This window comes from Pseudodesulfovibrio portus (genome assembly GCF_026000375.1).
Lineage (GTDB): Bacteria > Desulfobacterota > Desulfovibrionia > Desulfovibrionales > Desulfovibrionaceae > Pseudodesulfovibrio > Pseudodesulfovibrio portus.
This window is the reverse complement of the sequence record NZ_AP026708.1, coordinates 1,252,523-1,309,510: the sequence shown is the minus strand read 5'-3', so window position 1 is coordinate 1,309,510 and position 56,988 is coordinate 1,252,523. Positions and strand designations below refer to the sequence as shown.

Below are 56,988 nucleotides of genomic sequence, written 5' to 3'. Positions count from 1 at the left end.
TCGAGTGGGGTGATGTTTAGCGGCTCTGTTTGCTCATGGCGAGCCGGATGCACCAGGCTGCGCCGCCCCAGGTGATGCCGAGGCCGAAGACCATCATTATGATTGCTGCGGTGGACATATGGGTCTCCTCCTAGTCGTTGCGGACGAAGCTGCACGCGGGCTGCTTCCTGTTCAGGGCCAGGGACAGGACAAAGGCCACGGGCGGCAGGGACCAGCCGAGAAGGGCCAGGTCGCTGGACGCGTAGCCGCCGTACGGGGTGCCCAGGTCGGTGACCACGTTCATGACGAACGAGTAGCCGAGCACGCCCACGGTGACGAGCCGGAGGCACAGCCGCCAGGCCGCGCCCACCCGGAAGTCCGAGGACAGGTTGACGTGGCGCTCGATGGGCTCCAGACCCACGATGTATCCCATGAGCAGGATTTCCAGCAGCGCCAGGCCGAGGATGCACAGGTTGTTGATGAAGTGGTCCACGATGTCCAGGATGAGCAGGCCGCCCCCGGTGGTGAAGATGAGGGTGGCCGCATAGCCGAAGAGGCAGACGGCGGTGGCGGTGGCCTTGCGGGACCAGCCGAACTTGTCGATGAACGAGGAGCTGACCGCTTCCACGATGGAGATGTGGGAACTGACGCCGGCCATGGTCAGGCAGAGGAAGAACAGGGTGCCGAAGAAGACCGGGGCGGGCATGGTGTTGATGGCCGCCGGGATGGTGATGAAGGCCAGCCCCACGCCGGACCCGGCAACGTCGGCCACGGACTGGCCGGTGGCGAACGCCATGTTGCCGAGCACCGAGAAGATCATGACGCCCGCGAGCATGGAGAAGCCGCAGTTGATGAACACGGTCATGGCCGCGTTGTTGCTGATGTCGGACTTCTTGGGCAGGTAGCTGGAATAGGCCAGCATGATGGAGAAGCCGATGGACAGGGAGAAGAATATCTGCCCGTAGGCGTCGGCCCAGACCGAGAAGTCGGCCAGCTTGGAGAAGTCCGGCTTGAACAGGTAGTTCAGGCCGGTCATGGCGCCGTCCAGCGTGACCACGCGGCCGATGAGCACCAGCACCAGCAGGAAGAGCAGGGGGATGAGCACCTTGCAGGCGCGCTCGATACCCTTGCGCACGCCGGAGGTGATGGCCAGCCATGTCACGCCCCAGGCCAGGGTGCATGCGCCGAGGATGGGCCAGCGGATGGAGCCGAGCTCGAACGGGGAGCCGGTCAGGCCGAGGTACTCGCCGAAGAAGAACGCCTTGGGATCACTGCCCCAGGACTGGTTGAAGGCAAAGCCCGTGTAGTTGATGGTCCAGCCGACCACGGCCACGTAGTAGATGGAAATGACCAGGGCCACGATGACCTGCATCCAGCCCAGGAACTCCCAGTTGGAGCCGATGGCCCGGAAGACCTTGGGCGCGGAGCCGCGGTGCTTGTGGCCCATGCCGAATTCGAGGATCATGAAGGGGATGCCCGCGGTCAGCAGGGCGAAAATGTAGGGGATGAGGAAGGCGCCGCCGCCGTTCTCATAGGCCATGTAAGGGAAACGCCAGATGTTTCCCAAGCCGATTGCGGAGCCGACCGCCGCCAGGACAAAGCCTGCGCGGGAGCCCCATTGTTCACGTTGAGCCATATTGAATCACCTGTGTGTTTTGAGAGTCTGTCCCGCCACTGGCAGGCGGGAAAAGCCATGCGGGGAAAGGAAAGTGGTTGATTTCCCCGGTTGCGGAAATGCAAACGGGGTGACCGTTGTCGGCACCCCATCGCTCTGTCCGCCTTCGGAACGCGTCCGAATAACGAAGTTCCTTTAATGGATTTGTCAGCGGTTGTCCACTTGCGGAAAGCGGAAAACGCCGACCAATCGTCTGATATAAACAAGGAACTACGAATAATATTTGTTTTCTGAATCCGGTTCGGTGCCGGGGCGGGGGCCGGACCGTATAAAACCCCCGGAACCGATGAGGCTCCGGGGGTTTTTGGGTCGGATCGGCCGGTCTAGAAGGTGATGATGCTGTATCCCCGGACCATGTACGAGGACATGGACGGGTGGCCGGACATGTCGTCGAGCAGGTCCAGCCCGGATGCCTCGACCGCTTCGAGCACGCCCATCTTGGCCGAGCAGGCCTTGCACGCGCCGTCGATGAGCCCGGCTTCCCTGGCCTTGAAATACAGGGGCGAGAAGGGGGATTTGCCGCTCTCCAGTTCCGGGATCAGTTTGACCGACGCGCCCTCGAAGACGATGACGCACCCGGTCCCCTTGTCATGCATGTCCAGCGCATTCAGGAGTACGTGGACGAAACACATCATTTCGCCGTTGAAGGCATACAGGCAGTACATGGTTGCTCCGTTGGTTGTTGGTTCCATGAAAAAAGGCCCTCCGAACATAGCAGAGGGCCCTGGTTGCCGTCACGGTCAATTCTAGTCGAAGGCCTGCTGGACCTTCCATTCCTCCCATACCCTGCCCACCAGGCCGGGGCCGGGGTTGAGCACGGCCTTGCCGGGTTTCCATCCGGACGGTGTGGCCTGTGCGCCCTTGGACTCGCGCACCAGCTGGAAGGCCTGGATCTGGCGCAGGCTCTCGGACACGTTGCGACCGACCGGCGGGGTCAGGACCTCGAAGGCCTGGACCACTCCGTCGGGATCGATGATGAACCGGCCGCGCACGTCCACGCCCGAGGCGTCGTCATAGATTCCGTAGACCGAGCCCACGGCGCCGCCGCCATCGGACAGCATGGGGAAGGGAATCTTCCCTGCCGTGACCATCTTGGAAAGTTCATGTTCCTCCCACATCTTGTGCACGAACATGGAGTCCGTGGACATGGACAGGACCTGGACGCCGAGCTTCTCGAATTCGTCGTGCTTCTCTGCGACCGCAGAGATTTCGGTTGCTCAGACAAAGGTGAAGTCGCCGGGGTAGAAGCAGAGCACGACCCACTTTCCGAGGTATTCGGACAGGGTCACGGAGCCGAAACCGCCGTTCACGTATGCGGCGGCAGTGAAATCGGGGGCTTTTTGGCCAACGCGAATCATGGGGCCTCCTTGTTTTTCCGGGGTTTGGGACTGGGCTTCCGCTTCGGGCTGCGGAACTTTTGCGACCTTGGGGGCCGGGCGCTCGCATGCGGGATTTTGCTCAGTGGGCATGGCAGTCTCCATTGATTGAAAATATGAATACACAGGCATAGATAAAATCTATGTAAATGATAATACTAACTATTTACATTCATGCAAAGGGTTTTTTGGGGGAAGATGCGGGATTGTGCCGGAATGCTCCCATGAATGAAAAGGCCCCGGGATGTCTCCCGGGGCCTTTCTTGTAGCGTGTGTGGTTGGTGCTCAGCCGCGCATGCGCCGCCTCAGGCCGACCAGGCCGACCAGGCCGGAGCCGAGGAGCCAGACTGCGCCCGGAATGGGCGTGGCCCTGTAGGTCTCGGTGCAGTCGTCGCAGAGCATGGCTTGCAGTCCTTCCAGGGAAAGATCACCCACGGTGACGTCAAAGCTGCTGCCGTCGGCGGCGAATTCACCGAATCCGAACCAATCGCTGGTAAGGATGGGTACGGAGAGGTCGCCGAAATACGAACCGGCCAGGCCTACGAGAACGGCAAACTTTACCTCGTTGGTTATAAGCGGCGAAGTGCTGTTGATGATGGAATTCGTTTCAACAGCCGTAACAAAGCCGTCGATCTTGGCCGCAAGCCCGTCGAAAAGGCTGGGGTCCAGCAGTGTGCCCGATTGGATGAAGGCAAACCGGCTGCCCTGGCTTGCGCCGTAGATGTAACCACCACTGTTTTTTTCCGCATACCAGAGAGTTTGCTCAGGATTGACGTAGGTGACATCGTAATGATCGATGCCGTTGACGTCGAAGTATCCGGTACCGAGATTAACGAATAACGAACTGTCGTTTTCGTTTTCATACAACCCGGTGTAGGCCGCCATGGCGCTGTTTGCGGCGACAAGCAGCATCCCCGCGATGATTGCGCCCATAAAAATGGTTTTGAATGATTTCACCCCGATATCCTCCGTTAAAAACGAACCTTAGTGGTTATGAATTATGTTTCATTTGGTATAATGCATTTTCTGTACCTTTTACGCAATTGACTGAAATTGCGTTTAATATTTTGTTTATAAAATAAAGAAGCGCAAAAATCCGGAAAAAGTGGACGCGGGCCTCAGGCTTTCGGGCATACGGACGCAAAAAAAAGCGAGGCCCGCTGCCGGGCCCCGCTTCGTGTTCGAGTGAGTGGGGCTGGGCCCCTGTCTAGAGCCCCTTTCGCTCTATGAGCCGCAGGACCAGGGCGTAGATCACGACCAGCGCGCCGATGACGACCCAGTGGTTCATGCCCAGCACGTCGGGCAGGGTGATCTTGCCCAGCTCGCCCCAGGTGTAGACCGTGGACTTGAGCATGGGAAAGGTATGGGCGAAGATGGACGCGCCCACCAGCATGCCGAGGATGGCCCAGAGGGCGTCGAAGCGGCCCTCGCCCAATGCTCCGGCCGAGGTGCCGGGGCAGTAGCCGACCACGCCCCAGCCCAGGCCGAACAGGAGCCCGCCGACGATGTTGGGTCCCAGGGTCGTGGCCTTGAGCGAGAGCTTGACCAGCCCGAGGTCGCGCAGCAGGTAGAGGCCGACCATGGCCACGATGATGTTGGACAGCATGAACTTGACGATGGTCATGTCAATGAGGCGCAGGGCGCCCAGCTGCTTGTCGTAGCGAAGTACCCGCCCCTTCTGGAGCAGGAAGCCGAAGATGACGCCGGTGATCAGTCCGTATACGAGTGTCATTGCGCCGCCCTCCCGTATACCAGCCGGGCCATGACGATGCCGCCGATGAAAAAGCACCCGGCGGCGATGAACCCGCTCATGGACATCTGGGCCAACCCGGACAACCCGTGCCCGCTTGGGCAGCCGCCCGCCAGCCGCGCGCCGTATATGGCCACGACGCCGCCGACAAAGGCCGCGATGCCGCGCACCATGGGGGCGTTGCCGAATCGCCCGGACCACATGTCCGGCACCATCTGCACGCGGAAGGAGCCGTCCGTGCGCGAAGCTATGAAGGCCCCGATGACGATGCCGACCACGAACATGAACTGCCAGTCAACGGCCAGGTCGTATTTGAGATAATACGCCGTGTCCACCAGGGAGGGGGAAAGCGCTTTTTCCGCCATGCCCGCCGAGGTGACAAACGTGGTGGAGGCCCCAAGGTAGCTGCCCGCAACAAGCACCGAGGCCACAGCCAGCACCCCACTCAGGGCTCCTGCAAGATAAGGGTTCCAGGGTTTTTCAGGTCTGCTCATGATAAAAACCTCCATTTGAAATGATTCGACTTGCTGCCGTGAATCCGGCGACGCTCGGTCCTTGACGGTTCGGGAGGCAGGGGCGTCATCAGATTTTTTTGATACTTGAACATGTGAATATCACTATTGGCGATCAAGTGGAAGGCACGGCATGCATCGAAACAGTATTGCCGTGAGAGGGGCGCAGGACGTCTTCAACGAAAAAAGGCTCCGAACCGTTGTTCGAAGCCTTTCCGGCTGTCATGGTCGGAGTGGAGGGATTTGAACCCCCGACATCCTGCTCCCAAAGCAGGCGCGCTACCGGTCTGCGCCACACTCCGACTGACCCGCTGCTTGCGCGGCTGCGCAAGAAGCGGGGTGTGAATACCTACTGGAAATGGGAGTCGTTGGCAAGCCGGGTCAGCCGAGGTCCACTCCGGGGATGGGTTCGCCGCAGTGGGCGCATCGGCCGTTTATGATGCCCGAGGCGTGCAGGGTGAAGCCGGTCCGGTTGATCAGTTCGGCGTCGCAGGAGGGGCAGGCGGTGTTCTGTCGGTTCAGGCCGGGCATGTTGCCGATGTAGACGAATTTGAGCCCCTTGGCCTTGCCCATGGCGTAGGCGCGCTGCAGGGAATCCCCGTCGGTCGGGCCCGCATCGGTCAGCCGGTAGTCCGGGTGGAAGCGGGAGATGTGCCACGGCGTGTCCGTGCCGATCTTGTCCGCCAGGAAGTCCGTGAGCCGGTCCAGTTCCCCGTCCGAGTCGTTGTGGCCGGGAATGAGCAGGGTGGTCACTTCCAGCCACCACTTGAGCTCGTGCTTGATGCGTTGCAGGTTGTCGAGCACGGGCTGGAGGCGTGCCCCGGAGATGTCCCGGTAGAATTCGTCGGTGAAGCACTTGAGGTCCACGTTGATGGCGTCGATGAGCGGGGCGAGTTCCTCAAGGCATTCGCGGCTCATGTACCCGTTGGAGACCATGATGTTTTTCAGCCCCTTCTCGCGGGCCAGCCGGGCCGTGTCCTGCATCAGCTCGAAGAAGATGGTCGGTTCGGAATAGGTATAGGAGATGGACGCGGCCTTGAGGCGGACCGCCTCGTCGACCAGCTCCTCGGGGGTGGCGTCCCGACCGAGGATGGTGCCTTCCTCGCGCGGCGGCTGGGACAGCGACCAGTTCTGGCAGAAGGAGCAGGTCAGGTTGCATCCCATGGTGGCGAAGGAAAAGGTCCGGGTGCCCGGCTGGAAGTGGTAGAGCGGCTTCTTTTCCACCGGGTCGAGGTTCCGGGCCGCGATCTTGCCGTAGTTCAATGCGTACAGGGTGCCGCTGCGGTTTTCACGCACCCCGCACTCCCCGCGGCTGCCCGGCTTGATCAGGCAGTAGTGGTTGCACAGTCGGCACTGGACCAGGCCGTCCTTGAGGGGTTTCCACAGACGCGCTTCAGTCATGGCGTTTCGGTCTTGGTTTCGGTGGTGGTCGTGGGGGTGGTCGTGTCGCCCGCCGGGTCGACGGTCTCCTGGGTGGTGGTCGAGGTGGTGGTGGAGTCCGTGGGCCAGTTGACCTGGGGTTCGACCTCGATGTCGATCTTGTCGTACCAGTCTACCTCTTTCTTGGGCGTGGCCGTGCTCCTGATGACCGAGCTCCCGCGCTCGTCCTTGCCCACGGAGATGTCCGTGCCTTCTTCGCGGTAGCCTGTGCCGAACGTGTTGTCCTGCCGGTTTTTGGCCGTGTCCTCATTCTTGAATTTGTTTTGGGCCGAGGCCGTGGGGATCGTCAAAAAGAAAACGGTCAGGACGGCCAGGACTATGGTGTTGAAATGACGCATGGTTTCCTCCGCAGTGAAAACGATGTTTTCCCTATTTCCTACATAGGTGCTCTCAGGGGAAAAATCAATGCAATTGGCGGGCCGCGCATATTGCCTCTTGAACTTGGTCCGGCAACAATCTATAACCCGTACCAACCCGAATCCGAGGAGACTTCAATGAGCGAAAGCGCCAAGCGTTCCCAGGCATATACCGCAGCGGGCGTGGACATCGAGGCGGGCAACCTGTTCGTCAGCCGTATCAAGGATATGGTCAAGTCCACCTTCACCCCCGGCGTGGCAACCGACATCGGCGGCTTCGGCGGCCTGTTCAAGCCCGAGATCGCGGGCATGGAGGCTCCCATGCTGGTGGCCGGCGCCGACGGCGTGGGCACCAAGCTGAAGCTCGCCTTCATGTTCGACAAGCACGACACCGTGGGCATCGACCTGGTGGCCATGTCCGTCAACGACGTGCTGGTCCAGGGCGCGACCCCGCTTTTCTTTCTCGACTATTTCGCCACCGGCAAGCTCGAGTCCGGCGTGGCCGAGCAGGTGGTTTCCGGCGTCTGCGAAGGGTGCCGACAATCCGCCTGCGCCCTGCTGGGCGGCGAAACCGCCGAGATGCCCGGGTTCTACCCGGACGGCGAGTACGACCTGTCCGGATTCGCCGTGGGCATGGTGGACACGCCCCGACTCGTCACGGGCAAGGAAGTGGCGTCCGGCGACGTGATCATCGGACTCGGCTCCTCGGGGGCGCACTCCAACGGCTGGTCGCTCATCCGCAAGGTTTTCGACGCCTCCGGCCTCAAGGCGACCGACACCTTCCCCGGGACGGACCGGACCGCAGCCGAGGTGCTCATCGAGCCGACCAGGATTTACGTCAAGCCGGTGCTGGAGCTCATGGACGCCATGACCATCAAGGGCATGGTCCACGTCACGGGCGGCGGCTTCTACGACAACGTGCCGCGCATCCTGCCCGAAAACGTCACCGCCCGCATCGAGTTCGGCTCCTGGCCCATGCTGCCCGTCTTCGACTGGCTCAAGACCGAGGGCGACCTGTCCTGGCCCGAGATGCTCCAGATTTTCAACTGTTCCATCGGCTACATCCTCATCCTCGACGCGGACAGCGCGGACAGGGCCATGGAGATGCTCGACGCACGCGACGATGTCGATGCCTATCGCATCGGCGAGATCGTGAAGCGCGAGGGCGCGTCCGAGCAGGTGGAGGTCATATTCCCCTAGCCCCATTGGTGGGGCGCTTCGGCAGCGTGCCTTAAAAGAATGTCAGGGCCGCCCTTGTGGGCGGCCTTTTTGTTTGGTCTCCAAGCCCGTGGTGCGGGCTTGATCGCTTGTTTTTTGGGGTGGGCGCGCATTCGCGTTTGGCTGCACTCGTTTTCCTTACGTTGTGTTCCGCTTTTACAGCGGCTGACTTTTTGATTCGGGCCGTCCGTGGCCCTCACCCCTCCGGGGTCGCGCCTTTCAGGCGCGCTCCAAATCCGCTGTCCTGCGGATTTGTGGCTGGCGCACCAAAAAGTAAGCAAAAAGTGCGCTTTTCAAGCTTGGCCGCCCCCAAGATCTCGGCAAGAATCCGATGCACTCGGGGCGGCTCCTGTCCCTTGGGGGATGGAACGCGCTTCGTGTTTCCTGAGGGTGAAGTCCCTGGCAAATCGTCGCTTTCCAAAAACAGAGCCGTCACCCCTCGCCGTCGGCTTCTGAGCCTCCATCAAGGGCTGGTGCAAACCACAATTGTCTGGGCAGATGGCGTTCCAATGGTGCACCTATTGGAGTTACCGGTCCCAAACGGCAGAGATGGACAATCCGTTGGCAGACCCTAGGGCCTGTTTCGGGCGACTTGCGCAGCCCGTCGACCTTGCCGCAGGCAAGTCTGCAGACGGGCAGCAAAGTCGCCTACAGGCTCTTGGGCCTGGCAGCGCGAGCTACCCCGAAAGCGCCCCAAAAATAGGGCCGCCGAGTGGCGGAACACAAAGTAGGGAGAACGGACACCGCTTAACGCGAATGCGCGCCCACCCCCAAAAAAGCCGCCTTCCTATCAAGGAAGGCGGCGTTATTACTGGCGTGTCTCTACCCCAGGTACGGGTTGAAGTATCCGTACTTGATCCAGGGCAGGGCCTTTTTGAGGCGCTTCTTGAAATTCATGAATCCCATGGACGGGGAGTGCCCGAAGGGGGCCATGAGCTCGAGGTACAGCTCGGGGTCGAGGTTCAGGTTGCGCAGCTGGATGAAGTCGTACTTGCAGCATTCGCCCAGCTCGACCAGGGCGTCGAATTCCTCTTCCGTGTCCGTGATGCCCGGGAAGTAGAGCAGGTTGAGCGAAACGTAGAGCCCCACGTCGTGGGCCTTGGCTATGGTCGCCTTGACGTCCTCGAAGGAATACCCCTTGGGCCGGTAGTATGCCTCGTACGGTCCCTTGCGGGCGGAGTTGAGGCTGACCCGGATGGAGTTGACCCCGGCCACCTTGAGGGCGGGCATGACCTGGGTGCGCGAACCGTTGGTGTTGACGTTGACCGTGCCCATGCCGCCGTCGGAGCGGTATCGCTTGACGGCCTCGCAGATCAGTTCGGCCTCGGTCAGGGGCTCGCCCTCACATCCCTGGCCGAAGGAGAATATGGGGCGGCGTTCGCGCGATTCGTGGCGGCGCATGATGTCCACGATCTCCTGGGCCGTGGGCGTGAAGGAGATGCGGCACTGCGGCGACGGGAACCCGGAATCCTCGGGCTGGTAGGAGATGCAGCCCACGCAGTTGGCGTTGCAGGTCCGGGCCGTGGGCAGGGGACATTCGAACCGTCCGAGCGCCAGGTTCTTGGCCGCCGGGCAGCCGCTGGCCAGGGCGCAGCCCGCCAGGTGGTTGACCAGCCGGTTGTCGGGCATCTCGGTGATCAGCTCGTGGGCGCCGGCCTCGACGCGGTCCGGCGGGATGTGCTTGAACACCTGCCGGTTGTCCTCGTCCACCTTCTTGGCGCAGACCCAGAACTTGCCTTCCGCATAGCCGATGGCTCCGTAGGAAAGCAGGGGCAGGATCGGTGCGTCGTCGTCGGATTCGTAGGCGGCGATGCCGGTGACCGTGTTGCCGGGGCAGGCAAAGGCGGCCACGGCAAGCTCCTCCATGACCTCGGTCTCGCCGGTTTCGGGGTTGTAGCCCATGGCGTGGCGACCGGGCAGCATGAAGAATTCGGATTCGTCCGGCAGGACCGAGATCTCGTCCGGTCGGGGCAGGCCGAATTCATCGCCCCGGCGGACCATGAGCAGCAGGTCCGGGTGGTCGAATATTTCGCCGTCCGGGGAGGCGAACAGCATCCTCGGCTGGGGTTTCTTTTTCGATGGCATGATGGTGCGATCATAATGAAAAACGGCAATTTCGCAAGATTTGAATGATTGTTGTGGTCTTTGGGGTGTGCGGGCGCATTCGGGTTTGCCAAAAAAAACTTGCTGTGCGAGTTTGCGGGGGTGGATATCGCGCCGGCGCGCAGGAGGAATATCATGGAGAGGAAAAATGCCATATGGACGGTTCCGGCGGCCATCATCCTGGCCCTCGGGTTGGTGGGCGGCTGCTGGGTTCTGGGGAAGGCCCTCATCGATTTCAAGGAGTTGGACCGGTATGTCACGGTCAAGGGACTGGCCGAGCGCGAGGTCCCGGCCGATCTGGCCATGTGGCCCATCAGCTACGGCGCGGGCGGCAACACGCTGGAAGGCGTGGACGCGGCCCTCAAGGAGTCGCGTTCCCGGATCATGGCCTTTCTTCGGGAAAAGGGCCTCGGTGAGGCCGAGATTCTGGACACCATCCCGCGCATTCAGGACAACCAGGCTATGAACCCGGGCCGCACGGTGGCCGAGCGGTTCACGGCCAGCGTCATCCTGACCGTCAGGTCCCCGGATATCGCCACCGTGAAAAAGGCCATGTCGTCGGCCGGGGATCTCGTGTCGCGCGGCGTCATGCTCGTCCAGAACTGGGAATACCAGCCCACTTTCGCCTTTACCGGCCTGAACGGGATCAAGCCGGACATGATCGCCGAGGCCACCCGCAACGCCCGGGCTGCGGCCAAGCAGTTCGCCGAGGATTCCGGCTCCCGCGTGGGTGCCATCCGCCGCGCCACCCAGGGCTATTTCAGCCTCCAGGATCGAGACCGCTACACCCCGGAAATCAAGAAGGTCCGTGTGGTGACGACGGTGGATTACTTCCTGGAAGACTAGCCTCCGACGGCGGGGTCTTCGAGCAGACGGCCTCTTAAGCAGAGGCAAGTGCTTTTGTTGGGACGGCTCCAAACCCGCGCTGCGGGTAGGGGGCCTTCTTTTTAAAGTATGCGCGCATTCGCGTTGTACGCTCTTCGTCCTCCCTACAATGTGTTCCGCCCCTCGGCGGCCCTATTTTTGGCTGGCGCCCCAAAAATAGGGGAAAAAGGGCGCTTTTGGGTTAGCTCGCGCTGTCAGGCCCAAGAGCCTGTAGGCGACTTTGCTGCCCGTCTGCAAACTGGCCTGCGGCAAGGTCGACGGGCTGCGCAAGTCGCCCGGAACAGGCTCTAGGGCCTGACAGCGATTGTCTACGGAGACCGTCAGTCTCTGCTGCCTCCAATAGACGCACCTTTTGCAGACGACAGCCCGATCACTAGTCGCTGCCATCACTGCAAGGTACACCCTTTAAAAGTGCTCGTTCGTGAAATCCTCCCACCTCCTCCGCCAGGTGCACCCTAAGAAGTACGCCTTCCCATTCAATCGTCGGACAACCCCGCCTTGATCGCGAGGTTAGAAGCCGACAGCGAGGGACGGCGGCTCCCAAAACGCAATACGTACACCTTACCATGGACCATCACCTCCCCCGCACAAGCAACGCCAGCCATCCCCCAAGGATGGGAGCTGTCCCGAGCTGATCGGATTCTCCCCGCGATCTTGGGGCGGTCAAGCTGGGAAAGCGCACTTTTTGCTTACTTTTTGGTGCGCCAGCCACAAATCCGCAGGACAGCGGATTTGGAGCGCGCCTGAAAGGCGCGACCCCGGAGGGGTGAGGGCCACGGACGGCCCGAATCAAAAAGTCAGCCGCTGTAAGAGCGGAGCACATTAAAAGGAGAACGCGCACCGTAAAACGCGAATGCGCACAAGCCCCCCCATCGAGGCGATCAAACCCGCAAAGCGGGTTTGCAGCCTACCCACCCCAAAGGCGCACAAGCGCCTTCCAGTGATAAAAAAGGCACCCCCCCAATCGCGGGAACCACGCCACACGCAAAAAAGGCCGGTACCAACAGGTACCGACCTTTTGAGTGTCGTGGTTTCCAGTCTTCGGCTTAACGCTTGGAGAACTGGAAGGATGCGCGGGCACCGCGCAGACCGTACTTTTTGCGCTCTTTCTTACGAGCATCGCGGGTCAGGAGACCGGCGGGCTTCAGAACGGCGCGCAGTTCGGGATCGATCTCGCACAGGGCGCGTGAGATGCCGTGGCGCAGGGCTTCTGCCTGGCCGGACACGCCGCCGCCGGTGCAGTTGGCCTTGATGTCGAACTTGTCGAGCATCTTGACCAGCTTCAGCGGCTGCTGCACGACCATCTGCAGGGTCTTGCGGGGAAAGTAGTCCTCGAAGGGACGACCGTTGACGGTGATCTGGCCGGTACCGGCGTACAGACGGGTACGGGAGATCGCATTTTTACGTTTGCCAGTGGCGTAAGTGAAATCGCTCATGATAATCCCCGATTAAATATCCAGAGGTTTGGGTGCCTGGGCGGCGTGCGGGTGCTCGCTGCCGGCGTAGACCTTCAGCTTCTTGATCTGCTTGGCAGCCAACTTGTTCTTGGGCAGCATGCCCTTGACCGCGGCGGTGATGACGTTCTCAGGCTTGATGTCCAGCATCTGGCGCAGGCTCTTTTCCTTGAGGCCGCCGGGATGGTTGGTGTGCTTGTAGTACATCTTGGCATCCAGCTTCTGGCCGGTGACCTTGATCTTGTCGGCGTTGATGACGATCACGAAGTCGCCCATGTCCATGTGGGGGGCGAATTCGGGTTTGTGCTTGCCACGCAGACGAGTGGTGATCTCGGTTGCCAGGCGGCCCAGAATCTTGTCCGTTGCGTCGACGATGAACCATTCGCGGCTCACGTCTTCCGGCTTCGGGCTATATGTCTTCATAATAATCGCTCCTTAAAGCAAACAGGTGGGAAGGCACTGCAGCCTGTCCGTAAGCCAGGGTGCCATCCCTTCGGATTCTTGTAAATTCAGTCGGTATTCCAGCAACATAACGCGCCCACGCGGGTGTAACGGGGAAAGCACAGGCAACGCCGGTGGTCACGACCGGGAACAGGTACTTACATGAAAACCGATGGGTACTCAAGCCTTTTGTTGCCGGAAAATAACGGTTTCGCGTAGATGAAAAAACCCTCTTGATACTGGGGCGGTATGGGCCTAGTTTCTCTGCCGAACCCGAATCCGGCAATCGGCAAAGGGTCGCCCCCGTGATGCAGAATACCCCGCTCGCCGTCCTCTTCACCCTGTCCGCCGCCACCTGTTCCGTCATGGTGGGGCTGGGCATCATCTGGCCGCTGCTGCCGGTCCTGGCCGTGCAGTTCGGGGCGGGCGGCCTGGTCGTCGGCCTGATCATCGCCAGCTACAACATCTCCCGGACCCTGCTTTCGACCTGGGTGGGCCGGTTCTCGGACCGGCTGGGGCGGAAGAATTTCATCCTCATGGGGTTGGCCCTGTATTCCGTGGTGTCCTTTGCCTACGTCATGGCCGACAGCTCGGAGATGCTGATCGCGGTCCGCCTGGCCCACGGGCTGGCCTCGCTCCTGGTGGTGCCCATCTGCATGGCGCTGGCGGGCGACATCGCGCCCAGGGGGCAGCTCGGCTCCTACCTGGGCACCGTGAACATGGCCCTGATGGCCGGTCTCGGCCTCGGTCCGTCCCTGGGCGGCGTCCTGTTCGAGCACTTCGGCATGCACTCGGCTTTTTACGGCATGGGCGCGTTGTCCATCTTCGCGGGCGGGCTGGTGCTGTTCCTGCTGCCCCCGGACCGGGAGAGCGGGGCAGTGGTGCGCGCACAGGGCACGGCCTCCCTGCGCGAGATTTTTTCCGACCGCACTGCAGTGGCCCTCGTGCTGATGCGATTTTTCGCGGCCACGGGCCAGGGCGCGGTCTACACCTTCCTGCCCATCTACGCCATGGGGGCGTCCCTGTCCTCGCTCCAGGTGGGCGTCCTGCTGTCCGTGAACATCTTCATAGTGGCCCTCATGCAGCAGCCCGTGGGGCGGTGGATGGACCGGGGCAACCCCAAGTCCGCCGTTCTGGTCGGCATGTTCGCCTGCGCCGTGTCCATCCTGCCCATGCCCTTCGTGGAGGGATTCGGTCCCCTCCTCGGCCTGAACGTGCTCATGGGGCTGGCCAGCGGGCTGACCTTCCCGGGCAGCCTGGTCATCTCCGGCCACCTGGGGCGGACCATGGGCATGGCCTCGCTCATGAGCGTCACGGACGCGGCCTGGACCTTCGGGCTGATCATTTCCCCCATCCTGTCCGGGCTGATCATGGACACCCTCGGCGTCGCCCACGTCTTCACCTTGGGGGCGGCCCTTCTCTTCATCGGGTCCGTCGTGGTCGCCGTGCTGCTGCACGGATATGAGCCCCCGGAGGATCAGGGAAATATAGTTCAGCAATAGCGGACTGTTGACGGGTTTGACTTGTTCCTGCAAAATATGGAATCAAGGATTTTTGAAAGGCAAGCCGTTATTGTCGGCCGCCATGGCGCGGTCAGGGACGTTCATTGTTTGCGAGTGGAGCTGGAGCGGTGGAGAACAGTATGAAGAGGCTGGCGACCATCATTTTGGAGCGGATTCGTCAGCACCGTCATTTCATAATATATGTGTTGGCCTACATGATCGCCCTGATCGCGGTCTGTGCATGGCTGGGCACCTACCACATGATCTCGTTCGACATGTATGAGGTCCTGCCGCTGACCGCAGTGCTTTTCTTTGCGGCCGTTCTCCTCGGCCGATACCTGAACATGGCGCTTGTCACCCGGCCCAGGCCGCTTCTGTCCCACATGCGGGCGGACTTCAAAGTCCTGTTCGAGGAGCGGTTCCTCACCGGGCTGCCCATTCTGTTGCTGCTGCCGGTGTTCATGTCCGCGTTCACCGCCTTCAAGAGCCTTATCCCGGTCATGAATCCCTACACATGGGACCCCGCGTTGTACCGCCTGGAGGAACTCCTGCACGGCGGATATCAGCCGTGGGAACTGCTCATGCCGCTGCTGGGTTATCCCGCCGTCACCCTGACCATCAATTTCATATACGCCGCATGGTTGTTCACCATGTTCATGGTCGTGTACTGGCAGGCGTTCAGCCTGAGCAATCCCGTCCTGCGCATGCAGTTCTTCCTGTCCTTTGTCCTGTGCTGGTCCCTGTTGGGCAGCGGCATGGCCACTATATTCTCGTCGGCGGGGCCGTGCTTCTACGAGCGGCTCCTCGGCCTGGACGCCTACCAGGGGCTCATGCAGTACCTCCAGTCGGTCGACGAGCAGCACCCGGTCTGGGCGCTGTCCGCCCAGGACATGCTGTGGAAGCTCTACGAGTTGCACAAGCTGGCGCTGGGCAGCGGCATCTCGGCCTTGCCGAGCATGCACGTGTCCTCGGCCCTGCTGTTCGCCCTGGTCGGGGTGCGCACCCATTGGGTGCCGGGCGTGGCCCTGAGCATCTTCTTCGTCTTCATCCTGGTCGGATCGGTGCATCTGGGATGGCATTACGCGGTGGACGGCTACGTCGCCATCATCCTCACCCTGATTCTGTGGCGGCTGGCCGGAATCTGGGCCGGACGGCTCCCCCTGGGCGAGGGAAGGATTCTGGATTGATATAGGCCGGGCAGGTTCCCTGGCCCCCGGGATTCCCCATGGCCGAATGCAATGAAAGGCCCCGCATCGGTTCGATGCGGGGCCTTGATCTTTCTTGCGGATGAACGGCGGGAGCCGGTTTACGCAGCCACCAGCTCCTTGAGCTTGGCGATGGCGTTCTTGATGCCCGCCGGGTCGGAGCCGCCTGCGCGGGCCAGGTCGGGACGGCCGCCGCCGCCACCGCCGACTTCACCGGCAACGGGCTTGATCAGGTCGCCCGCCTTGAACCGGCCGTGCAGGTCCTTGGTCACGGCCAGGGCCACGGACACCTTGTCGTCGCCGTGCCCGGCCACCAGGCAGATGATGCCGGAATCGATCTTGGAGCGCAGGGCGTCCATCTGTTCGAGCATGACGCCCATGTTCGGGGCCTCCAGCTCCACGGCCAGGACCTTGACCCCGTTGATCTCTTCCATCTCGCTCATCATGTCGCGGCCCGCGCCGGACGCCAGCTTGGCCTGGAGGGTCTTCATCTCCCTGGCCATGTCCTTGACCTGCTGCTGGAGGTCCTTGACCTTGCCGGGCAGGTCGGCGGGCTGGGCCTTGAGCATGGCCCCGGCCTCGGTCGCGGCGGCGCGGCGTTCGTTGAGCCAGGCCACGGCGTTGTGGCCGGTGGCGGCCTCGATGCGGCGGATGCCTGCGGCCACGCCCGCTTCGGACGTGATGACAAAGGTTCCGGCAATGCCGGTGTTGTCCAGGTGGGTGCCGCCGCAGAATTCCATGGACACGCCCGGCACCTCGATGACGGACACGGTGTCGCCGTACTTTTCGCCGAACAGGGCGGTGGCGCCCTTGGCCTGGGCGGCCTTGATGTCCATGACCTCGCGGGTCACGGGCAGGGCGTCGAAGATGTTCCGGTTGACGATGGATTCGACCTCGGCGATCTCCTCGGGGGAGAGGCGCTTGATGTGGGTGAAGTCGAAGCGCAGCCGGTCCGGGCCCACCAGGGAGCCCGCCTGCTTGACGTGGTCGCCGAGCACTTTTTGCAGGGCGGCGTGGAGCAGGTGGGTCACGGTATGGTTGCGCATGGTGGCCATGCGCCGGGTGCGGTCCACGTTCAGGAACGCGGTGTCGCCGGTCCCGATCTCGCCGTCGGTGACGGTGATCTTGTGGGCGGTCAGGGACTGGGACGGCTTGACCGTGTCGAGCACGTCCGCCTTGCCGCCTGTGGCGGCAACGGCCCCGGTGTCGCCGGTCTGGCCGCCGGATTCGCCGTAGAACGGGGTGACCTTGGCCACCATCCAGCCGGATTCGCCGGCCTTGAGGGAGTCCACGACCTCGCCGTCCGGGGTCAGCACGTAGGCGATCCCGGACTGGTCGGCCATGGTCTCGTAGCCGGAGAATTCGGAGGTCACGTCCTGTTCCAGGAGGGTCTGGAAGATGGAGGCCACGTCCTTTTCGCCGGACCCCTTCCAGGCGGCCTTGGAGCGGTTCTTCTGCTCCTGCATGAATTTGTCGAACTCGGCCTCGTCCACGCCCAGGCCGTGTTGTTCGGCGATGTCGCGCACGATGTCGATGGGGAAGCCGTAGGTGTCGTACAGCTTGAAAGTGGTCTCGCCGGGCACGATGGCGGCCTTGGCCTGCTTCAGCTCGGCCAGTTCGGCTTCGAGCATGTCGAGGCCCTTGTCCAGCGTGTTGGCAAAGGATTCCTCCTCGCCCCTGACGACCTCGACCATGAAGTCGCGGGTCTCTTCCAGCTCCTTGTAGTGGCCGCCCATGTCGTCGATGACCTTGGACGCGGTCTTCCACAGGAAGCTGCCTTCAAGACCCATGAGCTTGCCGAAGCGGTAGGCGCGGCGGATCAGGCGGCGCAGGATGTAGCCGCGGCCCTCGTTGGACGGCAGCACCTGGTCCGGGATGAGGAAGGCGATGGCCCGGGAGTGGTCGGCGATGACCTGGAGCGCGGTGTCGATCTCCTCGGATTCACGGTATTTCACGCCCGCCAGGTCGGCGGTGTATTGGATGATGCTTTGAAACAGGTCGGTCTCGTAGTTGGAGGCCACGCCCTGGGCCACGGCGGCGATGCGCTCAAGGCCCATGCCGGTGTCGATGGAGGGGCGGGGCAGGTCGGTGCGGGTGCCGTCCTCGGCCTGGTCGTACTGCATGAACACCAGGTTCCAGATTTCGAGATACCGGTCGCAGTCGCACTTGCCGATGCCGCAGTCCGGGCCGCAGCCCACGTGCTCGCCCTGGTCGAAGTGGACCTCGGAGCAGGGACCGCAGGGGCCGGTGTCTCCCATGGACCAGAAGTTGTCCTTCTCGCCGAGGCGGTAAATTCGTTCGGCAGGCACGCCTGTCACCTTCTGCCACAGCTCGCCGGCCTCGTCGTCATCCTTGTATATGGTGATGTACAAACGGTCCTTGTCCAGCCCCAGCTCTTCCGTCAGGAACTCCCAGCAGAACTTGATGGCGTCTTCCTTGAAGTAGTCGCCGAAGGAGAAGTTGCCGAGCATCTCGAAGAAGGTGTGGTGGCGGGCGGTGCGGCCCACGTTTTCCAGGTCGTTGTGCTTGCCGCCCACGCGCAGACATTTCTGGGAGGTGGTGGCGCGGTTGTAGCCGCGTTTTTCCTGGCCCAGGAAGAGCTTCTTGAATTGGACCATGCCCGCGTTGGTGAAGAGCAGGGTCGGGTCGTCCTTGGGGATCAGGGGCGCGGACTCCACCTGGGTGTGGCCGTTCTTCTCGAAATATTCGAGGAAGCGCTGACGGATTTCATTGGCTTTCATCTGTAAAAAATCTCCAAAACGGGTTGGTCTCCGACAGAAAAACGCCCCGGGTTACGGACCCGGGGCGTTCGTGTCGGGCTGAAAAAACTATTCGCCGGCGTCTCCGGCTGTTTCCTCGGGTACCTCGCGGAATCCGAGATGGGTCATGATGTCTTCTTCGATCTTCTCGGCGATGTCCGGATTGTCCTGCAACAGTGCGCGGACGTTCTCCTTGCCCTGGCCGAGTTTCTCCGACCCGTAGGCGAACCAGGAGCCGGACTTCTCGATGATGCCGTGCTCCACGCCCATGTCGATGATCTCACCCATGCGCGAGATGCCCTGGCCGTACAGCACGTCTACCAGGGCCTGGCGGAAGGGCGGGGCCACCTTGTTCTTGACCACCTTGATGCGGGCGCGGATGCCGTAGGCCTCTTCCTTGTCCTTGAGGGTCTGGATGCGCCGGATGTCCAACCGGCAGGAGGCGTAGAACTTGAGCGCGTTGCCGCCGGAGGTGGTCTCGGGGTTGCCGTAGCCGGTCATGCCGATCTTCATGCGGATCTGGTTGATGAAGATGACCACGCAGTTGGACTTGTGGATGGTGCCGGTCAGCTTGCGCAGGGCGTGCGACATGAGGCGCGCCTGCCCGCCAACCTGTGTCTCGCCCATCTGGCCTTCCAGTTCGGCCTGGGGGATGAGCGCGGCCACGGAGTCGATGACCACCACGTCGAGTGCGCCGGAACGGACCAGCAGGTCGGCGATTTCCAGGGCCTGTTCGCCGTAGTCCGGCTGGGAAATGAGCAGTTCGTCGGTCTTGACGCCCAGCCTTTTGGCGTACCCCGGGTCCAGGGCGTGTTCAGCGTCGACGAATGCGGCGCTGCCGCCGTCCTTCTGGGCCTGGGCGATGATGTGCAGGGCCAGGGTCGTCTTGCCCGACGATTCCGGGCCGAAGATTTCAATGACTCGGCCGCGCGGCACGCCGCCGATTCCAAGCGCCATGTCCAGGCCGATGGAACCGGTCGGGATGGCCGGGATGGAATGCGAGGCCTCACCGTCCATGCGCATGATCGAGCCCTTCCCGAACTTGCGTTCAATGGTTGTCAGGGCGGTACCGAGCGCCTCTTTGCGCAGAACTTCAGGTTCAGCGGCTTTTCTTGCCATGTAGGTATCCTCCGGGATTTACAGGCGGCAACAATCGAGCAACACGTTTCGATACCAGATAGCTTCGTGGTGGGCAACAACCACATGTAGAGGGGAAATACGGGCGGGCCGGACACGGCCACAGGCGGAGCCGTGGCCAGCTCGCGGTTGGCAGCGGGTGGTTTACGCCGGATCTTCAGTCGGGTTCGGCTGGGCTTGCGCCTTTTTCTTTTCCATTTTTTTCTTTTCCTGTTCGTGGATGAAATCGGCCAACCTTCGGTCCGACTCCATGATGTGCTTGAGCAGCCAGGTCCTGATGAAGTTGGTGACTGCTTCGGGGTTCGGGTTTTCCTTGTAGTAGATGGTCCGCTGGTACTGCTTGACCTGCTCCTTGAGACGGCGGTGTTCAAGGGCATGCTCTCCCCGCTTGGGGTAGTGGGCCTCCTCCATGAGCTTTTCCTCGGAACTGAAATGAAAGACCGTGTATTCCCGCAACCTGCGGATGACGTTGTTGACGACCCGTTCGTCGAGGCCCCGGCCCACCGCCTTGATCAGGCCGTTGGCAATGGCGATGAGCCGCTTGTGCTGATCGTCGATGAGGGGGACTTCCACGCTGATTTCGGGGGTCCATTTGATTAACGGCATGGCGGCTCCTGCGGTGGGCTGGTTCGGGTTCGATTCGGGATCGGTCGGATGATAGCACAAAATTACTTTTAGGTTCAATGCAGGACGCCTGTGAATTCGGGCTCCTGCGCAGGGGGGGGCGGGTGACGACGGCCCCCCCTCGGGACTTCGGATTGACCGGGACGCCGCAATTCAATATATGATTGAGCATGAATTTCTGTAAGCTGATGAAGGCGTTGTCGGACAGGATGTCCCGGGGTGCGAAGGCGGCGGTGCTTGCAGCGGTCGCCGCGTGGTTGTGCGTTGTCCCGGTTAGGGCTCAGGGGCCGACTCTCGAAGTGGCGGCGTGGGTGTTCCCGCCTTTTGCGTACGTCGACGATTCGGGCGAACTTCAGGGCCGGGCCGTGGAGACCGTCAAAAGGGCGCTCGCGGCCATGGGGTATACGCCCAAGATGGTACTCATGCCGTTCAAGCGCTGTCTGGCGAACATGCAGGACGGGCATATGGCGATCATGCTCCCCTGCGCCACCAGCGAAGAGCGGCGGGCGTACATGCAGTATTCCGACCCGGTCTTCCACATCACCACCGTGATGTGGAAGAAAGGCAGCGACATGTCTTCCTGCTGGCGGGACTACCAAGACCTGGCCGGGCTTCGGATCGGGGTCGGCCTGGGGTATTCCTACGGGGCGAAGTGGGACGAGGCCGTGGCGTCCGGGGCGTTCACCCTGGATTCTTCAGGGGGCAAGAGTCCCGAATTGACGCATTTCCAGATGGCGGCCGCAGGGCGCATCGACATGTTCATCAGCGACGTGAACGTGGGCCGTTTCCTCAAGAACCGGCACGCGCCGGAATTTGACGATATCTATCCCTGTCCCAAGGTCATCGGAGCGGAGAGGCCTTTCGGCGCGCCCATATCCCGCAAATATTTCGAGGACAAGGGGCTTTCTGCGGATGAATTCCTGAAACGCTTCAATTCCGTTTTGAGGGCGTTGCCGCCTTGGCAGGGCGGCTGATCCGGGCATAAGGCTTGCCCTAAGCACCGATCTCCCTTAATTGACCCTCCCATGGCGGAAAGAAAAACATACGACGCGCTGGCGCTCTTGTCCGGCGGCCTGGACTCCATCCTGGCCATGCGCACGGTTATGGACCAGGGATTGAAGGTCCTGGGGCTGCATTTTGTCACGCCCTTTTTCGGCAAGGAGCCGGAATTCGACAGGTGGCGGGAACTCTACGGCGTCGAGGTCACGGCCGTGGACATCCGGCAGAAGTACGTGGACATGCTGCTCGACCCGTCCCAGGGGTACGGCAAGTGGCTCAACCCGTGCATCGACTGCAAGATCACCATGCTCTCCCATGCCGTGGGCCTTCTGCCCGAATACGGCGCGAAATTTCTCATCTCCGGCGAGGTGGTGGGCCAGCGGCCCATGAGCCAGCGCGAGGACACCCTCAACCTGATCACCAAGCGGGCCGTGGTGCGCGATCTGCTGCTCCGGCCCCTGTGCGCCAAGCTCCAGCCGGTCACGCCCATGGAGGAATCCGGGCTGGTGGACCGCGACAGGCTGCACGACTGGTCCGGGCGCGGTCGAAAGCCCCAGATGGCCCTGGCCGAGCACTACGGGTTCACCGAGGTGCCCACCCCGGCGGGCGGCTGCTGCCTGACCGAGGCCCAGGGCGCGGCCCGGTTCGTCAAGCTGCTCACCCATCGGCCCGTGCCGACGCCAAACGATTTCTCCCTGGCCCGTTCGGGCCGCCAGCTGTGGGCCGGGGCCCACTGGCTGACCTTTGGCCGGACCGCTGCGGACAACGACCGGATCGCGGCCTGCGCGGAACCCGGCGACTACGTGCTCAAGCTGGTCGATTTTCCCGGTCCCCTGGCCGTTGCCCGTCCGGTGGACGGCGACTGGTCCCCCGAGGCCGTCATGGACGCCGCCGGTTTGATCGCTTCCTATTCGGGCAAGGCGCGCAAGCACTTCGAGTCGACGGGCGTCACGGTCAAGGTCGCCGTGCGCAGGGGCGACGCCGTGGAGACCGTGGAGGTCGTCCCGTCCCGCGACACCGCGCTTCCCTGGGCCGAACCGAAACCGGCCATCGTATCCGAGTGGAAGAAGGCGCGCGCCGCCGCCGACGCCTAGGTTGTGCCCGCCCTGCCCTTGACGTAAGGAGTACCCATGTTTCTTGATATCCTGATTTTTTGCGCGTCCGCCCTGCTGCTCTGGTTCGGGGCCAACTGGATCGTGACCTCGGCGGCGCTCATCGCCCGGAAATTCAACGTGTCCGAGCTGGTCATCGGCCTGACCATCGTGGCCCTGGGCACCTCGGCTCCCGAGTTCCTGGTCACGGTGGACGCCGCGCTCCGGGGGCATAACGACATCTCCCTGTCCAACGTGGTCGGGTCCAACATATTCAATCTCGGCTTCATCCTCGGGCTCATGGCCCTGATCAAGCCGCTTGTCTCCAACCGGACCATCGTCTACCGCGACGGGCTGCTCCTGTTCCTGACCACGGCGGGCATCCTGGCCGTGTCCTTCACCGGCGAACTGGGCCGGGTGTTCGGCGGCTGCCTCCTGGTGCTGCTCACAGGCTACCTGGTCTACCTCGGCGTCAAGCGCGAGAACGTGGGCGACGGCGAACTGGAGGAGATCGGGGACAGGGTCGCGTCCTGGATGGACGGTGCGCTGCTCGTGGGCGGGTTCGCGGCCATTACCGCAGGCGGGCACCTAATGGTCACGGCCGCCACGTCCATCGCCTCGACCCTCGGCGTGTCCTCCTGGGTCATCGGCGTGACCATCGTGGCTGCGGGCACCTCCCTGCCCGAACTGGTCACCTGCCTGGCCGCGTCCATCAAGGGCAAGAACGAGATGCTTCTCGGCAATCTCATCGGTTCGGACTTCTTCAACTTCGCGGGCGTGCTCGGCCTGACCTGCCTGCTCAAGCCGCTGCCCGTGTCCGAGGCCGCCTCTTCGGGTCTGATCGCGCTGGTCGGGATGGTCTTTCTCGTCCTCATCTTCCTGCGCACGGGCTGGAAGGTCAGCCGCTGGGAAGGCGCCCTGCTCATCGGGATCAATCTGGTCCGCTGGGCGAACGACTTCATGGGATAGACCCTCTTTTGCAAGCCTCACGGCGTTGTAGAGGGGGGGCATCCTGCGTCCATGTCTTGGTCAAAGAATTTGGCCCCTGTGGCCGGGGTTCCGGGAAAAGTATAAAAAGTTGAACCGTCCGGGCTCTATGGGCATACGGGCGCAGGGTGGAAATTGCTATTCCAACGATTTGAAATAGCAGTATAAAATAATTAAATGCAAATCGTCCGATCGGTTGGCACGGAAGGTGCTCTATAGAAAGCATCTTCCTTTTATTTGCACCGAGAAAATCCAGGCCTCCGCAAGGAGGCCTTTCTCGTTTTTGAGGCTGCGGCTTTCGACCGCTCAAGCATCGGCCCGGTTCTCCCAGATCAGCAGGTCTATCTTGTAATCCGTGTGTTCGACGTACACGCCGGGTTCCTCCTCGAATCGCGCCATGTACCGTTCGAGGTGGTCCTGGTCGGCGGTGACGCCGTATTGGGAAAGGAAGGTCGCGGCACCGTCCATCCGCATCTCCAGGTTCTTGGGGGTCACCCAGGTGCCCTCGATGGGGTAGCGGGTGTAGGGGATGGCGTGGCTGTCCAGCCAGTGGCGCATCTCGGTGCCGTTGACGAATTTCCTGGGGGTGACCCCGTAGTGGGCGTACAGGCCGGTCATGATGTCGGAGTTCATGACGCCGTCGAACCCCATGAACACGGTCCAGCGGCCCGCGTGGCTCAGGAGCTTGAACCGGGACTCGTCGTCCTGGATGGCCGGAGTCATGGAGCAGAACACGATGTCAAAGGTGGCGTCGGAGTCGAAATCCATCCACTCGGAGCGTACGTAGTCGATGTTGCCAAGCCCCTGTTCCTCGGCGTCCTGCCTGAGGATGTCGAGCATGGTGTCCGAGATGTCCACGGCCGTGACCTGTTTCGCCTCGCGGGCCAGGCGGATGGTGTACATGCCGCTGCCGCAACCCACGTCCAGCACGGTGGCGTCGCGAAAGTCCACCCCGTGCTCCCGTATCCTGTTCAGCATGCCCGCCTCGTAGGTGTCTTCCCCCTCTTCGAAGCGGGGGAAGGTCCGGGCCTTTCTGTCCCAGAAGTCCTTTTTCTTCGATCCCTGTGAAGTTTCCGTTTCCATTGCTGTCAGCTCCCGACTGTTTGCGGAGTATTGTACCGATGCATAAAAATACTAAAATAGTAACACGAAATATGGGGCTATGTAGAATCATCGGAAATGAAAAACAAGGGGTATTCACCAAAAAACCGGGCGGCGACGGTCCGGGGCGACGGCATCCGCCCCCGGCCGGGCATGGCGGCCCCGGCAATATGTGACCCATTCGTCATATGTGGGACACGCGGCTTTCACGTTCCACCGCCTGTTCGTAACCTTCCGGGGGTAGCTATGATTTCATCGAATAATCATGCGACCTGAGGAGGCCGAATAATGTTGAGGATTGAGAAAGCTTTCGTGAAATGTGCGCTTGTGCTGTTCCTTGCCGTGGCGTTCATGGCAACCGGGCAGGTTCAGCGCGCCGAGGCCAAAACCGCCAAGTACGTGTTCCTGTTCATCGGCGACGGCATGGGGCTGCCCCAGCGTGCCGCCACCAGCGCCTACACGGGCAAGGAGCTGGCCATCGACTCCATGCCCGCCCAGGGCATCACCACTACCTTTGCCAACGACCGGTTCATCACCGGCTCCGCAGCCTCGGCCACGGCCCTGGCGTCCGGCATCAAGACCAACATCAACTACATCGGCGTGGACCCCGACTTCAAGCCGGTCAAGACCGTGGCCGAGATGGCCAGGGAGCAGGGCAAAAAGGTCGGCATCGTCTCGTCCGTGTCCATCGACCACGCCACCCCGGCGGCCTTTTACGCCCACGTCAAGACCCGCAAGATGTACCACGAGATCGCGCACGCCCTGGCCGAGTCCGGGTTCGATTTCTTTGCCGGCGGCGGCCTGGTGGACCCGCTGGGCAAGAAGTCCGATGCGCCCAGGGGCGACGCCGTGGAAAAGGCCAGGGCCAACGGCTACAAGGTGGTCGCCGACAGGAAGGCCTTCATGGCCCTGAAGCCCGGTGACGGCAAGGTCCTGGCATGGAATAAGTGGCTTCAGGACGGCCAGGCCCTGCCCTATGCCATGGACATGACCGGCGACGACATCACCCTGCCCGAGTTCACGCAAAAGGCCATCGAGATGCTCGACAACGACAAGGGCTTCTTTCTCATGGTCGAGGGCGGCAAGATCGACTGGGCCTGCCACGCCAACGACGCGGCCGCGTCCATCCTGAACACCATCGCCTTTGACGACGCCGTGAAAAAGGCCATCGACTTCTACAAGAAGCACCCCGACGACACCGCCATCGTGGTCACCGGCGACCACGAGTGCGGCGGCCTGACCCTAGGCTTCGCGGGCACCAAATACGGCTCCCACTACGACATCCTGTCCCACCAGAAGGTCTCCTTCCAGAAGTTCACCGACGAAATCATGGCGGGCTTCAGGAAGAAGGGCGGTGATTTCTCGGCCATGAAGCCGATCATCACCAAAAACTTTGGCCTCAAGTTCGCAGGCGACGCCAAGAAGGACGCCCTGGTCCTGGCCGACTTCGAGCAGAAGGACCTGGAAGAAGCCTTTGCCCGGTCCATGGCCGGCGAGAAGGTCAACAGCGCCGAGTACCTGCTCTACGGCGAGTACGACCCGTTGTCCGTGACCATCACCCACCTGCTCAACGGCAAGGCGGGCCTGGGCTGGACCTCCTACAAGCACACCGGCGTGCCGGTCTCCACCTCGGCCATGGGCGTGCGCGCGGAGCTGTTCAACGGCAGCTACGACAACAAGGACATCGCCACCAAGATCATGTCCATCATGGGCATCGCTCCCAAGCCCCAGCACCTGGCCTCCAACTAACCGAGGATACCCGATATCCACGGGCGGGCCGGTATCGCCGGTCCGCCCGCATCTCTTTCAAGGATACCATGCCTTCATCCCGCAAGAACTACCGCGACTGGCTGCTCATCGTCGTCTTCACCTGCCTGGCGACGGGCCTCTACTTCGTGCCCACGGGGTTCGAGAAGGACTCCGGCGAGGACGCTGTCCGCTGCACCGCCGAGGTGACGGCCGTTGACGACGACCGGATCCGCCACCTCGGCCTGGTCCTGACCGGCGAGCAGTCCGTGACCCTGAGAATCCTGGACGGCCCGTTCGAGGGACGGAAATTCGACGCCCACAACCAGCTCCTGGGCCAAATGGATCGCGACAAGCGGTTCAAGCCGGGGGACGTGGCCTACGTGGTCATCACCGTGGGCGCGGACGGCGAAGTGCTTTTCGTCAATCCCCAGGCCCATTACCGGCTGGGGCTCGAGCTGCTCCTGCTCGGGCTGTTCGCCGGGCTGCTGCTCCTGTTCGGCGGCCTGACGGGGTTCAAGGCGCTGCTCTCCTTCGCCTTCACCGGCATGGTCCTGTGGAAGGTGCTGGTGCCGCTTTTGCTCAAGGGGGTGGACCCGGTCTGGCTGGCGCTCGGCGTGGTGGCCCTGCTGTCGGCGGCGATCATCTTCCTGGTGGCCGGGATCAACCGCACCGGCATGACCGCCTTCCTCGGCGCGTTCCTGGGCGTGGTGTCGAGCTGCGCGCTGGCCGCCTATTTCACGGGCGAGTTCCACGTGCACGGCGCGGTCATGCCCTTTGCCGAGACATTGCTCTACGCCGGGTACGGGCACCTCAACCTGACCCGCATCTACATGGCCGGGGTTTTCCTGGCGTCGTCCGGCGCGGTCATGGACCTGGCCATGGACGTGGCCGCGAGCATGGGCGAGGTGGTGGCCAAGAATCCGGGCATATCGAGGACCGAGGCGGTCTGGTCCGGCATCCGCGTGGGCCGGGCCGTGGTCGGGACCATGACCACCACGCTGCTGCTGGCCTATTCCGGCGGGTACGTGACCCTGCTCATGGCCTTCATGGCCCAGGGCATCCCGCTGACGTCCACCTTCAATTTCATCTACGTGGCCGCCGAGGTCCTCAAGACGCTGGTGGGCAGCTTCGGGCTGGTCGCGGTGGCCCCGTTCACGGCCGTGGTGGGCGGTGTTTTCCTGGTCGGCCGGAAGGTGCGCCCGGACGCGCTTCACCATTGACGAAAAGGCCCGGATGGGCGAACACATGGCAGGTCGTTCAATCACAAGGAGCCCTCCATGCTGTCACTGATAGGAAATCTGATCTGGTGGATCATCGGCGGCCTGCTCATGGCCTTCGGCTGGTTCTTGTCGGGCTGCCTGCTGCTCATTTCCATCATCGGGATCCCCTGGGCGCGCAGCGCCTTCGTCATCGCCGGGTTCGCCCTTATGCCCTTCGGGCGCACCCTGGTCCGCCGCGACGTGGTCACCGGCCAGAAGGACGCAGGCACCTCGGACTGGGGCATCATCGGCAACATCCTCTGGTTCGTGTTCGCGGGCTGGTGGCTCTGCCTGGGCCACATCATGGCTGCGCTCGGCTGCTTCATCACCATCATCGGCATCCCGTGGGGGTGGCAGCACCTCAAGCTGGCGGCCATCACGCTTGCGCCCATCGGCCTGACCGTGGTCAGCGTGGAAGAGGCCGAGCGGCTGCACGGGGTCAGGAGCTAGCCCCCGGCCCGTGTCCATCGGCGGGATGTGCAAACTCGTGCACCCCCTTGCCAGCTTGCGGAAGACTGATTATCTAGACGTTGACGCCGGTAAGGACCGGCTTTTATCGGACAACCAATCGGAGGAATAAATATGTCTCAGTATCCCAGCATGCCTCAGGCCAAAGCGGCCAAAGCGGAACTCGTCAACGCCTTCATGCGCGGCGTGTACGGCTGGATGAGTGCAGGCCTCGGCCTGACCGCCCTGGTGGCGTATGCAACCCTGTACGTCCCGGCCCTGTCCCGGCTGGCCTTCGCCTACAATGCGGAAACCGGCCTGCTGCAGCCCACCATGCTGCCCATGATCGCGCTCTTCGCCAGCTTCGGCATGGTCTTTTTCCTGAGCTTCAAAATTTCCACCATGAATCCGTCCACGGCCACGACCCTGTTCATGGTCTTCAGCGGGCTGACCGGCTTTTCCCTGGCCCCGATCCTCATGGTCTACACCGAGTCCTCGGTGTTCGCCACGTTCCTGACCACGGCAGGCATGTTCGGCACCATGTCCATTTACGGCATGATTACCAAGAAGGACCTGACAGGCTGGGGCAGTCTGTTGTTCATGGGACTCATCGGCATCATCATCGCCATGATCGTGAACTTCTTCCTGCAAAGCTCGGCCATGTCGTTCGCTATTTCGGTCATCGGCGTGATCATCTTCCTGGGCCTGACCGCCTACGATACCCAGAAGCTCAAGACCATGGGCGAAAACGTCCCCATGAACGACGCGGCGGCCATCCGGCGCGGCACCATCCTGGGCGCGTTGACCCTGTACCTCGACTTCTACAACCTCTTCCTGATGCTGCTCAGGCTCATGGGCGACCGCAGGTAGCTTTGGATTTACCGACAAGCAAAAGGCCGCATCCGATAACCGGATGCGGCCTTTTTACTGGTCGGGTCATTCGACGAATTCCAGGACCTCGCCGGGTTGCGTCAGGGAGGGCGGCAGGTCGATATGCCACCGCTCGAGCCCGGATCGGCTGAAGAGGAACCGGCCGTGTTCGGCGGTCACGGGCTGGATTTGCTTGGGGTCCTCCCCGTCCAGGATGCGCCGGGCCAGCCCGGCTGCCTCCTCGCCCTGCGGCCGACCGGCCAGGACGAGGCCTCCCACGGCCTTGTCCCTGCCCACGGCGAAGTCCCAGAAGGCGAAAACGGGCACAGGCGAGTTGGCCCCGGTCCACCGGGCCACGACGTCGTCCGGCACATGCTTGCCCTCGTTGTCCGTCAGGGTCTGGTACAGGCCGAGGATGATGGCCCCGTAGCCGAGTTCCCCGGCGGTCAGGACGTGCTGCTTCCATTGTTCCATGGTGGTCGCCAGGACGATGTCCGTCTGAACCGTTCCCACCATGATGCGGTTGTTTCCCTTGAAGATGGTGTCCATGGTGACCCTGGCCGTGGTCCCGTTGTCGAACAGGACCATGCACTTGTTCATGGACGGGCCGAGAATGTCGTGGATGAAGATGATGGAGCGTTTGAGCAGCGGGCGTTCCAGCACCCCGGTGAGCAGGTCGTTTTCGCAGGCGTAGATGCGGGGGTTGGCGTTGATGCCGAGGTAGACCACGGGCGTGCCCGCGCGGGTGATGTCGGGGCCCAGGAAGGCCAGGGCGTTGTCATCGGCCAGGATGACCAGGTCGGGCTGCACCTCCCGGTATTTGTCCAGGGCCAGGGCCGCCCGGTCCAGGTGGTGGGCCGGGTTCAGGCGCTTGGTGTCCATGTCATGGAAGACCAGGTCCGCGATATCCGACAGGTTCCGCCGCAACGCCTCGTTGTGGGACATGACCCACGGGTAGCCCGCGTGGTAGCTGTTGACGACCAGCACCACGGGCCGGTCAGCGGCGGCGGAAGAGGGGATTGCCCACAACGTGACCAGGAGCAGGGCGGTCGTGAGTATGGTCGTCGTGCGCATGGAACGGTACCTCCGTCGTCCCGTCTGGTTATCGGTATGGGAGGGACCATACAGTTTTTTCAGCAATGGAGACAGTATAATCTTGTTGCGGGCCACTTCCCCTTGCCTCGGCAGTCCGTGCCGGGTATGATTTTCAGATGGAGCATACCCTGGAGTACCATGTCTGATACCGTGACCACAGTGCAGCGCTCGCTCTCTGCCGTGCTCAAGCCCTGCGGCTGGCTTTACGGGCGGATCATGCGCGTGCGCGAGAAGCTTTATCGGGCCGGAGTCATGCGCAGCTGGACCCCCTCCGTGCCCACGGTCTCCGTGGGCAACATTGGCTGGGGCGGCACGGGCAAGACCCCGGTGGCCGACTGGCTTCTCGGCTGGGCCGGAAAGAAGGGGCTCAAGCCGGTTCTGCTCTCCCGCGGGTATCGCGCCAAACCCAAGACGCTTCCCTACGTGGTCCAGCCCGGAGCCATGGCCGAAGAGGCCGGTGACGAGCCGTTGATGCTCGCCCGCAACCACGAGAACGCCCGTATCGTCGTCGATCCCGACCGGGGCCGCGCGGGCCGCATGGCCGAGGAGGCGTTCAAGCCGGGCTTGTTCATACTGGACGACGGATTCCAGCACATGGCGGTCAGGCGGCACGTGAACCTCGCCCTGCTCCGGCCCGAGGACCTGGGGGAGGAGTGGGACCGGGTTATTCCGGCCGGGTCGTGGCGGGAGCCGAGCAGCGCCCTCCACAGGGCCGACGCGTTCATGATCAAGATTTCCCCCAAGCGGTTCAAGGAACTCAGGCCGGTCCTGGACAAGCGGCTCGGCCTGCTGTTCAAGCCGGTGTTTTCCTTTTCCATCGCGCCCACGGGCCTGAGGCAGGTGGTGGGCGAGGGCGCGGCCATCGATTTCGGCGGGGCTCCCTACCTGCTGGTCTCGGGGGTCGGTCAACCGGCCCAGGTGGCGGCCACGGCCACGGCCTATTTCGGCTATCCGCCCGCCCAGCACAAGGTCTTCAAGGACCACCACGGGTACACCAAGAAAGACGTGCTGACGATCACCCGGGCCGCCGACATGGCGGGCTGCGGGGCGATCCTGTGCACGCCCAAGGACGCGGTAAAGCTGGGGCCGCTCTGTACCGAGGCATTTTGGCAATTCGACTTGCGGGTGGTGTTCGGCCCTTCCACCCTGGGCAAGCATGTGACCTTCGAATCGTGGTGGGAAACCCGGTTTGACGCAATCCGGGGCCGGACGGCGGGGCATGGCGGAAATGGCTAAGAAGAAAAACAAACAGCCGAGGCCGAGCACGCCTCCCTTGTCCAAGGCGACATTGCTGAAACTGTTTCGGGAGGTGAAGCGGCCCCTGTCCAGGGCCGAGGTCATCCGCCAGCTCAAGCTCAAGAAGCGGGACAAGCACGTCGTCAAGGACCTGCTCAGGGAGTTGGTCCGCGACGGCAAGCTGATTCGCATCCGTCGGGCCTACGGCCTGGCCGAGGCCATGCACTGCGTCACCGGGCGGCTGGAAATCCAGCGCCAGGGATTCGGCTTCGTGGTGCCCGAGGACGGCAGGCGCAACGACATCTTCGTCAACCAGCGCGACCTGAACGAGGCGTGGCACGGCGACAAGGTGGTCGTGTCCGTGCTCGGCGAAGCACGGCAGGGCCGCAACGCCGAGGGACGCGTGGTCCGCATCCTGGAGCGGGGCCGTCAGATCCTGCCGGTCAAGGTCTTCAAGAAGATGACCGGAGGCGACTGGCTGTGCCGTCCGTCCGATCCGCGCCTGGCATTCGGGATCATCTGTTCCCTGAAGGACGAATCCGTGAAGCTCGAGCCGGGCGACATCGCCCTGTGCGAGCCGGGCGACAAGATCGACCACACCATGTGGGAAGGCGTGATCACCGCGCGCCTCGGGCCCGAGGGGGACGTGTCCGTGCAGGAGGAGCTGGTCAAATCCAACCACAACATCCGTACCCGGTTCCCGTCCGGCTCCATGAACCAGGCCGAGAGTCTGCCGCGCGAGCCGGTCGAGTCCGATTTCAAGGGACGCCGCGACCTGACCGACCTGGCCTTCGTGACCATCGACGGGGCCACGGCCCGCGATTTCGACGACGCCATCCTGGTGGAGCGCAGACCCAAGGGCTACCGCCTCTGGGTGGCCATCGCCGACGTGGCCCACTACGTGCCCGAGGGGTCGCCGCTTGACAAGGAGGCCCTGGAGCGCGGCAATTCCTATTATTTCCCCCGGTCCGTGGAACCCATGTTCCCCGAGCGGCTGTCCAACGGGCTGTGCTCTCTCAATCCCGACGTGAAGCGGCTGACCATGGTGGTGCGCATGGATACGGACCAGTCCGGGCTGACGCGCGCCACCGAGATTTATCCGGCGGTCATCCGCAGCCACGCCCGCCTGACCTACACCCAGGTCAAGGAGGCGGTGCTGGACCGCGACGAGGCCGCCCGCAAGCGGGTCGGGCCGGTGCTGCCCATGCTGGAGCTGGCCGAGGAACTGGCCCGGAAGATCAACAAGATCCGCTCCCGGCGCGGGTCCCTGGACTTCGACCTGCCCGAGCCGGAGATATTCTTCGACGCAAGCGGCGAGACCACGGACATCAGGCCCAAGATACGCTCCTTTTCCAACCAGATCATCGAGGAGTTCATGATCGCGGCCAACGAGGCCGTGGCCCACTTCCTGGTGGAGCGCGGCCTGCCGTGCATGTTCCGCATCCACCCCCAGGCCGACGAGGAGCGGCTCAGGAACCTGTTCCAGCTGCTTTCGCGCACGGACAAGTCCATTGTCATGCCCAAGGAGATGACGCCCAAGAAGCTCCAGATGCTGGTGGCCTCCATGCGCGGCACGGACAAGGCGTACATCGTCAACCGCATGCTCCTGCGGTCCATGAAGCAGGCCAAGTATTCCCCGGACAACGAGGGCCACTTCGGCCTGGCGTCCGAGGAGTACGCCCACTTCACCTCACCCATCAGGCGGTATGCCGACCTGGTCCTGCACCGGCTGGTCAAGGTCGCCCTGGCCATGGACGGCGACGGCGCGCCCCCGCCCATCCCCGGCAAGAAGAAGCTCTACAACGTGGCCGGTCATCTCTCGGGACGCGAGCGCGTGGCCATGGACGCGGAGCGGGAAATCCTCAAGCGCGTCACGGTCCTGTTCATGCGCGACCGCGTGGGCGAGACGTTCAACGGCGTCATCTCGCACATCACGGACTACGGCTTCTTCGTGGAGCTGAAGGACGTCATGGCCGAGGGCATGGTCAGGCTCTCGTCCATGGACGACGACTATTACACCTATTGGCCCAAGCGCGAGATGCTGGTGGGCGAACGCACGGGCCAGGCCTTCGCCCTGGGGCAGTCCGTGGAAGTGGTCCTGGACGAGGTCAGCCTGGAGAGGCTGGAACTGAACTTCAGCCTCAAGTCCGTTGTCGCCGCGTCGAGGAATTACAAGGACCTGATCGAATAGCGGCACCCGTCGGTGGCCTTGCGCACGATCGGCTCTTCCGACAGCCGGAAGGGGAGCAGTTGATAAAAAAGCAAATTGTGGTTGACGTGAAAGTCAATTGTTGCTAAACATTTTGACCATAGAGCAACACATCTATTAACCAAGGCGCAACAATGAGTAACGGATTTGAACCCTTTTTCAGGAGGCTGTGTTCGGAGACGGACATAAAGAATCAGTCCCAGCTCGCGCGAGAGCTGGACGTGGGCAGGGCGGCGGTGTCGCTTGCCAAGCGCAAGGACGCCGTGCCCGCCCGCTGGATTCTGGACCTGTCGGCCCGGTTCGGATTGAATCCGCTCTGGCTGGAGCAGGGCAAGGGGCTGCCGAGGCCCGAGGCGGCGGTGGCCGTCGAGGACGAGGGGCCCTATTACGAGCAGGTGCCCAAGGTGCGCGCCCGCCTCTGTGCGGGCGGCGGCTCGTTCGAGACGGAGGGCCAGGTGGAAGGGTACTACTCCTTCCGCTCGGAATGGCTGCACAGCCGGGGCAATCCGGCCAACATGGTGCTCATGGAGGTCATCGGCAATTCCATGGAGCCGGAGATCAAGGAGGGGGACATGGTGCTCATCGATCAGTCCCGGTCCGACGTGCTCTCCGGCGGCATCTATGCGGTTGGCGTGGAGGACACGGTCATGGTCAAGCGCGTGGAGCGGCTGCCCGGCACCCTGGTCCTGCGCAGCGACAACATGGACTATTCGCCCATCCACCTGTCGGGTGACGAACTGGACAACGTCCGGGTCATCGGCCAGGTCCTGTGGGCTTCCCGCGAATATCGGTAGCATTTTTCCCGTAAGGAATCGGAAAGCCCCCTGGCAACGGTGTGTTGCGAGGGGGCTTTCTGTTCGGGATAATTGGCACTTTTTTGGTCGTGGGAAATTGTAGAAAAAAACACAACAAAATGTAAAAAATTAATTGACAAAACGAAGAGAGGTTGTTTATTAAAAAATCACGTTGACTCATAAAGAACAACAGCGCTTCGGCGTTGAGGAAAGGAGAGCGTCATGCAGGAACGGTTTTGCAAGTGTGGTCACAGGCTGATGGTCCAGTACACTCTGGATGGCTTTCTTCCCTGGGAAGCGGTCATCGTCGATGAGGCCGAGATCGTGTCCCCGGTCAAGGTCTGCCCCTGCTGCGGGGCCTACCTCTCCATCCATTTCCTGAGATAATTTTCCATTGTTCAAGTCGGGGGTCCCATCCTTGCGGACCCCTGCTTGCCCATCCCTGTTTGATGAGGGCCGTGCGCAACTCCCCGGAGCGCGCGGCCCTCGCCCTGTCCTTGCGGGGGGTCGTGATCCTGGTTTGTGCCGATTCGGGGGGCGGGACGGCTACTGCCGGAGTTCGTCGGGGCCGGACAGGGAGACGCCTTCGGTCCGGTTCCGTCCGGACTGCTTGGCCTGGTAGAGGGCGCGGTCGGCGGCGTGGACCAGGTGTTCCGGGGTGGTGCCGCAGGTGGGGACGCCGGAGGCGACGCCGATGGATACGGTCACGCAGCCACCCACGGTGGAGTCCGGGTGGCGGATGTTCTGGGAGGCCAGGTTGTCGTGGATGTTGTCGGCCACTGACTGGGCTCCCTCGAAGTCGGTGTTGGGCAGGATGATGGCGAATTCCTCGCCGCCGTATCGGGCCACCAGGTCGGCGGGGCGGCGAGTGGCCTGGGTGAGGGCGTCGGCGACCTTGCGCAGGCAGGTGTCGCCGTCCACGTGGCCGAGGGCGTCGTTGTAGAGCTTGAAGTGATCTATGTCGATCATGAGCAGCCCGAGCGGATGATCCTCGCGGCCGTTGCGGACCCATTCCCGGACCAGTGTGTCGTCGAAGCATCGGCGATTGGCCAATCCGGTCAGGCCGTCCAGGTTGGACATCCGTTCAAGTTTCCTGGCCAGCCGTTCCAGCTCCCGTTCGCGGAGCATTCTCTTGATCATTTCCCGGCGCAGCTGGAGCGCGGAGCGGACCCTGGCCCGCAATTCTGTCTTGCCCACGGGCTGGACCAGATAGTCCGAGGCCCCGGCGGCAAAGGCGCGGTCGAGAACCTTGGCGGAATCGTCCGCAGTGATGGAAATGATGGGCACGTCCTCGAACTCGCGGTGGGACTTGATGGTCAGGGTGGCAACGAGGCCGTCGGCGGCGGCGTTGTCGAGATCGATGAGCACCAGGTCGACCGGTGTGTCGGCCAGCGCCGCACGCTTCATGGCGATCATGGCTTCGTCGAGGGTAATGACCGCTCTGACGTCCATGTAGTTGGCACCATTGAGGATCACCGTCAATTGGGCGACCGTTGATGCGGAGTCGGTGACGATCAGAATCTTCATGACAGGTTGTTCCTATCAGGAAAGAGATATTTTGGCGAGTGGGTAATTGCCCGCCGGGCAGGCTCTTCCGCCCTCCGGTCGGGGACTGCCGCGCTTTGGGAAGGCGTTGGGGCGGGAGGCCTTTGCCCGTGAACCCGGGGGCGGTCTTCTGGACAGAATCTTTGTTATTTTTTTGCAAAAACGATCATGGCCGTGTATCTTGTTGAACAATATCCGGTAAGGATATCCAGTCCAATCGTCACCCATTGAACGGAGGCCCGATGACCCGCCCCATGCTTTTCCCCGCACTTGTTCTTGCTTCCCTCCTCCTGCTCGCTCCCGCTGTTTCATCCGCCGGGGCGACCGGCGCCTTCGTGGCCGTGTACAATTCCGGACGTGCACAGGTCCGTGAAACCCGCGCCGTCACCCTGCCCGCAGGGCCCGCCGTGGTGGTGTTCACCGATGTCCCGGCCACCCTGGACGCCACGTCCATCCGGGCGGTGGCCCCCGGCATGGGGGTCGAGGGCATCGAATACAGCTACCGTCCCATCACGCCCCGGAACCTGCTCGACCTCTACGTGGGCAAGGAGTTGAGCGTCATCCTGCCCGACCCGGCGGACGCCAACGCGCGCATCCTGCGCAAGGCCAGGCTTTTGTCCAACGCCGAGGGGCCGGTCTTTTCCATGGGCAAGGAAGTCTATGTGGGCGGGTACGAGGCCGTTCTCCTCCCGGAAATGCCCAAGGGCTTCAACGAGAAACCCACGCTGACCCTGACCACCGACAATGAGTCCGAGGGCCGCAAGAGCGTGGCCCTGCACTACCTCATGGGCGGCCTCAATTGGCAGGCCGACTATACCATGGCCGTGAGCGCCGACGGCGCCACCGCCGACCTGGAGGCCTGGGCCACGGTGACCAACGCCTCGGATTACGCCTTCAAGGGGGCGGACGTCCGTCTGGTGGCGGGCGACGTGCAGCGCGCTCCGGCCTCCTACAAGATGGCCCGGCGCGGCGAGCCCGTGCTGGCCATGGAGGCGGCCATGCCCGACAATGCTGCGGGAGCTTCCGAGGAGTCATTTTCCGAATACCACGTCTACACCCTGCCCACGGCCGTCACCCTGCCGCCCCAGGGCGCCCGCCAGGCCAGCCTGTTCTCGGCCGCCGGGGTTCCTGTGCGGCAGGAGTTGGTCAGCCGCTACCATGCTGGCACCGGCCAACGCGCCGGGAAGATCGACCAGTCCGTGGAATCCGCGCTGACCTTCGACAACCTCGCGGTCAACAAGCTCGGCCGTCCGCTGCCCGCCGGGACCGTCCGGGTATACATGCCCACCACTGACGGCCATCACCTCCTGGCAGGCGAGACGCGGCTGGGCCATGTGGCCGAGGGGGATGCGGTGCGCCTGGTCCTGGGCCGCTCCTTTGACGTGAGCGTGGAACGCAGGCAGACCTCCTTCGAGAAGGTGGGCAAGAGCGCCTACGAGATCGGCTGGGCCGTCACCGTGAAAAACGGCAAGAAGGTGCCCGCCGACCTCAAGCTCGCGGACTCCTTCCCCGGGCAGTGGAAAGTGCTTTCCTCCGACGCCAGTTACGCCGTGGCGGACGCCGCCACCATTGAATTCGATCTCAAGGGGTTGCCGCCGTCGGCTGGAACGGACGGTTTGGTCATCAACTACACGGTGCGGATAGAATACTGAGGAGGGGAACCATGCCGGCAATCGAACGCAGGGAACTGAAGACGCTCAAGGACTTCTACACGCTCATGGGCGAGACCCGGCAGGTGCGCTTCGCTTCGGTGGCCGACATCCTTGCCGGAGGCGACGGGGCCGGGGCAGCGGATTCCCTGGCAAACGCCCTGGCCGACCTTGAGGCCGTACCCGAGGCGGACGGGCGCAAGGCGCTCATCCTGTCCGGAGACAGGACCATCGGCCTGGACATGGACTACGAGATCAACGAGCTGCGCAAGGACCTGCTGTTCATACGGCGGGGCGAGGCGGCCTTCCTGGAATTCCTGTCCGACCTTCATCCCGGTTTTACCGAGCGGGTGGCGGCCGGGCGGGACCTGTTGGCCGGGCTGGACATCAACGCCTTCATCACCGACCGGGACGGGACCATCAACAACTACTGCGCCCGCTACCTGACCTCCATCCAGTCCATTTACAATGCCGTGTTCTTCTCGCGGTTCGCCCTGAACAAGGCGACCACTCCGGTCATCCTGACTTCGGCCCCGCTGGAGGGGCTCATCGAGATCAGCGTGAACCCGGAGGGGAAGATCTACTACGCCGCGTCCAAGGGACGGGAGTGCCTGGACCTGGAAGGCCGCGTCAGGCGGCTGGCGATCTCCCCGGAGAAGCAGGTGGCCATCGACACCCTCAACGTCCGGCTGTCGGAGCTGACCTCGCGGCCCGAATTTGAAAAGTTCACCCTCATCGGGTCCGGCCTGCAGTTCAAGTTCGGCCAGACCACCGTGGCCCGGCAGGATATCGGCCGGTCCGTTGACGAGGCGGAGTCGGGCCGGTTCATGACCGTGCTGCGGGAACTGGTGGCGGAAATCGACCCCGAGGCCATGAACTTCCGCATCGAGGACACCGGCCTGGACGTGGAGATCATTCTCACGGTGGAGACCTCGAACGACGGGCTCAAGGACTTCGACAAGGGGGACGGCGTGAAATTCCTCAACGCGGAACTGGATATCCAGATGTTCCGCGGGCCGCACCTGATATGCGGCGACACCGGGTCGGACGTGCCCATGCTCGAGGCCGCCCTGGAGCTGGCCCCGGACACGCGGGCCATATACGTCACGCAAAACGAGGACCTGGCCAAACGGGTCAGGGGGCTTTCGGCCAACGTGGAAATTGTCCCGGAACCCGACATGCTGGTGGCCATACTGGGCACGATGCAGTCCTGCCCATAGTTTTCAGGCAACAAGGAGCGATCTGTGACGAACATCACTCTCAAAGGCGTCATTTTCGACCTGGATGGTGTCATCACCCGGACAGCCCGCGTGCACGCGCAGGCCTGGGAGACCTCTTTCAACGAGTTCCTCAAGCACCACGCGGAGACGACGGGCACCCAGTTCGAGCCCTTTGACCCACGGGCGGATTACCAGCAGTACGTCGACGGCAAGCCCCGATTCGAAGGCGTGCTGAGTTTTCTCAAGTCACGGAACATCCGCCTGGACCCGGGAACCCCGGAAGACGCGCCCGGCTTCGAGACCATCTGCGCCGTGGGCAACCGGAAAAACGAGCTGTTCCGGGAGGTCCTCGAGCAGGAAGGGCCGGAGGTCTTCCAGACGTCCGTGGACCTGATCAGGGAGCTCAGGGACCAGGGCGTCCGCATCGGCCTGGCGACTTCCAGCCGCAACTGCTCCATGGTGGTCGAACTGGGCGGGCTGCAGGAGTACTTCGACACCCAGGTGGACGGCCTGGTGTCCGCCGAACTGGACCTCAAGGGCAAGCCCGAGCCCGACATCTTCATCACTGCCGCCGAGCGGCTCGGCCTCAAGCCGGGCGAGTGCGTGGTGGTCGAGGACGCCATCTCCGGCGTCCAGGCCGGTTGCGCGGGCAACTTCGGCATGACGCTGGGCGTGGCCCGCAACGTGCCCGGCGAGCTGCTCATGCGTTTCGGCGCGGACCGGGTGGTCTCCGACCTCGGCGAGATCACCGTGGACGAGATCAACGAGTGGTTCGAGTCCGGCATGGCCACGGACGAATGGTCACTCTCCTACCACGGCTTCGAGCCTGGCGACGAGAAGCTGCGCGAGACCATGACCACCGTGGGCAACGGCTATCTCGGCACGCGGGGAGCCTACGAGTGTGAATGCTCCTCCTATTATTTCTATCCCGGCACCTACATCTCCGGCGTGTTCAACAAGACTCCCAGCATGGTGCAGGGCCGCGAAATCTGGAACAACGATTTCGTCAACTGCCCCAACTGGCTGCCCGTGGAATACAAGATCGGGGCCGGCGACTACACCAGCCCGCTGTCCATGGAAGTCCTGAGCTACTGCCACAGCCTGAACATGCGCGAGGGAGTCATGGAGCGGCACATGGTGGTCAAGGACAAGGTGGGACGCATCACCAGGGTCTCCTCCTGCCGCCTGGCTTCCATGTCCGACCCCCATCTCCTTGCGCTCAAGTTCGACTTCACGCCGCTCAACTACACGGCCAAGCTGACCATACGCTCCTCGCTGGACGGGAACGTCAAGAACGACGGGGTGGCCCGGTATTCGAGCCTCAACACCCAGCACCTGAACCGCGTCTCCAGCGGCAAGGCCGGTGACGGCGTGTACCTGCACGTGGAGACCTCCCATTCCCGCTACCAGATTCTCATGGCGTCCAAGTCCAGGGTCATGGAGGACGGCAAGGAGGTCGTCACCCGCAAGGAAGTGGTCCGCGACAAGGCCAAGGTCTCCGAGGTCATGCAGGTCAATGCCCGGGAGAACCACAGCTATTCCATCGAGAAGTTCGTCTACGTGCGGACCTCGCTCGATCGGCGGCCCGGCAATCTTCAGGACCTTTGCCTGGACGGCCTCAAGGGGGTCAAGACGTTCAAGGGCGTGTACGGCCCGCACGCCAAGAGCTGGAAGGGACTGTGGCAGAAGGCGGACATCCGCGTCACCGGAGACCGGTTCGTCCAGCGCGTGCTCCGGCTGCACATCTACCATCTGCTGGTCACGGCCAGCCCGCACAACTCCAACCGGGACGCCGGCATGCCTGCGCGCGGCCTGTCGGGCGAGGCCTATCGCGGCCATATTTTCTGGGACGAGGTCTATATCCAGCCGTTCTTCGACTCCAACTTCCCGGAGATATCCAAGGCGCTGCTCATGTACCGCTACAACCGGCTCGACGCGGCCCGCGAGTACGCCCGTGAGAACGGGTACACCGGGGCCATGTTCCCCTGGCAGACTGCGGACGACGGCAGCGAGGAGACCCAGGAGGTGCATTACAACCCCGAGGCCGACAACTGGGGGCCGGACCTGTCCCGCCGCCAGAGGCATGTCTCCATCGCCGTGTTCGTCAACGCCTGGAGATACGTGTCCTGGACCGAGGACAAGACGTTCCTGCGCGATCACGGCGCGGAAATGATGCTGGACATCGCCCGGTTCTGGGGCGGCATCGCCACCTTCGACGAGACGTCGGGCAAGTACCACATCGAAGGCGTCATGGGCCCGGACGAGTTCCACGAGGCCCTGCCCGGGTCGGACGAACCGGGCATCCGCGACAACGCCTACACCAACATCATGGTCGTCTGGCTGCTGGAAAGATCCCTGGAAATCCTGGAACAGCTGCCGCCCAAGTCGCGGGAGCAGGTGGTCGAAAAGATCGGACTCACCAGCGAGGAGATCGCAAAGTGGCAGGATATGACCACCAAGCTCAACGTGATCATGACCGAGGACGGCATCATCAGTCAGTTCGACGGGTACATGGACCTGGACGAGCTGGATTGGGAAGGCTACCGCAAGCGGTTCTACTCCATCCACCGCATGGACCGCATCCTCAAGGCCGAGGGCGACAGCCCGGACCACTACAAGGTGGCCAAGCAGGCCGACACGCTCATGACCTGGTACATCCTCGAACCCGAAGAGGTGGTCCGCATCCTGACCCAGCTCGGCCACAAGGTGGCTGATCCCATCAAGCTGCTCAAGGCCAACTACGACTTCTACGAGCAGCGTACCAGCCATGGCTCCACGCTCTCCAAGGTCGTGCACGCGGTCATTTCCAAGTATATCTACCCCAGCGACGTCTCCTGGGACTGGTTCATGGAGGCCATGGCCTCGGATATCCGGGACACCCAGGGCGGCACCACCATCGAGGGCATCCACACCGGCGTCATGGCCGGAACGCTCGAAGTGGTCAAGCAGGACTTTGCCGGGCTGAACCTGTCCTCGGAACCCATGAAGGTCGAACCCGACCTCCCGGCCCACTGGGGCGAGATGCACCTGTCCTTCATCCGCTCGTCCATCTGGTACGACCTGCGCATCGAATCCGACCGCGTCTACATGACCGCCTACCACAAGGGCGACAAGGTCGTGCCCGTGGAAATATTCGGCAAGCAGTACGATCTCAAGCCCGGCATGACGGTTGAAGCCCGCCGCTAGGCGGGCCTGCCTCCGGCGGCCGGGGGAAGGGGAGGAAAAACCCTTTGAAAAGGGTTCTTTCCTCCCCTTCCCCCGGACCCCCACCCCCTCCTTTCCCTAAACTTTTTGTATCGCCTTCGGCGAGGTCTGTCCTTTCAGGCGCTCTTCCCTCGTAACAAAACATCCCAACGCTAAAATGCCCGCCGGTTCCTCCGGCGGGCATTTTCAGTGTCCAAGTTCGCAAATCGTAAAGAGGAGCAGAAGACCGCCCCGCGCCGTAAGGCTTGGGAGAGTGGTGCAGCTGTGCATTTATAGTGAATTGCAGGCGAGTCTTCGAGCCGTACAAAATCTAATGCCCGTATGGGCGCTCGGGTGCAGCCGTACCCCCGTACGGCGAGGACAGCGGCAAACCCGAAAAATGTGCAGATGCGCCGCTATCGCAAGCCGCTAGTCGTCAAAGTCGCCATGGGGTCCCTTGTCCGTGTCGATTTCAGCGGCGCGGGCCTTGATCTTTTCCTCGGTCCACTGGGCCGGGTCTTCGAATTGTTCAACCTTGAGGCCGAGGTCGTAGGAACCGGCCGCAAGGATCAGGTCATAGGCGATGGGCGCGGTGTCCTTGGCGTTGAACACGTTGACCAGCAGGTCGTAGACGAAATCTTCCACGCCCTGGACCATGCGCTCGCGCGCGGCCTCGTCCTGGCCCTGCCAGCGACGCTCGAAGACGAGGTTGAGCTTCTTGTAGTTGCCGCCCTTGATGCCGTTCTTGTCGGCGTAGGCCACCATCTCTTCCCAGAGGGCGTCGTTCACGCCCTGGCCGGGGACCTTGGCGAAGTGGTCGCCGTCCATGATGGCGTTGCCGAAGTCGTTGACCTTGACGCCCCAGCTGATCATCTGCAGGGCGGTGGCCACGTTGGCCTTGGTGGTGGAGGTCTGTGCGGCGATCTCGCGCAGGCGGGCGGAGTCGTTGCCCGAGGTGCCGTGCTGTGCGCCGGAGGTGCCGTAGGGCTTGAGCGCCTTGTGGATGTCTGCGGTCAGCTCCACCTGGATGCCTTCGCCCGAGGCTTCGATGCCGTGGGTGGTGCCGTTGTTCAGGGCGATCCAGTCGGGACACAGGCCGTGGGCGTTGAGGCCCTGGACCAGGAATTTTGCCTCCACCGGGCTGGACAGGCCGAATTCGCCCTTGATCTCGCCGATTTCGGTCTCGTACCCCGCCCAGGAGGGGATGACGGGCGCCACGGCCAGGTTGGCCAGCAGGTTGAGGTCGTCGGTCATGTGCGAGGCGTCGATGGCGATGGAGGTGACGCCGGAGGCGAACACCGAGGGGATCTCGGCCTTGGCTTCGGCCAGGCCGTCCCAGGACTTGATGAAATAGTGGTCGGCGTGCACGGCCACCGGGATGGTGATGTTGTACTTGTTGCAGACGTAGTCGACCCGGCGGGCGATGTTCCACAGGGTGGTCGGGCAGTAGGTTGCCTCGCTGCGCGCGATCTCGATGATGATGGCCGCGTTGGCCTTCTGGGCAGCCTTGAGCGCCCCTTCGATGACGAAGAGGTTGCGTCCGTTGGCGGCGATGGTCATGGCTCCGCCCTTGGCCGTCATGGCGCGGTCGATGACCTTGCCGCTGACGATCAGCGCGCGGGAGTTGGGGAAGTTCTGGACTACGTTCGGCGGACGGCCCACCGCGAGTGCTTTGTTGAATGTATCTTGGGACATGCCCTTCCTCCTTGAAAAGAGTTTGATTGCTCGTACCAGTAGAAACCAATCGTTTCCGGAAGTCAAAACGAAACGGCAAGATATAACGGGAGGGCGCGCACGTCCAGAGTGCCCGGACAAACAACCCTGTCCGGGTTACGGCGGAAAGCCGCCGCGCGGGCAGTTACATGGTGACTTCGCCGCCGCGTTCCTCGCTGACAGCCTGGCGTTTGGCGGCGTTCACCGCTTCCCTTGGCATGAGTGTGTAGCCCAGCTCGCTCGCCATGAACTCCAGTACGGTGATGTTGTGCGTGGCCTTGACGATTTCGAACATGGTCTCGGCCCCGAGCTTGGCGTGCGAGTCGAACGGATTGAGCTCGCGCAGAAGCGTGGAATAGGGCTTCCTGATGACGCGGGACACCTCTTTGGCCGGGATGCGTCCTTCGAGGACGACATCCTGCATTTTCTTGGTCAGATTCTTCTCGAACATGCTTTACCCCCCACATGTTGGATTTTCTGCCATGTAATTGGAAGTTACCTTTATTTTCAATTTTGCGTCAACGAAAATTGATTAAACAGCGGTTCTTTTTGGAGGGGCCGGGAATGACGATTCCTGAATTTGTCAGGGGATAAGGGGAGTTGTTCAAAATATACCTCCGCAAAGGAGGTAATTTGATCAAGGGGAGCGGAGGCGGGGGCGGTTCGTGAACGGGTCAAGAGGCCGTGATCAGGCCCTGGAGGAATCCGGCGAACAGGGTGCGGAGCCGGTGGGTGCTCCCCTGGAGCCGGTGGCCGTCGTCAAAGACGTGCAGGTCGGCCCGGTGGGTCCGGGCGAAGCGGATGGAGTTGTCCACTGGAACCACGTCGTCGACCCAGCCGTGGACCACGGTCACTGCGGCCGGGAGGTCGGAAAAGACGTGGACGGCGTAACCCGGAAAATAGAAGGCCGGGGCGAGCAGGAAGAGCCCCGGGACGTCGAATTTCGCGGCAGCGGCGGCGGCCACGTATCCCCCCATGCTCGATCCGGCGAGGATGGCTGGCCTGCCCGCCTTTTCAAGCAGGTCGACCAGCTTGGCCACGCGCTTGTCAGGGTCTTCGGTTTCGCGGAAGTCGGGGGCTTCCATGGTCAATCCCAGTTCTGCGGCGACCTCGGCCAGGGCGGTGCTCTTGGTCCCCCAGGGGCGGCCCAGTGAGCCGTGGCACCAGATGAGCGAAAAGTCGGACATGGCTCCTCCCCGGTTATGCCGTTCGCTTGCCCGCCAGCATGCGGATGGCCTCGAAGAGCGCGCTTTTCTTTACCGGCTTGGGCAGGTGGTAGTCGGCTCCGGCCTCCAGGCAGCGCAGGGCGTCCTCGTTCAGGGCATAGGCGGTCATGGCGATGATGGTCACCGGTTCGCTCCCGGTCTCCTTTTCCCATGCCCGCATGGCGCGGGTGGTTTCGAAGCCGTCCATGACGGGCATCTGGATGTCCATGAGCACCAGGTCCCAGCCGCCTTTCTTGAACACCTCGAGTCCCTCGCGCCCGTCCTCGCGAATGGTCAGGTCGCAGGACGTCCCGCTCAGGTAGGTCTGGATGACGAAGGCGTTGTATTTGGAGTCTTCGAGCATGAGGATGTTCGAGGCGGGCAGGTCGTCTTCCCGGGTGGGGACCTTTTCCGGTTCCAGCCGGGACTCGTCGGTCTGGGAGATGCCGAACGTGGCCGTGAAGTGGAAGACGCTGCCCTGTCCCGGCGTGCTTTCGGCCCATATCCTGCCGCCCATCATCTGGACCAGTTCCCGGCTGATGGACAGGCCCAGGCCCGTGCCGCCGAATTGGCGGGTGGTGGAGCTGTCGGCCTGGGTGAAGGCCTCGAATATGGCGGAGAGCTTGTCGCCGGGCACGCCCACTCCGGTGTCCCTGACCGAGAACTGCAGGGCGACCCGCCCGTCCCTGTTCTGCATGGTCTCGATGGACAGGTCGATGGAGCCCGATTCCGTGAACTTGATGGCGTTGCCCAGCAGGTTGATGAGGATCTGCTTGAGCCGGTTGGAATCGCCCATCAGCCGGTCCGGAATCTCCGGGGAAATGTTGCAGGAGAGGGCGAGTCCCCGTTGGTCTGCCTTGGGATGGATGATGGAGCAGGTCTTGTCCATGCATTCGTTCAGGGAGAACCAGCGGTTTTCCAGTTCCATGTGCCCGGCCTCGATCTTGGACAGGTCCAGGATGTCGTCGAGGATTTCCAGGAGATTTTCGCCGGCGGTACGGAATACGTCCACGTACTTGGACTGCTCCTCGGTCAGTTGCGTTTCCCAGAGGATGTCGGCCATGCCGAGGATGGCGTTCATGGGGGTGCGGATTTCGTGGCTCATGCTGGCCAGGAAGTTCGACTTGGCGATGTTGGCCACCTCGGCTTCGCGCTTGGCGTTCTGGAGCTCCTTGATGGCGGCGTTGAGCGAACTGTTCTTGCGGTTGAGCTCGTCCGTCCTCTCGGTGACCTTGGTCTCCAGCATGTCGTGCTGGTTCTTCAGCTTGTCGTTGGCGTCCCTGAGGTCGCCGATGAGCATGAGCACCGATTCGCGCATGTCGTCGATGGCCCTGGCCAGGTTGCCCAGTTCACCGGGGGCGGAGGTGTCGATGTGCCCGTTCAGGTCGCCGTCGGCGATGGTGATCGCGGATTCCTCCAGCCGCTTCAGCGGTGCGAAGATGTTTTTCCTGTTGAAATGTGTGGAGGTCAGGAAGATGGCCGCGATGAGCAGGAGCGCCATGCCGAGGATGCTGCCCGCATACAGGGTCAGGTCGTGGAAGTAGCTGTTGGTCGCCAGGACCAGGTTGAAAGAGCCGATCCAATCGCCGTACTTGCGGATTTCCACCGTGCTGGCCAGGAAGGCGTCGTTGTTGCGGAAATAGTCGAAGTCTTTCCCGGCATAGCGGGGCCGGGTCTTGAGGGCCATGACCTCGCGGCCCGTGACCACCTCGGCGAAGACCACGTCGTCGTTCTGAAGCACCGCCTCGATGAAATCGCGGGCCGAGGAGTGGTCCACCTGCCAGACTGCGGACGCCAGGCTGGTCTTGGCAAGGTGCGAGATGGACCGGGCTTCCTCGGTCAGGCGCACCTTGAGCAGGTAGCCCGTGAAGAAAATGATGGCTGCGGTGAAGCACAAGACGATGACGCCGATAATACCCATCTGCGCAATGGCCGCCCGGCGGCTGAGGGAGTGGGCTCTGGCCAGTTTCTTGTCGGAATCGGATAGCATCGTCGAATCTCAGTCCTCGGCATCGGTTCATGCTTCGCCACGCTATACACGGTACGTTGCCGGTGGCGATTTGGCAAGGCAACGCTGTACGTCTTTCACTCCGGCGGGCGAAAAAAAAGGCCGGACCCGTGGCGGGTCCGGCCTGGAAAAATGTGTCGTCGTCGGGACTAGGCGTTGCCCTTGTTCAGGGAGAAGCCCATTTCGGAAGCCATGAACTTCAGGGGGCGGATGTCGTGGGTCACCTTCATGATTTCCAGCAGGGTTTCCGCGCCCAGCTTTGCGCTGACGTCGAAGGGATTGATTTCGCGCATCAGGGTCGAATACGGCTTCTTGATCTTTGCGGCCACGTCCTTTGCCTGGATGCCGCTGTCGAGGATGCAGTCCTGAACCACCTTGGTCACGTTCTTTTCAAACATCGTTGCCCTCCCGCATGTGTTGAAGTTGTCGCCGCTGCACCGAAGTGCGTGGGACCAATAAAGCAACTGGCGTGCCAGCGAGGGCTTATTGTGATTATTATTCGTTATTTCTAACGGTTATACAATCCATAAACCTGGGCAACTGTTTTTGTAGAGTGTCGCAATGTGTCGCATGCGACAGTAGCTATGTCGCATATGCGACATTATTGTCGCAATGCGACACAGGCTCGCAAAAAGAAGGGGAGCCGCGTGAGCGGCTCCCCGTTTTCCCGGCATCGCCGGGGGAGGTCTGTCCGAATCGTATCGTCAGGCGTTCAGGTGTGGGTTGCGGTCCATTCCGATGCCTTCAGGAGGTGATCCGATCGGGCTATGAGTCTTGATGCTTTGCCCAGTCCTTCGACCAGGTCTTGAAGGAGTCGATGTAGTTCAGCCATGCGCGGCTGCCCAGGACGATCTCCATGATTCTGGATGCTGTAAGGTTCTTGAACATATCGCTATCCTCTTGTCTCTCGATGTTGTCGGTCAGTGATGGTTCCTGCCGTCAAGTGCCAGGTGTTGTATCAACAGCCTTCCTGGCCTGGGCTGTTTTTCAGGCTGCGCACAACGTGCTTGATGGTCTCCTTGAAAATGCCGCTTGTTTCGTACGGCGTGAGGAGATTGGTACGGACGGAACCGACGATGTTGCCGTAGATGATCAACGCGGTCTCCTCCACGGAGAGGGGGCGGATCGTTCCGTCTTCTATGCCGTTGCTGACGCAGCGCTTCAACTCGTCGATGAAGATGGTGAACTTCTCGGCCACCTTGGCCGCGTCCACCCCAGCCTCGACGTGGCTGAAGGGGGAACACCGGAGCAGGATCGGAAACCGTCTCCTGTGTTCTTCGGTAAAATCGAAATATGCGGTCATGTATCGTTCGACGGCTTCCAGCCCGGTGTAGTCACCCCTGGTCGCCTCGGTCAGGCAGTCGATGAGCCTGTCCGCCATGTCGAACCCGGCTGCCAGGTAGAGTTCCTGCTTGGAGCCGAAGTAGTGGGAAACCAGACCGAAGGAGACCTGGGCGCGACCGGCCACGTCCTTGACCGTGGCGGCGGTGAAACCCAGTTCGCCAAAGGCTTCCTGGGCGGCTCTCAGTATGGTTTCCTTCTTGGTCATTTCGGTGTTCCCTTGGTGTCGATTGATTGAACAATCAGCCTGTTGGTTTCTGTATAGATTGATTGTGCAATCAGTGTCAAGCGCTGATGCGGAAAAAATAACGCCTCGACCTTCAACCGTTGTCCTGCAACGAAAAAGCCCCTTGCGGGGCTTTCTTTTTCAGGATGGGTACGGCCTGTTATTTCATTTGTTTCTGAATCTTGGCCCAGGAGTCGCGAAGGGTGGCCGTGCGGTTGAAGACGAGCTTTCCGCCGGGCACGTGGTCGCGCAGGTCGGCGCAGAAATATCCGGTGCGCTCGAACTGGATGTTGGCGCCGGGCCCCAGGTCGGCCATGGCGGGCTCCACAAAGCATTCGGGCAGGACTTCCAGGGAATCGGGGTTGAGGTAGTCGATGAAGGTCTTGCCCGCTTCGGCCGCGTTGGGGTTGTCCACCGTGAACAGGGATTCGTAATTGCGCACCTCGGCCTTGAGCCCCTTGGATGCGGAAACCCAGTGCATGGTGCCCTTGACCTTGCGCCCGCCCTCGATCCAGCCGCCCTTGGATTCCGGGTCGTAGGTGGCCCTGATTTCCGTGATGGCACCGCTCTCGTCCTTGTCGTAGCCGGTGCAGGTCACGTAGTAGGCGGCCCGCAGCCGGACTTCGCGGCCCGGTCCCATGCGGAAGAACTTCTTGGGCGGCTCCTCCATGAAGTCGGCCCGCTCGATCCACAGCTCCCGGGTGAAGGGAACCGTGCGCGTGCCGTAGGATTCGTCCTCGGGATTGAGGGTCACTTCGAATTCGTCCACCTGGTTCTCGGGATAGTTCTCGATGACCAGCTTGACCGGGTCCACGACGCCCATGTAGCGCGGGGCGCGTTCGTTGAGGTCCTGGCGCACGCAGTGCTCGAGCAGGGCGTACTCGACGGTGGAATCCGACTTGGCGACGCCGATGCGGTCGCAGAAGTCGCGGATGGATTCCGGGGTGAAGCCCCGGCGGCGGAAGCCGGAGATGGTGGGCATGCGCGGATCGTCCCAGCCCGAGACGTGCCCCTCCTGCACCAGCTGGATGAGCTTGCGCTTGGAGAGCACGGTGCCGGTGATGTTCAGCCGGGCGAATTCGTACTGGTAGGGACGCTGGTTGAAGCCGGGCAGTCCGGCCAATTCATTATATATGGCCGCATGGCTTCCGAAGAGCTCGGGCTGCTTGAGGCCGTGCATGAGCGTGTCCACGCACCAGTCGTAGAGCGGTCGGTTGTTCTCGAACTCCAGGGTGCAGATGGAGTGGGTGATGCCTTCGATGGCGTCGGACAGCCCGTGGGTGAAGTCGTACATGGGGTAGATGCACCATGCGTCGCCGGTGCGGTGATGGTCGGCGTGCTTGATGCGGTACAGGGCCGGGTCGCGCAGCATGACGTTGGGCGCACCCATGTCGATCTTGCCGCGCAGGATGCACTCGCCGTCCTTCATCCTGCCCGCCCGCATGTCCCGGAACAGGGAGAGGTTCTCCTCGACGGTCCGGTCGCGGTAGGGGGAGGCGGTGCCCGGTTCGGTCAGGGTCCCGCGCGTCTGGCGGATTTCCTCGGCGGTCTGGTGGTCCACGTAGGCCTTGCCCATCTTGATGAACAACTCGGCGATGAAATAGAGCTTCTCGAAGTAGTCCGAGGCAAATGGGTTGGCGTCCCAGTCAAAGCCGAGCCACGTGACGTCTTCGCGAATGGAGTCCACGTACTCCACCTCTTCCTTGACCGGGTTGGTGTCGTCAAACCGCAGGTTGCACTTGCCCGCATAGTCGCGGGCGATACCGAAATTCAGGCAGATGGATTTGGCGTGCCCGATGTGCAGGTACCCGTTCGGCTCGGGCGGGAACCTGGTGTGCACGCGGTCGCCATATTTGCCGGACGCCATGTCCTTGTCGATGATCTGGCGGATGAAATCCTTGCCTTTTTCCGGGGTGTCACCTTTGGTGCTCATGAAAAATCCTCGTTTATATTTCCGAACCACATATGGTCTAAGGGGCGCAATGGGGCCGGTTTGTATTCGACAGTGCCGACGGATTCAGGAAATACGGGAATTCCGCAGGGCGGTCAACGGCCCCGTATCCGGTGCACGCGAGCGGCACAAATCATTGACCCGAAAACCTGTAAAGCGTAATCAGCTACATTGATTGATATTATAAACCATTATCCGGAATGGTGCCATGCCGCTTTTTACAATTGATCCGAACAAATGCAATCGTGACGGCCTCTGTGCCGCGGAGTGCCCGGTCGGGTGCATCGAATTCATTGAAGGCGAGCTCCCCGGCCCCCACGAGAAAAAGCAGTCCTATTGCCTGAACTGCGGGCATTGCGTGGCCGTCTGTCCTTCGGACGCCATAACCCTTGAACGCCTTCCCGCAAAGAGCGTGCGCCTGGACAGGTCCCTGAATATCTCCTGGGAGCAGGCCGAGCAGTATCTCAAGGGACGCCGTTCCGTTCGGTTTTTCAAGGACGAGCCGGTGCCCGAAGTGGTTCTGGCCCGCATCCTGGCCGTCACCGAGTACGCGCCGTCAGGGCACAATGCCCGGCCCACCCGGTGGTCGGTGGCCACGAGCCGCGACAAGGTGGCCGAGCTGGCCGGAGCCGTTGTCAATTGGATGCGGTTTGAAGTGGACCGGGAGAGCCCTGTGGCCGCCCGGCTCCATCTGGCAGGCATTGTCCGCGCCTGGGACAACGGACTGGACCTGGTCTGCCGGAACGCCCCGGCCCTGGCCGTGGCCTACGGCCCGGAAGCAGGCGTCACCCCCCGGGAGGACGGGATCATCGCGGTCACCTATCTGGACCTGGCCGCCAACGCCGTGGGCCTGGGAGGTTGCTGGTGCGGCTACCTGATGGCCGCAGCGGCTCATGATTCGGGGCTCCGGTCCGTCCTTGGCGTGCCCGACGACGGGGCCGTCTACGGCGCGATCATGCTCGGGAAGCCTGCGCGGCGCTATCGGGCCATTCCGCCCCGCCCGGAGCCGGACATCCAGTGGTTGTATTGATGGGCGTGCGGAGGTGTTCGGTGTTGATCTGCAGACGTTGTGCCTGGTTCCTGCTGGCGGCTTGCCTGTGGGCGCTTGCGGCGCCGGTTTCCGGCCTGGCCGAGTCGATCCGGGTGGGGATCGGATTCGCCATTCCTCCCTACGTCATCCGGAGTGAAGACGCCGGGGTGGAAGTGGACATCATTCGCGAGGCCCTGGGGCGGGTCGGAGTCGAGGCGGAGTTCATCTACCTGCCGAACCTCAGGCTGCCGGTGGCCTTTGCCGAGGGCAGCGTGGACTGCGTGGCCGCCAATGCCGGGTATGATCTGGCTGCGGACAGCGGCGTACCGGCCTACTATTCCACCATCACGGTGATATTTCACAACTATGCGGTGAGCCTGGAAAAAAACGGGTTCAGCATCATGTCCATCGAGGATCTTGCCGACAAGCGGGTGCTCGCGTTCAACAATGCGGCCAAGTATCTGGGGCGGGACTTCGCCGCCATGGCCGCTTCCAACGCGCGTTATTCGGAGTTGGCCGATCAGGCCCTGCAGGTCAGGATGCTTCTTTCTGGCCGGGTGGACGTGGTCATATCGGACAAGCGCATTTTTCTGTACTGGATGAAGAAAAACAATCGGTACTCGGGGCTCGGGATCAAACCCGGGGAGAGCCGGCTTGCATTTCATTCCATTTTCCCGCCGGCACCGAGGCGGGTGGCCTTCAGGGACGAAGACCTGCGCACCCGTTTTGACCAGGGGCTTGGCCTGCTCAATTCCGAGGGGGGCATCAAGGTCATCGAAGAACGGTATGCCGGCGTCGAGGAAGAGTGATCGGCTCGATCGGATGGAAACAGTCAACACAAGGAGCTGCTTGAGGTGCCCGTGCCCCATCATGCTTTCGGCAGTGTCGAGGTATGCATCGACTACGACGCCATTACCCGGCTTTTTCGCCGCGCCCACGGCGAGGGACGGAACACGCTTTTCGAATACGAGGTCTACGACCTGCTGCGCGATTCGGGCGCGGAAACGCCGCCGCGCAGTATCCTCCTGAAACGGGGTGAGCGACTGGAGGACGAGCAGCTTGCCGGGTTGACCGGCGACAGGGCGGTCCTCAAGATCGTCTCCCCGACCATCGTCCACAAGACCGAGGTCGGCGGCGTGCGCGTGGTGCGCAACTCCCCGGACGCCATCCGGTCCGCCTGGCGGCGCATGCTCAGCGAGGTGCCGGAGCGCTACGCGGCCTACCTGGAGCGCCAGCCGGAGGCCACGCCGGAAGCCTATGCAGGCCTTGCGGACGAAGCCCTCGCCGCCGCCATCGCCGGGGACATCCGGGGCGTGCTGCTGGTCCAGTACATGGAGCCGGATTCCAGGGAGTTCGGCAACGAGTTGATCGTGGGCATCCGCAAGACCCGCGAGTTCGGCATGATCATCGGCTCCGGGCTGGGCGGCACGGACACCGAACTGTATGCCGAGCGGTTTCGCAAGGGCCAGGCCGTGACCCTGTCCTCCACGGCCATGACCGACGGCCCGTCCTTTTTCGAGTTGTTCCGCGACACCATTTCCTACCGCAAGCTGGCCGGACTGACACGCGGCCAGCGGCGCATCGTCACCGACGAGCAGCTCATCGAGTGTTTTTCCTCGTTCATCGACATGGCCAATCACTACTCCCCGGAGAACCCGGACGCGCCGTTTCACATCGAGGAGCTGGAGATCAACCCGTTCGCCTACGCCGATTATCTCATGGTGCCCCTTGACGGCATGTGCCGCTTTTCCGTTCCCGGCACGGTCCCCCCGCCCAGGCCGGTGGAAAAGATCACCAGCCTGCTGCATCCCGAATCCATCGGCATCATCGGCGTGTCCGCCACGCGGGAGAACTTCGGGCGCATCATCCTGAGGAACGTGCTCGACGCCGGGTTCCCTGCGGACAGGGTCCGTATCGTCAAGCCCGGCGAGACGACCATCGACGGGGCGGCCTGCGTGCCCGACCTGGCTTCCCTCGACTGCACGCTCGACCTGTTCGTGGTGGCCGTGGGGTCGCCGCAGGTCCCCGGGCTGGTGGACGAGCTGGTCGAGCGGGACGCGGCCCGGTCCGTCATGCTCATCCCCGGCGGCATGGGCGAGACCGAGGAGAGCCGGGAACGCGCGTCGCGGGTCATCGAGAAGATCAAGGCCGCCCACGCAGCCGGGACCGGCCCGGTCTTCCTGGGCGGCAACTGCATGGGTGTGGTGTCCCGCCCCGGTCGCTACGACACCTGGTTCATCCCCGAGGAGAAGCTGCCCGCGTTCACCCCCGGCGGGCACCACAGGGCGGCCTTCATCTCCCAGTCCGGCGCGTTCATGCTCACCAGGCTGTCCCAGTGCCCCATCCTGGACCCGGCCTACATGGTCTCCATGGGCAACCAGACAGACCTGACCCTGGGCGACATGGTCTCCCACTTCGCGGATTCCGACGACGTGGACGTCATCGCCGTCTATGCCGAGGGGTTCAACGACGTGGACGGCCTGAATTTCTGCCGCGGGGTCCGGCGGGCCGTGCTGGCGGGCAAGGAAGTGGTCTTCTACAAGGCGGGCCGCACGCCCGAGGGCAAGTCCGCCACCAGCGGCCATACCGCGTCCCTGGCCGGGGACTATGCGGTCTGCGAGTCCTGCGTGCGCCAGGCCGGGGCAGTGGTGGCCCAGTCCTTCACCCAGTTCGAGAACCTGTTCATGCTGGCCGAGCGGCTGCACGGCAAGGTCATCCGGGGGAACCGGCTGGCCGCCATGTCGGGCGCCGGGTTCGAGGCCGTGGGCATGGCCGACTCCATCCAGTCCGACGACTACCGCATGGAGCTGGCCCCGCTCTCGGAAGCGACGCGGGCGGCCCTCGGCGATCTGCTGGCGGCCAAGGGGCTGGACAGGCTGGTCACGGTGACCAACCCGCTGGACATCACGCCCGGAGCCGACGACCAGGTCCACGCGGACGTCATCCGCATCCTGGCCGGGGAGCCCGGCGTGGACGCCGTGGTGGCCGGGCTCGACCCCATGTCGCCGGTCATGCGCACCCTGGCCGATCCGGACACCCCGCTGAACATGGACGACGAGCGGTCCATCGTGGCCCTGTTGAGGGCGCTGCTGCCCACGCTGGAAACCCCGGTCATCGGCGTGGTGGACGGGGGGAGGCAGTACGACCCGCTGGTCGACCGCCTCAAGGAGGCGGGGCTGTGTGTGTTCCGCACCTCGGATCAGGCCGTGGCGGCCATCGCCCAATACATCGAGGGCCGGTTGAATGCGGAGCGGATACGCAGCATTAAATAGTCAGAACGGAGGCACTATTCATGATTTCTCGCCAGCAGTTTTCGGAGTGGGTTGAGGAAGCCCTTTTGGTTTATAATGGAAGGGCTACAATACTACAGGTGTCTAAATATATTTGGGAAAATTACGAGCGAGAGTTGCGGAGATTCGAGGAGACTTTTTTTAAGTGGCAATATGACGTGAGGTGGGCAGCTAAAATGTTAAGAGAGAAGGGAGTAATGAAGTCAGTCGATGACTGCCCAAAAGGAATATGGGAATTGATTTGAGAAGAAAAGGGCCTTGTCTTTGAGGCGCGGCCCAAATCCGCTGTCCTGCGATTTGTGGTTGGTGCTCGGAAAAGTAAGCGAAAGTTGTCTTTTGGGGCGTCGGCGCATTCGCGTTCGACAGCATTCGTCCTTCCTACTCTGTGTTCCGCCCTTACGGCGGCCCTATTTTTGGCTGGCGCCCCAAAAATAGGGGAAAAAGGGCGCTTTGGCGGGCTGGCTCCCGATGACAGACCAAAGAGCCTGTAGGCGACTCTGCTGCCCGTCAAGATAGCCTGCTGAGCAGGTTCAGACGGGCTGCGCGGCGTCGCCCTCGACAGGCTCTAAGGCCTGCCATCGATTGCGGGTCTTCGTGTGTACTCGTGCACCATCGCGGGGAAGTATGCGGAAGAATAATCCATGACGCCTTGCTTTCCCTCCAGTAATCGAGCGACCGCCTCAAACTGGTGGCGCTAACCACCACGCCAAGACAACCGCCCCTCTTCCTTCTTCTTTCTTGCTGGAGCGTTCCGGAGAGCGAAGCGATCCGGCAGCGTCTCTACTTCACCGCGCACCGAATCGAACGGGCGTTCTTTCTCGAAGCAAGCTCCCCGGCTCTTCCCCGCTTGGTCATGCCTCGAACGCACCAGCCCTTGATAGGCGGTCAGCTTCTAGGCCCCCAAAACGGGGCTGGTGCATGTCTTCGGGCAGGGAAGGGGTATAAGGGGGATGAATTTTTATTGCCGATGTAGGAGCATGAAAACAAAGATGCCGACGCACTTGCCTTTCAACATCCTCCCGCGCTTCACCAGCGTAGCCATTAAACCAAACAAGGCCTAGAAGCTGACCAAACAGCGAAAGCGGATCTTTCGGATCGTGTCGTGGCGCAGCGAAGACATTGCGATCCGGGAGCGTGCTGTTTGGATCAGATTCTCAGCCGTTTTGGAGGCGGGTAAGAGTGGGCAAAAGCGCTTTTTGCTTCCTTTTTGCTGCTTTGCAAAAAGCAAGTCGCCGTAAAGGCGAAACACGATTTTCCGAGAACAGATGTAGCCCGTTCGCGGAGCGCGGCCATTTGTTTGAGAACCCAGAGCCTTTCTCTTCTTCCTCTTTCTTCGCCCAAAAAAGAAGGCCGCCCCAACCGGGACGGCCTTCTTTTTTGTCTTTTCAGGCGCGCTGCCCGAATCGCTAATACATCAACCCCGGCAGGAACAGGATGATCTGCGGGAAGATGAACAGCAGCGCAATGCCGATGATGATGGACAGCATGAACGGCAGGATGCCCTTGAACACGTCCTCCAGGGTCACGTCTGGCGCGATCTTCTGGCACATGCCGTAGACCACGTAGACGTTGATGCCCACCGGGGGCGTGATCACGCCCATCTCCGTGACCAGCACGATGATGATGCCGAACCAGATGGGGTCGTAGCCCATGCCCGTGACCACCGGGAAGAATACCGGGATGGTCAGCATGATCAGGGCCAGGGAGTCCATGAAACAGCCGCCGATGAAGTAGATCAGGATGATGGCGCCCATGATGGCGAAGGGCGGCATGTCAAAGGCGGACACCCAGTTGGCGATGTCGAACGGGATGCGGGTCACGGCCAGGAACTTGCCGAAGACCACCGCGCCCGCGATGAGCACCAGCACCATGCAGGAGGTGCGCAGGGTCTCGAAGAGCGAGTTGACGAACGCCTGCCAGGAAAGCTGCCGTTTGACAACGGCCAGGGTGAGGACGCCGATGACGCCGATGGAGGCCGCCTCGGTGGGAGTGAAGAGCCCCCAGAAGAGCCCGCCGATGACCAGCATGAAGATCAGGATGGTGTCGATGAGGTTGGCCAGGGACCGGAACCGCTCCGCCCAGGTGAATTCGTCGCCCTTGGGCCCGAGGGCGGGGTTCATGCGACACTGGATGTCGATGCCGACGATGAACAGCATGGTCAGCAGGAGGGCCGGGAAGATGCCGGACACGAACAGCGCGCCGATGGATTGCTCGGTGAGCACGCCGTAGATGATGAGCACCACGGACGGGGGCATGATCATGCCAAGCCCGCCGCCGGACGCCACCGAGGCCGTGGCCAGGGAGTTGGCGTAGCCGTAGCGTTTCATTTCCGGGATGCCCACGGTGGACATGGTCGCCGCCGTGGCCGGGCTGG

49 protein-coding genes and 1 tRNA gene (1 of these 50 running past the window's edge) are annotated in these 56,988 nt (G+C 62.4%); 22 read left to right on the top strand and 28 right to left on the bottom strand.

The features are described from left to right. Positions 1-16 precede the first annotated feature (16 nt). From OO730_RS06295 to OO730_RS06250, 10 genes are all read right to left on the bottom strand, one after another. Positions 17-118 carry a MetS family NSS transporter small subunit gene (locus OO730_RS06295; RefSeq protein WP_264983737.1) on the bottom strand — a complete coding sequence of 34 codons (102 nt, stop codon included), beginning with the start codon at positions 116-118 and terminating at the stop codon, positions 17-19. A gap of 12 nt (positions 119-130) precedes the next feature. Continuing rightward, positions 131-1,615, bottom strand: a complete 1,485-nt coding sequence (locus tag OO730_RS06290; RefSeq protein ID WP_264983736.1) for a sodium-dependent transporter — start codon at positions 1,613-1,615, stop codon at positions 131-133. Between the two features lie 362 nt (positions 1,616-1,977). Then, positions 1,978-2,346, bottom strand: coding sequence for a cytoplasmic protein (locus tag OO730_RS06285; protein WP_264983735.1), 369 nt, complete (start codon positions 2,344-2,346; stop codon positions 1,978-1,980). Between the two features lie 54 nt (positions 2,347-2,400). Next, entirely contained in the window at positions 2,401-3,123 is a 723-nt protein-coding gene (gene prxU / locus OO730_RS06280; RefSeq protein ID WP_264983734.1) for a thioredoxin-dependent peroxiredoxin, read from the bottom strand. A 192-nt stretch (positions 3,124-3,315) separates the two neighbouring features. After that, positions 3,316-3,987 carry a VPLPA-CTERM sorting domain-containing protein gene (locus OO730_RS06275; RefSeq protein ID WP_264983733.1) on the bottom strand — a complete coding sequence of 224 codons (672 nt, stop codon included), beginning with the start codon at positions 3,985-3,987 and terminating at the stop codon, positions 3,316-3,318. Positions 3,988-4,237: 250 nt separating this feature from the next. After that, positions 4,238-4,762 (bottom strand): YeeE/YedE family protein, encoded by a 525-nt coding sequence (locus OO730_RS06270; protein ID WP_264983732.1) that lies wholly within the window; start codon positions 4,760-4,762, stop codon positions 4,238-4,240. Further along, positions 4,759-5,274 carry a YeeE/YedE family protein gene (locus OO730_RS06265; protein WP_264983731.1) on the bottom strand — a complete coding sequence of 172 codons (516 nt, stop codon included), beginning with the start codon at positions 5,272-5,274 and terminating at the stop codon, positions 4,759-4,761. The genes OO730_RS06270 and OO730_RS06265 overlap by 4 nt, the downstream gene beginning before the upstream one ends. A gap of 243 nt (positions 5,275-5,517) precedes the next feature. Beyond that, positions 5,518-5,594 (bottom strand) — tRNA-Pro (locus tag OO730_RS06260). Positions 5,595-5,673: 79 nt separating this feature from the next. Then, the gene (amrS, locus tag OO730_RS06255; protein ID WP_264983730.1) at positions 5,674-6,693 is read right to left on the bottom strand and encodes an AmmeMemoRadiSam system radical SAM enzyme; all 1,020 of its coding nucleotides are present in this window, start codon (positions 6,691-6,693) and stop codon (positions 5,674-5,676) included. Further along, complete coding sequence (locus OO730_RS06250; RefSeq protein ID WP_264983729.1) at positions 6,690-7,070, bottom strand: hypothetical protein; 381 nt, start codon at positions 7,068-7,070, stop codon at positions 6,690-6,692. The genes amrS and OO730_RS06250 overlap by 4 nt, the downstream gene beginning before the upstream one ends. A 156-nt stretch (positions 7,071-7,226) precedes the next feature. On the opposite strand from OO730_RS06250, the gene purM reads away from it, so the two are divergent. Beyond that, positions 7,227-8,288, top strand: coding sequence for a phosphoribosylformylglycinamidine cyclo-ligase (gene purM / locus OO730_RS06245; protein WP_264983728.1), 1,062 nt, complete (start codon positions 7,227-7,229; stop codon positions 8,286-8,288). A gap of 840 nt (positions 8,289-9,128) precedes the next feature. Here purM and OO730_RS06240 read toward each other — a convergent pair. Beyond that, positions 9,129-10,391, bottom strand: a complete 1,263-nt coding sequence (locus OO730_RS06240) for a radical SAM protein (protein ID WP_264983727.1) — start codon at positions 10,389-10,391, stop codon at positions 9,129-9,131. A 153-nt stretch (positions 10,392-10,544) separates the two neighbouring features. Here OO730_RS06240 and OO730_RS06235 point away from each other — a divergent pair, with 153 nt between their 5' ends. Further along, positions 10,545-11,255: an SIMPL domain-containing protein gene (locus tag OO730_RS06235; protein ID WP_264983726.1), complete on the top strand. Its 711-nt coding sequence runs from the start codon at positions 10,545-10,547 to the stop codon at positions 11,253-11,255. Between the two features lie 1,085 nt (positions 11,256-12,340). Here the strand turns inward: OO730_RS06235 and rpsI are convergent. Together rpsI and rplM are read right to left on the bottom strand one after the other, a co-directional pair. Then, positions 12,341-12,730: a 30S ribosomal protein S9 gene (gene rpsI / locus OO730_RS06230; RefSeq protein ID WP_407681911.1), complete on the bottom strand. Its 390-nt coding sequence runs from the start codon at positions 12,728-12,730 to the stop codon at positions 12,341-12,343. Between the two features lie 12 nt (positions 12,731-12,742). Further along, positions 12,743-13,171, bottom strand: a complete 429-nt coding sequence (rplM, locus tag OO730_RS06225) for a 50S ribosomal protein L13 (RefSeq protein ID WP_264983725.1) — start codon at positions 13,169-13,171, stop codon at positions 12,743-12,745. Between the two features lie 326 nt (positions 13,172-13,497). Here rplM and OO730_RS06220 point away from each other — a divergent pair, with 326 nt between their 5' ends. Together OO730_RS06220 and OO730_RS06215 are read left to right on the top strand one after the other, a co-directional pair. Next, on the top strand, positions 13,498-14,691 hold the full coding sequence (locus OO730_RS06220) for an MFS transporter (RefSeq protein WP_264984130.1): 1,194 nt from the start codon (positions 13,498-13,500) through the stop codon (positions 14,689-14,691). 140 nt (positions 14,692-14,831) lie between these two features. Beyond that, a complete protein-coding gene (locus OO730_RS06215; RefSeq protein WP_264983724.1) occupies positions 14,832-15,878 on the top strand; it encodes a phosphatase PAP2 family protein in 1,047 nt (348 codons plus the stop codon). Between the two features lie 119 nt (positions 15,879-15,997). Here OO730_RS06215 and alaS read toward each other — a convergent pair whose 3' ends face one another. The 3 genes from alaS to OO730_RS06200 form a co-directional block, all read right to left on the bottom strand. Further along, entirely contained in the window at positions 15,998-18,637 is a 2,640-nt protein-coding gene (alaS, locus tag OO730_RS06210) for an alanine--tRNA ligase (protein ID WP_264983723.1), read from the bottom strand. Positions 18,638-18,724: 87 nt separating this feature from the next. Next, positions 18,725-19,774, bottom strand: coding sequence for a recombinase RecA (gene recA, locus OO730_RS06205; protein ID WP_264983722.1), 1,050 nt, complete (start codon positions 19,772-19,774; stop codon positions 18,725-18,727). Between the two features lie 162 nt (positions 19,775-19,936). Beyond that, on the bottom strand, positions 19,937-20,398 hold the full coding sequence (locus OO730_RS06200) for a bacteriohemerythrin (protein ID WP_264983721.1): 462 nt from the start codon (positions 20,396-20,398) through the stop codon (positions 19,937-19,939). Between the two features lie 188 nt (positions 20,399-20,586). Between OO730_RS06200 and OO730_RS06195 the strand changes: the two genes are divergently transcribed. From OO730_RS06195 to OO730_RS06185, 3 genes are read left to right on the top strand one after another with little or no spacing between them, the layout of a single operon-like run. Beyond that, the gene (locus OO730_RS06195) at positions 20,587-21,390 is read left to right on the top strand and encodes a substrate-binding periplasmic protein (protein ID WP_264983720.1); all 804 of its coding nucleotides are present in this window, start codon (positions 20,587-20,589) and stop codon (positions 21,388-21,390) included. 51 nt (positions 21,391-21,441) lie between these two features. Then, entirely contained in the window at positions 21,442-22,509 is a 1,068-nt protein-coding gene (locus OO730_RS06190; RefSeq protein ID WP_264983719.1) for a tRNA(5-methylaminomethyl-2-thiouridylate) methyltransferase, read from the top strand. A gap of 36 nt (positions 22,510-22,545) precedes the next feature. Next, the gene (locus tag OO730_RS06185) at positions 22,546-23,475 is read left to right on the top strand and encodes a calcium/sodium antiporter (RefSeq protein WP_264983718.1); all 930 of its coding nucleotides are present in this window, start codon (positions 22,546-22,548) and stop codon (positions 23,473-23,475) included. Positions 23,476-23,799: 324 nt separating this feature from the next. Here OO730_RS06185 and OO730_RS06180 read toward each other — a convergent pair whose 3' ends face one another. Further along, on the bottom strand, positions 23,800-24,576 hold the full coding sequence (locus OO730_RS06180) for a class I SAM-dependent methyltransferase (protein WP_264983717.1): 777 nt from the start codon (positions 24,574-24,576) through the stop codon (positions 23,800-23,802). Positions 24,577-24,882: 306 nt separating this feature from the next. Here OO730_RS06180 and OO730_RS06175 point away from each other — a divergent pair, with 306 nt between their 5' ends. The 4 genes from OO730_RS06175 to OO730_RS06160 all read left to right on the top strand — a co-directional run bounded on the left by OO730_RS06175 (position 24,883) and on the right by OO730_RS06160 (position 28,919). Then, on the top strand, positions 24,883-26,343 hold the full coding sequence (locus OO730_RS06175) for an alkaline phosphatase (protein WP_264983716.1): 1,461 nt from the start codon (positions 24,883-24,885) through the stop codon (positions 26,341-26,343). A gap of 68 nt (positions 26,344-26,411) precedes the next feature. Then, the gene (locus OO730_RS06170) at positions 26,412-27,563 is read left to right on the top strand and encodes a YibE/F family protein (protein WP_264983715.1); all 1,152 of its coding nucleotides are present in this window, start codon (positions 26,412-26,414) and stop codon (positions 27,561-27,563) included. A 57-nt stretch (positions 27,564-27,620) separates the two neighbouring features. Next, complete coding sequence (locus tag OO730_RS06165; protein WP_264983714.1) at positions 27,621-28,052, top strand: YccF domain-containing protein; 432 nt, start codon at positions 27,621-27,623, stop codon at positions 28,050-28,052. A 132-nt stretch (positions 28,053-28,184) separates the two neighbouring features. Next, the gene (locus tag OO730_RS06160) at positions 28,185-28,919 is read left to right on the top strand and encodes a Bax inhibitor-1/YccA family protein (RefSeq protein WP_264983713.1); all 735 of its coding nucleotides are present in this window, start codon (positions 28,185-28,187) and stop codon (positions 28,917-28,919) included. Between the two features lie 66 nt (positions 28,920-28,985). Here OO730_RS06160 and OO730_RS06155 read toward each other — a convergent pair whose 3' ends face one another. Further along, a complete protein-coding gene (locus OO730_RS06155) occupies positions 28,986-29,993 on the bottom strand; it encodes an ABC transporter substrate-binding protein (protein ID WP_264983712.1) in 1,008 nt (335 codons plus the stop codon). A gap of 159 nt (positions 29,994-30,152) precedes the next feature. Here OO730_RS06155 and lpxK point away from each other — a divergent pair, with 159 nt between their 5' ends. The 4 genes from lpxK (at position 30,153) to OO730_RS06135 (ending at position 34,640) form a co-directional block, all read left to right on the top strand. Continuing rightward, positions 30,153-31,250: a tetraacyldisaccharide 4'-kinase gene (lpxK, locus tag OO730_RS06150; protein WP_264983711.1), complete on the top strand. Its 1,098-nt coding sequence runs from the start codon at positions 30,153-30,155 to the stop codon at positions 31,248-31,250. Then, positions 31,243-33,441 (top strand): ribonuclease R, encoded by a 2,199-nt coding sequence (rnr, locus tag OO730_RS06145; RefSeq protein ID WP_264983710.1) that lies wholly within the window; start codon positions 31,243-31,245, stop codon positions 33,439-33,441. The genes lpxK and rnr overlap by 8 nt, the downstream gene beginning before the upstream one ends. A 152-nt stretch (positions 33,442-33,593) precedes the next feature. Then, positions 33,594-34,253, top strand: a complete 660-nt coding sequence (locus tag OO730_RS06140; protein ID WP_264983709.1) for a LexA family transcriptional regulator — start codon at positions 33,594-33,596, stop codon at positions 34,251-34,253. Between the two features lie 222 nt (positions 34,254-34,475). Then, positions 34,476-34,640, top strand: coding sequence for a hypothetical protein (locus OO730_RS06135; protein WP_264983708.1), 165 nt, complete (start codon positions 34,476-34,478; stop codon positions 34,638-34,640). Positions 34,641-34,799: 159 nt separating this feature from the next. Here OO730_RS06135 and OO730_RS06130 read toward each other — a convergent pair whose 3' ends face one another. Then, positions 34,800-35,780 carry a diguanylate cyclase gene (locus tag OO730_RS06130; RefSeq protein ID WP_264983707.1) on the bottom strand — a complete coding sequence of 327 codons (981 nt, stop codon included), beginning with the start codon at positions 35,778-35,780 and terminating at the stop codon, positions 34,800-34,802. A gap of 260 nt (positions 35,781-36,040) precedes the next feature. Between OO730_RS06130 and OO730_RS06125 the strand changes: the two genes are divergently transcribed. From OO730_RS06125 to OO730_RS06115, 3 genes are read left to right on the top strand one after another with little or no spacing between them, the layout of a single operon-like run. Continuing rightward, complete coding sequence (locus OO730_RS06125) at positions 36,041-37,450, top strand: DUF4139 domain-containing protein (protein WP_264983706.1); 1,410 nt, start codon at positions 36,041-36,043, stop codon at positions 37,448-37,450. A gap of 11 nt (positions 37,451-37,461) precedes the next feature. After that, complete coding sequence (locus OO730_RS06120) at positions 37,462-38,667, top strand: trehalose 6-phosphate synthase (protein WP_264983705.1); 1,206 nt, start codon at positions 37,462-37,464, stop codon at positions 38,665-38,667. A gap of 24 nt (positions 38,668-38,691) precedes the next feature. Next, positions 38,692-41,853 carry a beta-phosphoglucomutase family hydrolase gene (locus tag OO730_RS06115; protein ID WP_264983704.1) on the top strand — a complete coding sequence of 1,054 codons (3,162 nt, stop codon included), beginning with the start codon at positions 38,692-38,694 and terminating at the stop codon, positions 41,851-41,853. 426 nt (positions 41,854-42,279) lie between these two features. Here OO730_RS06115 and OO730_RS06110 read toward each other — a convergent pair whose 3' ends face one another. From OO730_RS06110 to OO730_RS06075, 8 genes are all read right to left on the bottom strand, one after another. Then, positions 42,280-43,545 carry a class II fructose-bisphosphate aldolase gene (locus OO730_RS06110; RefSeq protein ID WP_264983703.1) on the bottom strand — a complete coding sequence of 422 codons (1,266 nt, stop codon included), beginning with the start codon at positions 43,543-43,545 and terminating at the stop codon, positions 42,280-42,282. Positions 43,546-43,708: 163 nt separating this feature from the next. Continuing rightward, entirely contained in the window at positions 43,709-44,014 is a 306-nt protein-coding gene (locus tag OO730_RS06105; protein WP_264983702.1) for a phage regulatory CII family protein, read from the bottom strand. Between the two features lie 223 nt (positions 44,015-44,237). Further along, positions 44,238-44,750, bottom strand: a complete 513-nt coding sequence (locus tag OO730_RS06100; RefSeq protein ID WP_264983701.1) for a YqiA/YcfP family alpha/beta fold hydrolase — start codon at positions 44,748-44,750, stop codon at positions 44,238-44,240. Positions 44,751-44,763: 13 nt separating this feature from the next. Continuing rightward, positions 44,764-46,758: an ATP-binding protein gene (locus OO730_RS06095; RefSeq protein ID WP_264983700.1), complete on the bottom strand. Its 1,995-nt coding sequence runs from the start codon at positions 46,756-46,758 to the stop codon at positions 44,764-44,766. Between the two features lie 167 nt (positions 46,759-46,925). Next, positions 46,926-47,174: a phage regulatory CII family protein gene (locus tag OO730_RS06090; protein ID WP_264983699.1), complete on the bottom strand. Its 249-nt coding sequence runs from the start codon at positions 47,172-47,174 to the stop codon at positions 46,926-46,928. Positions 47,175-47,541: 367 nt separating this feature from the next. Continuing rightward, the gene (locus OO730_RS06085; RefSeq protein ID WP_264983698.1) at positions 47,542-47,664 is read right to left on the bottom strand and encodes a hypothetical protein; all 123 of its coding nucleotides are present in this window, start codon (positions 47,662-47,664) and stop codon (positions 47,542-47,544) included. 70 nt (positions 47,665-47,734) lie between these two features. Further along, positions 47,735-48,325: a TetR/AcrR family transcriptional regulator gene (locus OO730_RS06080; protein ID WP_264983697.1), complete on the bottom strand. Its 591-nt coding sequence runs from the start codon at positions 48,323-48,325 to the stop codon at positions 47,735-47,737. A gap of 178 nt (positions 48,326-48,503) precedes the next feature. Next, complete coding sequence (locus OO730_RS06075) at positions 48,504-50,276, bottom strand: glutamine--tRNA ligase/YqeY domain fusion protein (protein WP_264983696.1); 1,773 nt, start codon at positions 50,274-50,276, stop codon at positions 48,504-48,506. A 226-nt stretch (positions 50,277-50,502) separates the two neighbouring features. Between OO730_RS06075 and OO730_RS06070 the strand changes: the two genes are divergently transcribed. The 4 genes from OO730_RS06070 to OO730_RS06055 are packed head-to-tail and all read left to right on the top strand — an operon-like array spanning position 50,503 to position 54,859. Beyond that, positions 50,503-51,324, top strand: a complete 822-nt coding sequence (locus OO730_RS06070) for a nitroreductase family protein (protein ID WP_264983695.1) — start codon at positions 50,503-50,505, stop codon at positions 51,322-51,324. Positions 51,325-51,344: 20 nt separating this feature from the next. Further along, positions 51,345-52,133, top strand: a complete 789-nt coding sequence (locus OO730_RS06065) for a substrate-binding periplasmic protein (RefSeq protein ID WP_264983694.1) — start codon at positions 51,345-51,347, stop codon at positions 52,131-52,133. A 45-nt stretch (positions 52,134-52,178) separates the two neighbouring features. Continuing rightward, complete coding sequence (locus OO730_RS06060; protein ID WP_264983693.1) at positions 52,179-54,596, top strand: acetate--CoA ligase family protein; 2,418 nt, start codon at positions 52,179-52,181, stop codon at positions 54,594-54,596. A 20-nt stretch (positions 54,597-54,616) separates the two neighbouring features. Further along, a complete protein-coding gene (locus OO730_RS06055; protein ID WP_264983692.1) occupies positions 54,617-54,859 on the top strand; it encodes a hypothetical protein in 243 nt (80 codons plus the stop codon). A gap of 1,161 nt (positions 54,860-56,020) precedes the next feature. On the opposite strand, the gene OO730_RS06050 is transcribed toward OO730_RS06055, so the two are convergent. Further along, positions 56,021-56,988, bottom strand: the 3' portion of a protein-coding gene (locus OO730_RS06050) for a TRAP transporter large permease (protein WP_264983691.1). Its footprint extends 346 nt past the window's final position; only the last 968 of its 1,314 coding nucleotides appear in the window; its start codon lies off the right edge, out of view; the stop codon is at positions 56,021-56,023.

Coding starts and splice junctions, on each gene's coding strand:
- OO730_RS06295 (WP_264983737.1), bottom strand. CDS start 118: ATGTCCACCGCAGCAATCATAATGATGGTCTTCGGCCTCGGCATCACC.
- OO730_RS06290 (WP_264983736.1), bottom strand. CDS start 1,615: ATGGCTCAACGTGAACAATGGGGCTCCCGCGCAGGCTTTGTCCTGGCG.
- OO730_RS06285 (WP_264983735.1), bottom strand. CDS start 2,346: ATGGAACCAACAACCAACGGAGCAACCATGTACTGCCTGTATGCCTTC.
- OO730_RS06270 (WP_264983732.1), bottom strand. CDS start 4,762: ATGACACTCGTATACGGACTGATCACCGGCGTCATCTTCGGCTTCCTG.
- OO730_RS06265 (WP_264983731.1), bottom strand. CDS start 5,274: ATGAGCAGACCTGAAAAACCCTGGAACCCTTATCTTGCAGGAGCCCTG.
- amrS (WP_264983730.1), bottom strand. CDS start 6,693: ATGACTGAAGCGCGTCTGTGGAAACCCCTCAAGGACGGCCTGGTCCAG.
- OO730_RS06250 (WP_264983729.1), bottom strand. CDS start 7,070: ATGCGTCATTTCAACACCATAGTCCTGGCCGTCCTGACCGTTTTCTTT.
- purM (WP_264983728.1), top strand. CDS start 7,227: ATGAGCGAAAGCGCCAAGCGTTCCCAGGCATATACCGCAGCGGGCGTG.
- OO730_RS06240 (WP_264983727.1), bottom strand. CDS start 10,391: ATGCCATCGAAAAAGAAACCCCAGCCGAGGATGCTGTTCGCCTCCCCG.
- OO730_RS06235 (WP_264983726.1), top strand. CDS start 10,545: ATGGAGAGGAAAAATGCCATATGGACGGTTCCGGCGGCCATCATCCTG.
- rpsI (WP_407681911.1), bottom strand. CDS start 12,730: ATGAGCGATTTCACTTACGCCACTGGCAAACGTAAAAATGCGATCTCC.
- rplM (WP_264983725.1), bottom strand. CDS start 13,171: ATGAAGACATATAGCCCGAAGCCGGAAGACGTGAGCCGCGAATGGTTC.
- OO730_RS06220 (WP_264984130.1), top strand. CDS start 13,498: ATGCAGAATACCCCGCTCGCCGTCCTCTTCACCCTGTCCGCCGCCACC.
- OO730_RS06215 (WP_264983724.1), top strand. CDS start 14,832: ATGAAGAGGCTGGCGACCATCATTTTGGAGCGGATTCGTCAGCACCGT.
- alaS (WP_264983723.1), bottom strand. CDS start 18,637: ATGAAAGCCAATGAAATCCGTCAGCGCTTCCTCGAATATTTCGAGAAG.
- recA (WP_264983722.1), bottom strand. CDS start 19,774: ATGGCAAGAAAAGCCGCTGAACCTGAAGTTCTGCGCAAAGAGGCGCTC.
- OO730_RS06200 (WP_264983721.1), bottom strand. CDS start 20,398: ATGCCGTTAATCAAATGGACCCCCGAAATCAGCGTGGAAGTCCCCCTC.
- OO730_RS06195 (WP_264983720.1), top strand. CDS start 20,587: ATGAATTTCTGTAAGCTGATGAAGGCGTTGTCGGACAGGATGTCCCGG.
- OO730_RS06190 (WP_264983719.1), top strand. CDS start 21,442: ATGGCGGAAAGAAAAACATACGACGCGCTGGCGCTCTTGTCCGGCGGC.
- OO730_RS06185 (WP_264983718.1), top strand. CDS start 22,546: ATGTTTCTTGATATCCTGATTTTTTGCGCGTCCGCCCTGCTGCTCTGG.
- OO730_RS06180 (WP_264983717.1), bottom strand. CDS start 24,576: ATGGAAACGGAAACTTCACAGGGATCGAAGAAAAAGGACTTCTGGGAC.
- OO730_RS06175 (WP_264983716.1), top strand. CDS start 24,883: ATGTTGAGGATTGAGAAAGCTTTCGTGAAATGTGCGCTTGTGCTGTTC.
- OO730_RS06170 (WP_264983715.1), top strand. CDS start 26,412: ATGCCTTCATCCCGCAAGAACTACCGCGACTGGCTGCTCATCGTCGTC.
- OO730_RS06165 (WP_264983714.1), top strand. CDS start 27,621: ATGCTGTCACTGATAGGAAATCTGATCTGGTGGATCATCGGCGGCCTG.
- OO730_RS06160 (WP_264983713.1), top strand. CDS start 28,185: ATGTCTCAGTATCCCAGCATGCCTCAGGCCAAAGCGGCCAAAGCGGAA.
- OO730_RS06155 (WP_264983712.1), bottom strand. CDS start 29,993: ATGCGCACGACGACCATACTCACGACCGCCCTGCTCCTGGTCACGTTG.
- lpxK (WP_264983711.1), top strand. CDS start 30,153: ATGTCTGATACCGTGACCACAGTGCAGCGCTCGCTCTCTGCCGTGCTC.
- rnr (WP_264983710.1), top strand. CDS start 31,243: ATGGCTAAGAAGAAAAACAAACAGCCGAGGCCGAGCACGCCTCCCTTG.
- OO730_RS06140 (WP_264983709.1), top strand. CDS start 33,594: ATGAGTAACGGATTTGAACCCTTTTTCAGGAGGCTGTGTTCGGAGACG.
- OO730_RS06135 (WP_264983708.1), top strand. CDS start 34,476: ATGCAGGAACGGTTTTGCAAGTGTGGTCACAGGCTGATGGTCCAGTAC.
- OO730_RS06130 (WP_264983707.1), bottom strand. CDS start 35,780: ATGAAGATTCTGATCGTCACCGACTCCGCATCAACGGTCGCCCAATTG.
- OO730_RS06125 (WP_264983706.1), top strand. CDS start 36,041: ATGACCCGCCCCATGCTTTTCCCCGCACTTGTTCTTGCTTCCCTCCTC.
- OO730_RS06120 (WP_264983705.1), top strand. CDS start 37,462: ATGCCGGCAATCGAACGCAGGGAACTGAAGACGCTCAAGGACTTCTAC.
- OO730_RS06110 (WP_264983703.1), bottom strand. CDS start 43,545: ATGTCCCAAGATACATTCAACAAAGCACTCGCGGTGGGCCGTCCGCCG.
- OO730_RS06105 (WP_264983702.1), bottom strand. CDS start 44,014: ATGTTCGAGAAGAATCTGACCAAGAAAATGCAGGATGTCGTCCTCGAA.
- OO730_RS06100 (WP_264983701.1), bottom strand. CDS start 44,750: ATGTCCGACTTTTCGCTCATCTGGTGCCACGGCTCACTGGGCCGCCCC.
- OO730_RS06095 (WP_264983700.1), bottom strand. CDS start 46,758: ATGCTATCCGATTCCGACAAGAAACTGGCCAGAGCCCACTCCCTCAGC.
- OO730_RS06090 (WP_264983699.1), bottom strand. CDS start 47,174: ATGTTTGAAAAGAACGTGACCAAGGTGGTTCAGGACTGCATCCTCGAC.
- OO730_RS06085 (WP_264983698.1), bottom strand. CDS start 47,664: ATGTTCAAGAACCTTACAGCATCCAGAATCATGGAGATCGTCCTGGGC.
- OO730_RS06080 (WP_264983697.1), bottom strand. CDS start 48,325: ATGACCAAGAAGGAAACCATACTGAGAGCCGCCCAGGAAGCCTTTGGC.
- OO730_RS06075 (WP_264983696.1), bottom strand. CDS start 50,276: ATGAGCACCAAAGGTGACACCCCGGAAAAAGGCAAGGATTTCATCCGC.
- OO730_RS06070 (WP_264983695.1), top strand. CDS start 50,503: ATGCCGCTTTTTACAATTGATCCGAACAAATGCAATCGTGACGGCCTC.
- OO730_RS06055 (WP_264983692.1), top strand. CDS start 54,617: ATGATTTCTCGCCAGCAGTTTTCGGAGTGGGTTGAGGAAGCCCTTTTG.